This window comes from Streptomyces sp. NPDC048643 (assembly GCF_040650615.1).
GTDB lineage: Bacteria > Actinomycetota > Actinomycetes > Streptomycetales > Streptomycetaceae > Streptomyces.
On the sequence record NZ_JBEZHO010000020.1, the window covers coordinates 57,672 to 113,938 of the forward strand.

General features: G+C 71.2%; 49 protein-coding genes, 9 tRNA genes, 1 other RNA gene and 1 pseudogene (2 of these 60 cut by a window edge). 24 read left to right on the forward strand and 36 right to left on the reverse strand.

Going from position 1 to position 56,267, the window contains the following annotated elements:
* Both AB0C62_RS21095 and AB0C62_RS21100 read right to left on the reverse strand, forming a co-directional pair.
* Nucleotides 1-956, reverse strand: partial view of an MFS transporter gene (locus AB0C62_RS21095; RefSeq protein ID WP_362975242.1) — the start only. Its footprint begins 1,576 nt before the window's first position; the window shows 956 of its 2,532 coding nt (coding positions 1-956); its start codon is at nucleotides 954-956; its stop codon lies beyond the left edge, outside the window.
* Nucleotides 957-976: 20 nt separating this feature from the next.
* Nucleotides 977-1,483, reverse strand: coding sequence for a MarR family transcriptional regulator (locus tag AB0C62_RS21100; RefSeq protein ID WP_081218228.1), 507 nt, complete (start codon nucleotides 1,481-1,483; stop codon nucleotides 977-979).
* A gap of 306 nt (nucleotides 1,484-1,789) precedes the next feature.
* Here AB0C62_RS21100 and AB0C62_RS21105 point away from each other — a divergent pair, with 306 nt between their 5' ends.
* Nucleotides 1,790-1,990: a hypothetical protein gene (locus AB0C62_RS21105; protein ID WP_081218227.1), complete on the forward strand. Its 201-nt coding sequence runs from the start codon at nucleotides 1,790-1,792 to the stop codon at nucleotides 1,988-1,990.
* A 48-nt stretch (nucleotides 1,991-2,038) separates the two neighbouring features.
* Here the strand turns inward: AB0C62_RS21105 and AB0C62_RS21110 are convergent, their stop codons facing one another.
* From AB0C62_RS21110 to AB0C62_RS21150, 9 genes are all read right to left on the reverse strand, one after another.
* Nucleotides 2,039-2,881, reverse strand: a complete 843-nt coding sequence (locus AB0C62_RS21110; RefSeq protein WP_362975244.1) for a hypothetical protein — start codon at nucleotides 2,879-2,881, stop codon at nucleotides 2,039-2,041.
* A gap of 50 nt (nucleotides 2,882-2,931) precedes the next feature.
* On the reverse strand, nucleotides 2,932-3,828 hold the full coding sequence (locus AB0C62_RS21115) for an RNA polymerase sigma factor SigF (protein WP_362975246.1): 897 nt from the start codon (nucleotides 3,826-3,828) through the stop codon (nucleotides 2,932-2,934).
* 244 nt (nucleotides 3,829-4,072) lie between these two features.
* Complete coding sequence (locus AB0C62_RS21120; RefSeq protein WP_362975359.1) at nucleotides 4,073-5,035, reverse strand: RNA polymerase sigma factor SigF; 963 nt, start codon at nucleotides 5,033-5,035, stop codon at nucleotides 4,073-4,075.
* 262 nt (nucleotides 5,036-5,297) lie between these two features.
* Nucleotides 5,298-5,591 carry a Dabb family protein gene (locus AB0C62_RS21125; RefSeq protein WP_362975248.1) on the reverse strand — a complete coding sequence of 98 codons (294 nt, stop codon included), beginning with the start codon at nucleotides 5,589-5,591 and terminating at the stop codon, nucleotides 5,298-5,300.
* A 31-nt stretch (nucleotides 5,592-5,622) separates the two neighbouring features.
* Nucleotides 5,623-5,802: a hypothetical protein gene (locus AB0C62_RS21130; protein ID WP_081218223.1), complete on the reverse strand. Its 180-nt coding sequence runs from the start codon at nucleotides 5,800-5,802 to the stop codon at nucleotides 5,623-5,625.
* Nucleotides 5,803-6,232: 430 nt separating this feature from the next.
* Nucleotides 6,233-6,320 (reverse strand) — tRNA-Ser (locus AB0C62_RS21135).
* A 98-nt stretch (nucleotides 6,321-6,418) separates the two neighbouring features.
* A complete protein-coding gene (gene tadA, locus AB0C62_RS21140) occupies nucleotides 6,419-6,850 on the reverse strand; it encodes a tRNA adenosine(34) deaminase TadA (RefSeq protein WP_362975361.1) in 432 nt (143 codons plus the stop codon).
* Between the two features lie 407 nt (nucleotides 6,851-7,257).
* Nucleotides 7,258-7,803, reverse strand: a complete 546-nt coding sequence (locus AB0C62_RS21145) for a hypothetical protein (RefSeq protein ID WP_362975363.1) — start codon at nucleotides 7,801-7,803, stop codon at nucleotides 7,258-7,260.
* Between the two features lie 436 nt (nucleotides 7,804-8,239).
* Nucleotides 8,240-8,422 carry a hypothetical protein gene (locus tag AB0C62_RS21150; RefSeq protein ID WP_351426420.1) on the reverse strand — a complete coding sequence of 61 codons (183 nt, stop codon included), beginning with the start codon at nucleotides 8,420-8,422 and terminating at the stop codon, nucleotides 8,240-8,242.
* 138 nt (nucleotides 8,423-8,560) lie between these two features.
* Between AB0C62_RS21150 and upp the strand changes: the two genes are divergently transcribed.
* The gene (upp, locus tag AB0C62_RS21155; protein WP_362975250.1) at nucleotides 8,561-9,196 is read left to right on the forward strand and encodes a uracil phosphoribosyltransferase; all 636 of its coding nucleotides are present in this window, start codon (nucleotides 8,561-8,563) and stop codon (nucleotides 9,194-9,196) included.
* Nucleotides 9,197-9,275: 79 nt separating this feature from the next.
* Here the strand turns inward: upp and AB0C62_RS21160 are convergent, their stop codons facing one another.
* Together AB0C62_RS21160 and AB0C62_RS21165 are read right to left on the reverse strand one after the other, a co-directional pair.
* Complete coding sequence (locus AB0C62_RS21160) at nucleotides 9,276-9,929, reverse strand: LytR C-terminal domain-containing protein (protein ID WP_362975252.1); 654 nt, start codon at nucleotides 9,927-9,929, stop codon at nucleotides 9,276-9,278.
* Nucleotides 9,930-10,019: 90 nt separating this feature from the next.
* Complete coding sequence (locus AB0C62_RS21165) at nucleotides 10,020-10,316, reverse strand: type II toxin-antitoxin system VapB family antitoxin (RefSeq protein ID WP_003999914.1); 297 nt, start codon at nucleotides 10,314-10,316, stop codon at nucleotides 10,020-10,022.
* Nucleotides 10,317-10,421: 105 nt separating this feature from the next.
* Here AB0C62_RS21165 and AB0C62_RS21170 point away from each other — a divergent pair, with 105 nt between their 5' ends.
* On the forward strand, nucleotides 10,422-12,056 hold the full coding sequence (locus AB0C62_RS21170) for a helicase HerA-like domain-containing protein (protein WP_362975254.1): 1,635 nt from the start codon (nucleotides 10,422-10,424) through the stop codon (nucleotides 12,054-12,056).
* 70 nt (nucleotides 12,057-12,126) lie between these two features.
* Here the strand turns inward: AB0C62_RS21170 and AB0C62_RS21175 are convergent, their stop codons facing one another.
* The 4 genes from AB0C62_RS21175 to AB0C62_RS21190 form a co-directional block, all read right to left on the reverse strand.
* Nucleotides 12,127-12,288, reverse strand: a complete 162-nt coding sequence (locus AB0C62_RS21175) for a hypothetical protein (RefSeq protein WP_362975256.1) — start codon at nucleotides 12,286-12,288, stop codon at nucleotides 12,127-12,129.
* Between the two features lie 149 nt (nucleotides 12,289-12,437).
* The gene (locus tag AB0C62_RS21180; protein WP_362975258.1) at nucleotides 12,438-12,869 is read right to left on the reverse strand and encodes a hypothetical protein; all 432 of its coding nucleotides are present in this window, start codon (nucleotides 12,867-12,869) and stop codon (nucleotides 12,438-12,440) included.
* Between the two features lie 63 nt (nucleotides 12,870-12,932).
* Nucleotides 12,933-13,511: a DUF308 domain-containing protein gene (locus AB0C62_RS21185; protein WP_362975260.1), complete on the reverse strand. Its 579-nt coding sequence runs from the start codon at nucleotides 13,509-13,511 to the stop codon at nucleotides 12,933-12,935.
* A gap of 256 nt (nucleotides 13,512-13,767) precedes the next feature.
* A complete protein-coding gene (locus AB0C62_RS21190; protein WP_362975262.1) occupies nucleotides 13,768-14,361 on the reverse strand; it encodes an HhH-GPD-type base excision DNA repair protein in 594 nt (197 codons plus the stop codon).
* 135 nt (nucleotides 14,362-14,496) lie between these two features.
* On the opposite strand from AB0C62_RS21190, the gene AB0C62_RS21195 reads away from it, so the two are divergent.
* The 3 genes from AB0C62_RS21195 to AB0C62_RS21205 all read left to right on the forward strand — a co-directional run bounded on the left by AB0C62_RS21195 (nucleotide 14,497) and on the right by AB0C62_RS21205 (nucleotide 19,153).
* Nucleotides 14,497-16,560, forward strand: coding sequence for a penicillin acylase family protein (locus AB0C62_RS21195; protein ID WP_362975263.1), 2,064 nt, complete (start codon nucleotides 14,497-14,499; stop codon nucleotides 16,558-16,560).
* Nucleotides 16,547-17,209, forward strand: coding sequence for a GNAT family N-acetyltransferase (locus tag AB0C62_RS21200; protein ID WP_362975265.1), 663 nt, complete (start codon nucleotides 16,547-16,549; stop codon nucleotides 17,207-17,209). The genes AB0C62_RS21195 and AB0C62_RS21200 overlap by 14 nt, the downstream gene beginning before the upstream one ends.
* Nucleotides 17,210-17,341: 132 nt before the next feature.
* On the forward strand, nucleotides 17,342-19,153 hold the full coding sequence (locus AB0C62_RS21205; RefSeq protein WP_362975365.1) for a copper resistance protein CopC: 1,812 nt from the start codon (nucleotides 17,342-17,344) through the stop codon (nucleotides 19,151-19,153).
* 166 nt (nucleotides 19,154-19,319) lie between these two features.
* Here AB0C62_RS21205 and AB0C62_RS21210 read toward each other — a convergent pair.
* Nucleotides 19,320-19,407 (reverse strand) — tRNA-Ser (locus tag AB0C62_RS21210).
* Nucleotides 19,408-19,478: 71 nt separating this feature from the next.
* Here AB0C62_RS21210 and ffs point away from each other — a divergent pair.
* From ffs to AB0C62_RS21240, 6 genes are all read left to right on the forward strand, one after another.
* Nucleotides 19,479-19,577, forward strand: an RNA gene (gene ffs, locus AB0C62_RS21215) — signal recognition particle sRNA small type.
* 142 nt (nucleotides 19,578-19,719) lie between these two features.
* The gene (locus tag AB0C62_RS21220) at nucleotides 19,720-22,029 is read left to right on the forward strand and encodes a DNA polymerase III subunit gamma and tau (RefSeq protein ID WP_362975267.1); all 2,310 of its coding nucleotides are present in this window, start codon (nucleotides 19,720-19,722) and stop codon (nucleotides 22,027-22,029) included.
* A 124-nt stretch (nucleotides 22,030-22,153) separates the two neighbouring features.
* The gene (gene purD / locus AB0C62_RS21225) at nucleotides 22,154-23,407 is read left to right on the forward strand and encodes a phosphoribosylamine--glycine ligase (RefSeq protein ID WP_362975269.1); all 1,254 of its coding nucleotides are present in this window, start codon (nucleotides 22,154-22,156) and stop codon (nucleotides 23,405-23,407) included.
* 368 nt (nucleotides 23,408-23,775) lie between these two features.
* Nucleotides 23,776-25,629 carry a hypothetical protein gene (locus tag AB0C62_RS21230; protein ID WP_362975367.1) on the forward strand — a complete coding sequence of 618 codons (1,854 nt, stop codon included), beginning with the start codon at nucleotides 23,776-23,778 and terminating at the stop codon, nucleotides 25,627-25,629.
* A gap of 374 nt (nucleotides 25,630-26,003) precedes the next feature.
* Nucleotides 26,004-27,533 carry a N,N-dimethylformamidase beta subunit family domain-containing protein gene (locus tag AB0C62_RS21235; protein ID WP_362975271.1) on the forward strand — a complete coding sequence of 510 codons (1,530 nt, stop codon included), beginning with the start codon at nucleotides 26,004-26,006 and terminating at the stop codon, nucleotides 27,531-27,533.
* 145 nt (nucleotides 27,534-27,678) lie between these two features.
* Complete coding sequence (locus tag AB0C62_RS21240) at nucleotides 27,679-28,578, forward strand: phosphoribosylaminoimidazolesuccinocarboxamide synthase (RefSeq protein ID WP_362975273.1); 900 nt, start codon at nucleotides 27,679-27,681, stop codon at nucleotides 28,576-28,578.
* Between the two features lie 101 nt (nucleotides 28,579-28,679).
* Here AB0C62_RS21240 and AB0C62_RS21245 read toward each other — a convergent pair.
* The 8 genes and pseudogenes from AB0C62_RS21245 to AB0C62_RS21280 all read right to left on the reverse strand — a co-directional run bounded on the left by AB0C62_RS21245 (nucleotide 28,680) and on the right by AB0C62_RS21280 (nucleotide 33,752).
* Nucleotides 28,680-28,752: transfer RNA gene (locus AB0C62_RS21245), tRNA-Gly, on the reverse strand.
* A 22-nt stretch (nucleotides 28,753-28,774) separates the two neighbouring features.
* Nucleotides 28,775-29,410, reverse strand: a complete 636-nt coding sequence (locus AB0C62_RS21250) for a response regulator transcription factor (protein ID WP_362975369.1) — start codon at nucleotides 29,408-29,410, stop codon at nucleotides 28,775-28,777.
* Between the two features lie 320 nt (nucleotides 29,411-29,730).
* Nucleotides 29,731-30,957, reverse strand: a pseudogene (locus AB0C62_RS21255) (histidine kinase); the annotation flags it as partial.
* 20 nt (nucleotides 30,958-30,977) lie between these two features.
* Complete coding sequence (locus tag AB0C62_RS21260; RefSeq protein ID WP_362975275.1) at nucleotides 30,978-31,781, reverse strand: ABC transporter permease; 804 nt, start codon at nucleotides 31,779-31,781, stop codon at nucleotides 30,978-30,980.
* Nucleotides 31,778-32,794, reverse strand: a complete 1,017-nt coding sequence (locus AB0C62_RS21265; protein ID WP_362975277.1) for an ABC transporter ATP-binding protein — start codon at nucleotides 32,792-32,794, stop codon at nucleotides 31,778-31,780. Before AB0C62_RS21265 ends, AB0C62_RS21260 begins: the two co-directional genes overlap by 4 nt.
* 273 nt (nucleotides 32,795-33,067) lie before the next feature.
* Nucleotides 33,068-33,140 (reverse strand) — tRNA-Gly (locus tag AB0C62_RS21270).
* Nucleotides 33,141-33,219: 79 nt separating this feature from the next.
* Nucleotides 33,220-33,291: transfer RNA gene (locus AB0C62_RS21275), tRNA-Gly, on the reverse strand.
* Between the two features lie 143 nt (nucleotides 33,292-33,434).
* Nucleotides 33,435-33,752, reverse strand: coding sequence for an Lsr2 family protein (locus AB0C62_RS21280; protein WP_081218206.1), 318 nt, complete (start codon nucleotides 33,750-33,752; stop codon nucleotides 33,435-33,437).
* Between the two features lie 361 nt (nucleotides 33,753-34,113).
* Between AB0C62_RS21280 and purS the strand changes: the two genes are divergently transcribed.
* From purS to purM, 8 genes are all read left to right on the forward strand, one after another.
* Nucleotides 34,114-34,377, forward strand: a complete 264-nt coding sequence (gene purS / locus AB0C62_RS21285; RefSeq protein WP_060898438.1) for a phosphoribosylformylglycinamidine synthase subunit PurS — start codon at nucleotides 34,114-34,116, stop codon at nucleotides 34,375-34,377.
* On the forward strand, nucleotides 34,374-35,054 hold the full coding sequence (gene purQ / locus AB0C62_RS21290; RefSeq protein WP_362975279.1) for a phosphoribosylformylglycinamidine synthase subunit PurQ: 681 nt from the start codon (nucleotides 34,374-34,376) through the stop codon (nucleotides 35,052-35,054). The genes purS and purQ overlap by 4 nt, the downstream gene beginning before the upstream one ends.
* Nucleotides 35,051-37,309 (forward strand): phosphoribosylformylglycinamidine synthase subunit PurL, encoded by a 2,259-nt coding sequence (purL, locus tag AB0C62_RS21295; protein ID WP_362975281.1) that lies wholly within the window; start codon nucleotides 35,051-35,053, stop codon nucleotides 37,307-37,309. The genes purQ and purL overlap by 4 nt, the downstream gene beginning before the upstream one ends.
* Before the next feature lie 161 nt (nucleotides 37,310-37,470).
* A complete protein-coding gene (locus AB0C62_RS21300) occupies nucleotides 37,471-37,653 on the forward strand; it encodes a hypothetical protein (RefSeq protein WP_362975283.1) in 183 nt (60 codons plus the stop codon).
* Nucleotides 37,654-37,713: 60 nt separating this feature from the next.
* Nucleotides 37,714-38,511 carry a sterol carrier family protein gene (locus AB0C62_RS21305; RefSeq protein WP_362975285.1) on the forward strand — a complete coding sequence of 266 codons (798 nt, stop codon included), beginning with the start codon at nucleotides 37,714-37,716 and terminating at the stop codon, nucleotides 38,509-38,511.
* A gap of 330 nt (nucleotides 38,512-38,841) precedes the next feature.
* A complete protein-coding gene (locus AB0C62_RS21310) occupies nucleotides 38,842-39,630 on the forward strand; it encodes an META domain-containing protein (RefSeq protein WP_362975287.1) in 789 nt (262 codons plus the stop codon).
* Between the two features lie 61 nt (nucleotides 39,631-39,691).
* Entirely contained in the window at nucleotides 39,692-41,218 is a 1,527-nt protein-coding gene (gene purF, locus AB0C62_RS21315) for an amidophosphoribosyltransferase (RefSeq protein ID WP_362975289.1), read from the forward strand.
* Between the two features lie 43 nt (nucleotides 41,219-41,261).
* A complete protein-coding gene (gene purM / locus AB0C62_RS21320) occupies nucleotides 41,262-42,362 on the forward strand; it encodes a phosphoribosylformylglycinamidine cyclo-ligase (RefSeq protein ID WP_362975291.1) in 1,101 nt (366 codons plus the stop codon).
* A gap of 156 nt (nucleotides 42,363-42,518) precedes the next feature.
* Here the strand turns inward: purM and AB0C62_RS21325 are convergent, their stop codons facing one another.
* Together AB0C62_RS21325 and AB0C62_RS21330 are read right to left on the reverse strand one after the other, a co-directional pair.
* A complete protein-coding gene (locus tag AB0C62_RS21325; protein ID WP_037615441.1) occupies nucleotides 42,519-42,773 on the reverse strand; it encodes a DUF3073 domain-containing protein in 255 nt (84 codons plus the stop codon).
* 302 nt (nucleotides 42,774-43,075) lie between these two features.
* Nucleotides 43,076-44,170, reverse strand: coding sequence for a Glu/Leu/Phe/Val dehydrogenase dimerization domain-containing protein (locus AB0C62_RS21330; RefSeq protein ID WP_362975293.1), 1,095 nt, complete (start codon nucleotides 44,168-44,170; stop codon nucleotides 43,076-43,078).
* Between the two features lie 222 nt (nucleotides 44,171-44,392).
* Between AB0C62_RS21330 and AB0C62_RS21335 the strand changes: the two genes are divergently transcribed.
* Together AB0C62_RS21335 and bldC are read left to right on the forward strand one after the other, a co-directional pair.
* Nucleotides 44,393-45,241 carry a hypothetical protein gene (locus AB0C62_RS21335; RefSeq protein ID WP_362975295.1) on the forward strand — a complete coding sequence of 283 codons (849 nt, stop codon included), beginning with the start codon at nucleotides 44,393-44,395 and terminating at the stop codon, nucleotides 45,239-45,241.
* Between the two features lie 638 nt (nucleotides 45,242-45,879).
* Complete coding sequence (bldC, locus tag AB0C62_RS21340) at nucleotides 45,880-46,086, forward strand: developmental transcriptional regulator BldC (protein ID WP_003949541.1); 207 nt, start codon at nucleotides 45,880-45,882, stop codon at nucleotides 46,084-46,086.
* Between the two features lie 468 nt (nucleotides 46,087-46,554).
* Here the strand turns inward: bldC and AB0C62_RS21345 are convergent, their stop codons facing one another.
* The 8 genes from AB0C62_RS21345 to AB0C62_RS21380 form a co-directional block, all read right to left on the reverse strand.
* A complete protein-coding gene (locus AB0C62_RS21345) occupies nucleotides 46,555-46,746 on the reverse strand; it encodes a DUF6274 family protein (RefSeq protein WP_362975297.1) in 192 nt (63 codons plus the stop codon).
* A 191-nt stretch (nucleotides 46,747-46,937) separates the two neighbouring features.
* A tRNA-Asp gene (locus AB0C62_RS21350) sits at nucleotides 46,938-47,012 on the reverse strand.
* A 95-nt stretch (nucleotides 47,013-47,107) separates the two neighbouring features.
* Complete coding sequence (gene hrpA, locus AB0C62_RS21355) at nucleotides 47,108-51,085, reverse strand: ATP-dependent RNA helicase HrpA (RefSeq protein WP_362975299.1); 3,978 nt, start codon at nucleotides 51,083-51,085, stop codon at nucleotides 47,108-47,110.
* 108 nt (nucleotides 51,086-51,193) lie between these two features.
* Nucleotides 51,194-51,267 (reverse strand) — tRNA-Phe (locus AB0C62_RS21360).
* 24 nt (nucleotides 51,268-51,291) lie between these two features.
* Nucleotides 51,292-51,366 (reverse strand) — tRNA-Asp (locus AB0C62_RS21365).
* Between the two features lie 48 nt (nucleotides 51,367-51,414).
* A tRNA-Glu gene (locus AB0C62_RS21370) sits at nucleotides 51,415-51,487 on the reverse strand.
* 80 nt (nucleotides 51,488-51,567) lie between these two features.
* Nucleotides 51,568-53,148, reverse strand: coding sequence for a metallophosphoesterase (locus AB0C62_RS21375; RefSeq protein WP_362975301.1), 1,581 nt, complete (start codon nucleotides 53,146-53,148; stop codon nucleotides 51,568-51,570).
* 111 nt (nucleotides 53,149-53,259) lie between these two features.
* The gene (locus AB0C62_RS21380; RefSeq protein ID WP_081218193.1) at nucleotides 53,260-53,610 is read right to left on the reverse strand and encodes a metallopeptidase family protein; all 351 of its coding nucleotides are present in this window, start codon (nucleotides 53,608-53,610) and stop codon (nucleotides 53,260-53,262) included.
* A 323-nt stretch (nucleotides 53,611-53,933) separates the two neighbouring features.
* Here AB0C62_RS21380 and AB0C62_RS21385 point away from each other — a divergent pair, with 323 nt between their 5' ends.
* Entirely contained in the window at nucleotides 53,934-54,452 is a 519-nt protein-coding gene (locus AB0C62_RS21385) for a hypothetical protein (RefSeq protein WP_362975303.1), read from the forward strand.
* A gap of 236 nt (nucleotides 54,453-54,688) precedes the next feature.
* Nucleotides 54,689-56,267, forward strand: the 5' portion of a protein-coding gene (locus tag AB0C62_RS21390; protein WP_362975305.1) for a DEAD/DEAH box helicase. Its footprint extends 638 nt past the window's final position; the window shows 1,579 of its 2,217 coding nt (coding positions 1-1,579); it begins with the start codon at nucleotides 54,689-54,691; its stop codon lies off the right edge, out of view.

The following is a 56,267-nucleotide window of genomic DNA, read 5'->3' on the forward strand; positions in this document are numbered from 1 at the left end:
TCCCGCGCCAGCTGGAAGTACTGGCTGAAGAAGACGGTGCCGGTGAACATCGCGACGCCGACGAACAGCGAGGCGAGGGACGACAGCGTGATGGTCCGGTTGCGGAACAGCCGCAGCGGGATGATCGGCTCGCTGGCCTTGGACTCGACGAGGACGAACAGCAGACCGAGGATGATCGCGCCCGCGACCATCGTGTAGGTCTGCCACGAGACCCAGTCGTACTTGTCACCGGCGAAGGTGACCCACAGGAGGAGCAGGGAGACAGCGGCGGAGATGAAGAACGCGCCGCCCCAGTCGACCTTGACGTCCCGCTTCACGACCGGCAGGTGCAGGGTCTTCTGCAGCACGATGAGCGCGATGATCGCGAACGGCACACCGACGTAGAAGCACCAGCGCCAGCCGAGCCAGCTGGTGTCGGTGATGACACCGCCGAGCAGCGGACCGCCGACCGTCGCGACGGCGAACGTCGCGCCCAGGTAGCCGGAGTAGCGCCCGCGCTCACGCGGGGAGATCATCGCGGCCATCACGATCTGCGCGAGGGCGGACAGACCGCCGACGCCGACGCCCTGCACGACACGGCAGGCGATCAGCGTGCCGGCGTTCTGGGAGAGACCGGCGGCGGCCGATCCCAGCACGTAGATGACGAGCGCTATCTGGACGAGCGCCTTCTTGCTGTACAGGTCGGACAGCTTGCCCCACAGGGGCGTGGTCGCGGTCATCGAGAGCAGCGCGGCCGTGACGACCCAGGTGTAGGCGGACTGGCCGCCGCCCAGGTCACCGATGATGCGGGGGAGCGCGTTGGAGACGATCGTCGACGACAGGATCGCGACGAACATACCGAGCAGCAGCCCGGAGAGCGCCTCCATGATCTGCCGGTGCGTCATCGGAGCGCCGTCGGCGGCGCCTCCGTGCTTGGCGTGAGAGCCCCGCACACCGGCTGGTGTGGTCGTTGCCATGGGCTTCCTTTTCTTACGTACTAAGCGGGTGTACGGGTGGTCAGTTCTGATACGTCTGTCGCGTACGGGGGAGGGTGCGCCGGGGTCCGCTGCGTGGAGCGGCAGTCGCCGAAGCTCTCGCGCAGCCTGCTCATCAGCTCGATGAGCAGCCCGACCTCGTCGTCGGACCAGTGGCTGAGCCGGTCGGCCAGCAGCCGGGAGCTGCGCAGGGAGAGCTCGTCGAGCTGCTCCTGGCCGGAGCCGGTGAGGCGCAGGATGCGTGAGCGCTTGTCGGCGGGGTCCGGGAACCGTTCGATCCAGCCCCGGTCGGCGACATGCGCGACATGGCGGCTGGTCACCGACATGTCCACGGAGAGAAGCTCCGCGAGCCTGCTCATCCGCATCTCGCCGTACCGGCCGAGCAGCGTGAGCACGGCGGCGGAGCCCCCGGGACAGTCGGGCGGCAGGATCCGTCCCATGTCCCTCTTCACGGCACCGATGGCGCTGAGCTGACGAGCCAATTCCTCGTACTGCGCCTGCTCGGCCATCACACCTCCCCTATTCGTTGCTTAGGGCAACCATAAAAGCAGTTGGTTGCCGCAGGCAAACGAGTTCGGGGCTTCAGGGCTAAAAACTTGGCAAAGGCAAGCATTGGCGAATGTAAACCCGCAGGTGAGGGCGGTTGTCAGGCTATGGGTTCGCTGTGACGGGGCCTGGGGTGCCCGTCGGACGCGCGTTCGGCGGTGTGCGAGAACCCCGCGGAACGGGTGTTCCGGTCGAACCGCCCCTGGGCCGGGGGGAAAGCGGAACCCTGCACTTGGGCAGACCCCGCGGATTCGCTAGTGTCCTGGCCTATGGCAAACACCCAGGGCCCCGAGGGCAACTACGACCCCGCGGGCAGCACCCAGATGTTCCGTGCGTTCGTCGACGAGTCCCCCCAGGGCCGGCAGCAGCAGCAGGCGGCGGCTCCCGCCGGTCCCCGTGTGGGTCTGATCGTCGGCGTCATCGTCGCCGTCGTGGTCGTCGCCGCGGTGGCCTGGCTCGCGTTCAAGTAGGCGGGCCGGCCGGGTTCCCCGGCCACCACGCGCACCGCTCTCAGGTCCTCACTTCCACTGGACCGACACGTCCCGCGTCTCGATGTGCATGCCCAACGGCACCCGCCACGCGTCGACGCACACCGTCCAGGTGCCGTCCTTCCTCGCGCCGGCTGCGATCGGCGCGGGAAGGGTCTCGGTCGACGTGATCGTCGCCCAGTCGATCCCGAGCGACCCGATGATGTGCGTCCCGAACGTCACCGTGCCCGAACGCACCGCCGTACCACCGGTGTTGCGGAGTGAGACGGTGACCTTCTCGCACCAGCGGTGATCGGTGGCCGCCCGCGCGGTACCCGTCACGCCGAGCGCGGCGGGCCGGAGGCTCGCCGACGGTTCGGGGGTGGCCGGCGCGGAGGAGTGTCCGGTGCCACCGCCCGGACTTCCTCCCGGACTCCCTCCTGTGCGGCCCGAGTCGGACCCGGAGGACGAGCCGGTGCCGGTGCCGCCGGTCCCCGTGCTGCCGGAGCCGCTGCCACCGCTTGTGGCCTTGGCGCCGCCCGCTTTCGTCGCGTCTCCCCGACCCGCGGTGCCCTCACCCGCGGCCGAACCCGGGCCGCCGCCGGACGACGTCGATCCGCCACCGTCCGAACCGGCCCGCCCGTCACCGGACTTGGCGCCCCCCGATCCGGGGCCGCGTCTCCCGGAGCCGTCCAGCGGAACCAGGGACACGTCCTCCGACGGGGCCACCGCGGCTCCCGAGGCCCCCGGTGAACCGCCCCCGGGGCCGACCGCGACATAGCCGCCGCCGGCTCCGCCGCTCCCGCACGCGGCCAGGACTCCGCCCAGACACAGCACGGCCGCCGAGGCACCCCACAGGGCACCCCGGCGTCCGGGTATCGACTCGTGACGCATCGCGCCAGTGTGACTGACGGTCCGTCAATTATGAACCCCATGTGGGGTGTTCAGTCGGAGATGAGGCCCTCGCGCAGCTGGGACAGCGTGCGGGTGAGGAGGCGGGAGACGTGCATCTGCGAGATGCCGACCTCCTCGCCGATCTGCGACTGGGTCATGTTGGCGAAGAAGCGCAGCATGATGATCCGGCGCTCGCGGGGCGGCAGTTTGGCGAGCAGCGGCTTGAGCGACTCGCGGTACTCCACGCCCTCCAGCGCGGTGTCCTCGTAGCCGAGGCGGTCCGCGAGGGAGCCCTCGCCGCCGTCGTCCTCGGGCGCGGGCGAGTCGAGCGAGGAGGCGGTGTACGCGTTGCCGACGGCGAGACCGTCGACCACGTCCTCCTCGGACACCCCGAGCACGGTGGCGAGTTCGGCGACCGTCGGCGAGCGGTCGAGCTTCTGGGAGAGCTCGTCACTGGCCTTGGTGAGGGCGAGCCGCAACTCCTGCAGGCGGCGCGGGACGCGCACCGACCACGAGGTGTCGCGGAAGAAGCGCTTGATCTCGCCGACGACCGTCGGCATCGCGAACGTCGGGAACTCCACGCCGCGTTCGCAGTCGAAGCGGTCGATCGCCTTGATCAGGCCGATCGTGCCGACCTGGACGATGTCCTCCATCGGCTCGTTCCGGGAGCGGAAGCGGGCCGCCGCGTACCGGACGAGCGGGAGGTTGAGCTCGATGAGGGTGTCCCGGACGTAGGCACGCTCCGGGCTGTTCTCGCCGAGTGCGGCGAGCCGCAGGAAGAGGGAGCGGGACAGGGTCCGGGTGTCGATGGCGCCCGAGGACTCGGGGACCAGAACGGGTTCCGGGGCCTCGGTGGCAGGGACATCGGGAAGCGCGGCGTGCGCCTCGGGCACTGCGTCGCTCTTCGTGAGCGTGAGCACCTTCGAGCTGCCCTGATCTGCGGACATGCCACCCCCTTTGGGTCGCGGACGGTCGCGGCAATCGCTCCCGTCGGAGGAACGCAGCCTCCACCTGAATACCGGAGGCGGGGCCGCGGCAAACGCGCTTCCGGAAGAATGTCACATGTCGGCAACACGCTGTAGTGACATGTCGACATGGAGAGGGTGAATAGGCCCTGGAAAAAGGGGGTCTGACGGTTTTTCAGCGCTCAACCGCCGGAAAAAGTGACCTTGAGCGATTCGCTCTTGTCGGTTACGCCTCGATCCTGTTTGCGGATCGAAGACGCGCGAAGCTACGGGCGAGCAGCCTTGACACATGCATCTGGGACACTCCCAGCTCCGCGCTGATCTGAGACTGCGTGAGGTTGCTGTAGTAGCGCAGGAGCAGGATCCTCTGCTCGCGTTCGGGCAACTGTACGAGCAGATGCCGTACGAGGTCGCGGTGTTCGACCCCGTCGAGCGCGGGGTCCTCGTAGCCGAGCCGGTCGAGCAGCCCCGGCAGCCCGTCGCCCTCCTGGGCCGCCTCGAGGGAGGTCGCGTGGTACGAACGGCCGGCCTCGATGCAGGAGAGCACCTCCTCCTCGGTGATGCGCAGCCGCTCGGCGATCTCCGAGGTGGTGGGCGACCGCCCGAAGGCGGTCGTCAGGTCCTCCGTCGCGGAGTTCACCTGCACCCACAGCTCGTGCAGCCGCCGCGGTACGTGGACGGTGCGGACGTTGTCGCGGAAGTACCGCTTGATCTCGCCGACGACCGTCGGCATCGCGAAGGTCGGGAACTGCACGCCCCGGTCCGGGTCGAAGCGGTCGATCGCGTTGATCAGGCCGATGGTGCCGACCTGGACCACGTCCTCCATCGGCTCGTTGCGGGATCGGAAGCGGGCCGCCGCGTACCGGACGAGGGGGAGGTTGGCCTCGATGAGCGCCCCGCGGACCCGGTTGTGCTCGGAGGTGCCCGGCTCCAGCACCTTGAGCTGGCCGAAGAGCACCTGGGTCAGGGCTCGGGTGTCGGCGCCGCGGCGTCGCTCGGGCGCGACCTCCGGGGCCGTCTCGACGACGGGCGCCACGGGTGCGGTGCTCGTCGCGGTGCCTCCTGTGGCGTCCGGTGCGGTGCTCTGCGCCGGGGGCGAGGGCGGGACCTGGGCCGGGGCAAGCGTGGGGGCCGGTGCCTGGGCCTGGGCCGGGGCTTCCTCCTGGGGCGGCGCAGTACTGGCCGACACGGTCAACGCCACCTCGTCATTCGTCAACGTCCGTCAACGTATCCGTCAACTCATCCGTCAAAAGCGGTCATAGCATCACAAGACATGTGCACTGTGTGCAAGCACCGCATATTGCCGTGTTGGGGGTGAGTTGGGGCGTAAGACACCAAAAACCCCTGACCGGTTGCGGTCAGGGGCGGGAAATGAGGTCGCCGCGGCCGGTCGCGGCGATCGGATCGCTCCGGTCGAACGAACGGAGAAACGGGCGGAGCCGGCGTACCGATCAGAACGGATAGTCGGCGATCACCCAGGTGGCGAACTCGCGCCAGAGGGCGACGCCCGCCTGGTGGGCCGGGTGTTCCAGGTAGCGCGTGAGCGCGTCGGTGTCCTCGACGGCGGAGTTGATCGCGAAGTCGTACGCGATGGGCCGGTCGGTGATGTTCCAGTCGCACTCCCAGAACCGCAGCTCGGGGATCTGGTCACCGAGCGCGCGGAAGGCGGCGACGCCCTCGACGACACGGGGCTCGTCCCGCTCGACGCCGTCGTTGAGCTTGAAGAGGACCAGATGGCGGATCACGGGAACTCCTTGGAGGTGTCGGCGCCGGGCGTCAGTTCTGGGCTCCGTCGGCGACCCAGGTCATGAAGTCGCCCACCGCCTGGGCGGCGCTCGATATGCCCTCGAAGCCTATCTGGACGTAGTCGGCGGCCTTGGCCGGATCCGTGATGATCACGTAGAGCGCGAAGACCACGATGACGTAGATCGCGATCTTCTTCGAATTCACCGCCATGGCGGCCTCCCCTGTGCCTGCTGCGCCCGGTGGGCCCCCTGTGACGGCGGTGAGTTTAACCTTCACACGCTCTTTAGGGACCAACGGCCCACTGGTCGAGGTCTTTTGCCGGGCCCGGGGCGCGCTGCCGCAGGTCAGGATGGAGGAGAGCCCCGGCGGGACAGGCAGGAAGTCCGCGGGGCCCGGAGGGGCCTCACTGCGGGGTCCGCGCCGCAGCTTCCCCCGAGACGGCGGCGTGGACCTGAGGGTCCTTGAAACGGGGGAGGCGGCTGTCCCCCCGATGCCGCCTCCCCCGGCCCCTTGTGGGTGCGGAAGGTAAGCCCCGGCGACTGAGCGGACGCCGGGGCTTTTCCGTGCCCGGAGCCCCGCACGGACCCGCCTGTCCCGGAACGCACGAAGGGCCCCGTCTTTCGACGGGGCCCTTCTCAAGCGGTAGCGGAGGGATTTGAACCCTCGGTGACGGGTTACGCCACACTCGCTTTCGAGGCGAGCTCCTTCGGCCGCTCGGACACGCTACCGAGGAAGACCCTACCCCAAGGTGGGCCATGGTCCGAAATCCTTTGAGGGACCCCGGAACTTCCGCGCGGGACACGGCCTACGAGCCCCCCCGGCAGGGTCAGCGGTCGCGGAAGAAGTCGGTGAGCAGCGCGGCGGACTCCTCGTCGAGGACGCCCTCGACGACCTCGGGCCGGTGGTTCAGCCGCCGGTCCCGGACCACGTCCCAGACGGACCCGGTCGCGCCCGCCTTCTCGTCACGGGCGCCGTAGACCACCCGCTCGACCCGGGACTGCACGAGCGCGCCCGCGCACATCGTGCAGGGCTCCAGGGTGACCACGAGCGTGCAACCCGTCAGCCGCCACTCGCCGAGCCGTGCGGCGGCCCTGCGCAGCGCGAGGACCTCGGCGTGCGCCGTCGGGTCGCCGGTGGCCTCGCGTTCGTTGTGGCCGGCCGCCAGCACGGTCGTCCCGTCCGGCGCCAGCACGACGGCGCCGACGGGAACGTCACCGCCCCGGACGGCCAGCCGTGCCTCGTCCAGAGCGAGCCGCATCGGGTCCCGCCAGGGGTCGCGTACGGGATCGGGCCGGGGTGCCTGATGGGGGGTGCTCACCCCGGGAACCTAGCGGAACCCCGCCGGGCCCAGGGGCTGAGACCTGCCCGAGGGCACCGTGGGTGCTGCGAGGCCGGGGCGGCCCGGGGACACGCGGCGCCGGGAGAGGGGGCACACGTCAGTGACCCGGCCCGCTCCGGGGCCGGGTCGTGGATCCCGCGTGATGCCGGGCCGGTCCACCGGCGGTCCGTCGTCGTCCCGCCGCGTGCGGACACGACTGCGGAGCCGGCCGCCTCGTGCGGGCCGGCCCGGCGGCGTCTGTCATTGCTGATGTCGTGCTGCGTCGTTCGGTCCGGGGAGCGGGGGCCCGGCTCGCCGGTACAGGCGGTCTGCCCGCCGTCCCGGGCCTAGCGGACGGTCTCCAGGACCTCGGCCGCCCCCAGCGACTCGGCGATCGTGCTGAGCGCCTCGCCTTCGTCCAGGGCCAGCAGTTCCCTCTCGCTCACTCCGAGGTCCGCGAGGATGTAGCGGTCCCCGACGGGGCTGTGCGACACGGCGTCGCCGGACACACTCCCCTCTTCTTCTTCCTCCTCGTCGTCCTCGGAGTCCGCGGGCTCACCGTCCTCCGTGCCGTCCAGGTCGAGGGCGTCCAGGTCGAGGGCGTCGCCGCCCGGTTCCCGTCCCAGCACTTCGTCCGTGAGCAGGATCTCGCCGTACGAACTGCGGGCGGCCGCGGCGGCGTCCGACACGTAGATGCGAGGGTCCTCCTCGCCGTCCACGCGGACGACACCGAACCACGCGTCCTCCTGCTCGATGAGCAGAAGCACCGTGTCCTCGTCCGAGACTTCACGGGCCAGGTCGGTCAGATCCGACAGGGTTTCCACATCGTCGAGCTCTGTGTCGCTCGCTTCCCACCCGTCTTCGGTGCGCGCGAGCAGTGCGGCGAAGTACACCGTGACTCTCCCACTGGTCATAGGTGTGCCGGTTGGGGTTCCCCCCGGCGGAGGCTGTGGGCGGGGAGTGTTGCGCTGAGCCCCGCCCACTCGGAATCGTGGCAGAAACAGAGCGCTCAGGGGACGTCTTCGGCCTGCTGTGTCTGCCTCTTTTGATCGCTGACAGCGGATCGTACGCGGATGCCCCCGCCGCGCAGGCGCCTCCCGGCCCGACACGACGGCGTGCCGCCGACGGCGCGCCGGGTGCGATGCCGCCCGCGCGGCGGGCGCGTCGCGGGCGCTGACGTGCGGCGTGATTCGGGCTTCGCCCTGGGCGAGTTGGCGATGCCTCACGGTCGCGGTGCCGGCCCGGTGCGGGCGTGTCGCCCCCGGCGCCGCACGGTGTCGTGCCCCTCGGGGGGACGGGCGCGCGGGTCCGGTCCGCCGTGCGGGCTGTCTACCAGCGGAACGTGCGCATACGCATGGCGTGGCGCAGGCGGGCCGTCTTGGCCCGGCGGGGCTGGACCCGGTCGCGCAGCTCGCGCGCCTCGGCCAGGTCGCGCAGGAACTGGGCCCGTCGCCTCCTGCGCTCGGCGTCGCTCTCCTGCCGCTCGGAGGTCTCCTCTTCCGGGTTCCGCATTGGCACACCACCCCAGGTCCGTCCCTCCCACCTTCCCTCCGATGGTCGGTTTGATGCCAGCGGACAGGTGACGCGGCGGGCCGGGGCGTGCCGGACGGGGCAGTGGCGGGCGTCCGGGGCCCGGCTACTGTTGTGGACATGCGTCTCCACGTCGTCGACCACCCTCTGGTCGCCCATAAGCTCACCACCCTGCGCGACCGGCGCACCGACTCCGCGACCTTCCGGCGGCTCGCCGACGAGCTGGTCACCCTGCTCGCCTACGAGGCCACCCGTGACGTGCGGACGGAGCAGGTCGACGTCGTGACCCCGGTCTCCCCGACCACGGGCGTCAAGCTCTCCTACCCCCGCCCCCTCGTCGTGCCGATCCTGCGCGCGGGCCTCGGCATGCTCGACGGCATGGTCCGGCTGCTGCCGACAGCGGAGGTGGGCTTCCTGGGCATGGTGCGCGACGAGGAGACGCTTCAGGCCTCCACGTACGCCACCCGCATGCCGGACGACCTCTCGGGCCGCCAGGTGTACGTCCTCGACCCGATGCTGGCCACCGGCGGCACCCTCGTCGCGGCGATCCAGGAGCTGATCAAGCGTGGCGCCGACGACGTCACCGCTGTCGTCCTGCTGGCCGCGCCGGAGGGCGTCGCGGTGATGGAGCGGGACCTGGCGGGCACGCCGGTCACCGTCGTCACGGCCTCGGTCGACGAGCGCCTGAACGAGCACGGCTACATCGTGCCGGGCCTCGGCGACGCGGGGGACCGGATGTACGGCGCCGCCGAGTAACCACGGAACGGACGCCGCCTCGGAAGCGGGCTCTGCGGAACGGGTGTTCGGCAGAGCCCAGGGTTTCCGTTCCGAGGGGTCAGCAGCTCTTCTTGGTGGAGGGCGTCGGCACGGGCTGGGCCAGGACGGTCAGCGCCTTGTCGGCGTCCTCTTTTGTCGTGAGGGTCTTGAAGCCGTTGCCGATGATGAGGTCGACGGTGGTCGCCTGCGTCCGGCCGTCGGTCTTCAGCTGGGCGCCGGAGAGCTGGGTGTTGAGGACGGGGAGCGCGGCCCGGTCGGCGTTCTTGGCGCCGAGCAGCAGCCCCGCGCCGTCGACCTTCTTGTCGTAGGCGGCGGTCGCGTTGCCCACGTCGCCGATCTTGAAGCCGCGTTTCTTCAGCTCGTCCGCGGTCTGCTTGGCGAGCCCGCTGCGGGGCGTCGCGTTGAAAACGTTCACGGTGATCTGGCCCGGCTTCGGAAGGGTGCCCGCGACCGCGGCCGCCGCGGAGGCCTTCGCCGCCGGGGAGGCCTTGGACCCGCAGTCCGCCTTCGTGCCCGCGGCGCTGGCCCTGCCGCCACCGGTGAAGACGTCGATGAGCTGCAGGGTTCCCCACCCGATCAGCCCGAGTGCGGCGACGGAGGCGACGACCAGGAACGCGAGCCGGCGGCGCCCCCGAGGTCGGCGCATCCGCGGGTACTTGTCCCCCGTGATCCGGTACTGGCCACCCATGCCAGGGGGAGTGAGCATGCTCATGGGCGCAGCGTAGTGGGCCCGGACGGCGATGCCTACTAAATGATCATTGCTCGGCGCTCAGTTCAACCCATTGGGGTCAAGCCGTGGCCATTAGTCCAGTTCAAGGACGCGCGCGTGCAGCACCTGGCGCTGTTGGAGCGCGGCGCGGACGGCGCGGTGCAGGCCGTCCTCCAGGTACAGATCGCCCTGCCACTTGACGACGTGGGCGAAGAGGTCGCCGTAGAAGGTGGAGTCCTCGGCGAGGAGGGTCTCCAGGTCCAGCTGGCCCTTGGTCGTCACGAGCTGATCGAGGCGGACCGGGCGCGGCGCGACGTCCGCCCACTGCCGGGTGCTTTCCCGGCCGTGGTCGGGGTACGGCCGGCCGTTTCCGATGCGCTTGAAGATCACACGGAAAGCCTACCGGTCAAGACGTTCCGGGCGCAGCCACGGCGACGGAGTGCGACGCTGGAAAAGCCGCCGCAAAGCTGGGCAAATCGGAAACAGGGGTCTGATATGAGTGAGAGCGAGACCGTGCCGTCGGCTGCCGCTGGGGCCGGTCCCGAGGGGCCCGGCGGCGCCCCCGCGCTCCCGCAGGAGGCTCTGGAGATCGCCGCCGGCTACGCCTTCGCCGGACCCGCCCTCGACCTCGGCGCGCTGCTGTGGGACGGGGCCTGCCTGCCCGACGCGCAGATCCGCGTCCCCCTGCCGATGCTCAACCGGCACGGGCTGGTCGCGGGCGCCACCGGCACCGGCAAGACCAAGACGCTCCAGCTCATCGCCGAGCAACTGTCGGCACAGGGCGTCCCCGTGTTCCTCGCCGACGTCAAGGGCGACGTCTCCGGGATCTCGGCGCCGGGCGAGCCCGGGGACAAGGTCCGGGAACGGGCCGGGGAGGTCCACCAGGAGTGGACTCCGGGCGGCTGCCCCGCCGAGTTCTACGCGCTCGGCGGCCTCGGCCACGGCATCCCGCTGCGTGCCACGGTCACCAGCTTCGGACCGGTCCTGTTCTCCAAGGTGCTCCAGCTCAACCAGACCCAGGAGCAGTCGCTCGGCCTGATCTTCCACTACGCCGACCAGAAGGGCCTGGAGCTCGTCGACCTCAAGGACCTGCGCGCGGTCGTCGCCTTCCTGACCTCGGACGAGGGCAAGCAGGAGCTGAAGGGGATCGGCGGTCTCTCCACCGCCACGGCGGGCGTCATCCTGCGCTCCCTCACCGCCTTCGAGGCGCAGGGCATGAGCCCCTTCTTCGGAGAGCCGGAGTTCGACACGAGCGAGCTGACGCGGACGGCGCAGGACGGCCGGGGCGTGGTGTCGGTCCTCGAACTGCCCGCCGTGCAGGACAAGCCGCAGCTCTTCTCGACCTTCCTCATGTGGCTGCTGGCCGACCTCTTCCACGACCTTCCGGAGGTCGGCGACTCGGACAAGCCGAAGCTCGTCTTCTTCTTCGACGAGGCCCATCTGCTCTTCAACGACGCCTCCAAGGCGTTCCTCGACTCCATCACGCAGACCGTCCGGCTGATTCGCTCGAAAGGGGTCGGCGTCTTCTTCGTGACGCAGACGCCGAAGGACGTACCCGGTGATGTCCTCGCCCAGCTCGGCAACCGCGTCCAGCACGCGCTGCGCGCCTTCACGCCGGACGACCAGAAGGCGCTGAAGGCGACCGTGAAGACGTTCCCCAACTCCCCGTACGACCTCGAAGAGGTGCTCACCGGCCTCGGCACCGGCGAGGCCGTCGTCACCGTGCTGAGCGAGAAGGGCGCCCCGACGCCGGTCGCCGCGACCCGCCTCAGGGCGCCGCGGTCCCTGATGGGGCCGGTGGCAGGGGACGACCTCGACCGGGCGGTGCGGGCTTCGCCGCTCTACGGGCGGTACGCGCAGGCGGTGGACCGGGAGTCGGCCTACGAGAAGCTCACGGCGGCGCAGGCCGAGGGTGCCGCGGTGTCCGGGTCTGCCGGGCGTGGCGAGCAGGACGCTCCGCGGGCCGCGCGGTCCGGCGGCGGCCGGAGCCGCGCTCCGAAGGAGGACGCCTCCGTCGTGGAGCAGGTCGTCGGCAGCGGGATGTTCAAGTCGCTGGCGCGGTCGGTGGGCACCCAGATCGGACGGGAGATCACCCGGTCGCTCTTCGGGACGGCGCGCAGGCGGCGCTAGCACGCGGCGGGTGATGGGGCGCGACAGCGCCGGAGGCGGCCGTCCCGGGCGGGGCGGCCGCCTCCTGTCGTCAGGTGCGGGGGGTGTCCGGGGGCGAGCCCGGACGCTGTTCGTCCGGGTCGGAGCGCGGCACGGAGCGTGGCACGGGGCGCGGGTTCGGGTCGGGGGCGTTGTCGCGGGCGGCTTCCGCGCGCAGCAGGGCGCGCAGGACCGCGTACGGGTCCGTGGGCATGAGGGGTCCTGTCCTGTTGCTTGGTTCCTGGAATGCCGGTACGCCGGGACGGCGGTGTGCCAGAAGGCGGGATCACCGGGGTTCGCTGGTGAGAGACCTGGCCGGGGGCTCGGGCCTGGGGCCGGGGCCGGTCGGCGGGGCCGGGTCTGTCAGCAGCGCAGGACCACGCAGCGGAGCGTGTGCAGGGTGGGCGAGGGGGCGGGAGCGGGGCCGGTGGGCGCGGCTGCCCGTGCGGGGCGGGAGTGTCGTCCGGAGTGGGGCGTGGCGGCCGGGCGCGGTGGCGTGAGGGGGCGGTGTCCCTGGCGGTGCGGCGGGCGGAGCGCCGTGTCGAGGGCGTCGTGCTCCGTGGTGCCTTCCGCGCCGCCTGAGACGGCGGCGACGGACGCCATCGGGGCGGTGAACGCCTCCGGGTGCGGGCCCGTGGCGAGCAGTGCGACGACGAGCAGGACGAGGATCCGGACGACCTTGGTCCGGGCTCCTGGGTGAGCCGCTCCGCGGATCTCCCCGCGAGCCCCTCCCCGCGCTCGCCCGCGGCGGCGCAGCGGGTGCGGGTGGCGCGGGGTGGGGCTCATGAGCGTCATGTCCCCACCGGAGGCGGGGAGCTCACGGGGTCGGCGGCCAGATGCACCCGGTCGGCGTACTCCTCAGAGGGAGCGGGGGATCGCCCGGGCACCGGAGCGGATGCGGAACGCGACGACGGTCTCGGTGATGCCGACCGCGATCAGCCAGATCCCGCCGACCACCGTCAGGACGGCGACGGACTCGAACGGCGACACGATCAGCACGACGCCCGCGAGGAAGCTGATGATCCCGAGGACGATCTGCCAGCCGCGGGCCGGCACGCTCGGGTCCGACGCGGCCACCAGGGTCTGGGTGATGCCGCGGAACAGCCAGCCGATGCCGATCCACAGGGCGAGCAGCAGGATCGACTGCGTCGCGCCCCGGAAGCAGAAGAGACCGAGCACGATCGACAGGGCGCCGCTGATGAAGGCCATCACGCGCAGCGAGGTCGCCACGTGGGTGCCGAACGCGGCGACGACCAGGTAGAGGCCGAAGAGGACGCCTGCCACGAGGAGCGAGGCGCCGGGCCAGATCAGGACGATGACGCCGAGCGCCAGGGCCGCGACCCCGGCGGCGAGGACGGCCTGCCAGGCGCTGCGCGAGAGCAGGTGCAGCGGCCCTTCGAGGAGGGGGCCGTCCGGATCGGTGGATGCCTGGGTCATGGGCTCATGCTGTGAACGGGCCGGGTGGGGAGCCACTCGGGTGACCCGAACGGGTTCCGCCCGGTGGGTGGGGCGGGTGGACCGGCACGACCCCTCGCCTACGGGAAGGATCCAGCCTCTCCGGCCCTGGAGGAGCGGGGTACGGGGCGGAGCCCCAGGTACGGGAAGGGTAGGGGCGGAGGGGGCGAAGAAAGGTCTGTGTACGGGCCGGCACCCGCGCCGGGGGAGAGGGAACCCCGGTTCACAGGAACCCGGGTTACTTGCCGGAGGCCTTCGCGGCCTTCGCCGCGGCTTTCATCTCCTGCTTGTGCGCCCGCACCTTCGTCAGCGACTCCGGCCCGGTGATGTCGGCGACGGAGCGGAAGGACTTGGCCTCGCCGTAGGGACCCGCCGCCTCCCGCCACCCCGTGGGCCGCACCCCGAGCTGCTTGCCGAGCAGCGCCAGGAAGATCTGGGCCTTCTGGGGACCGAAACCGGGGAGATCCTTGAGGCGGCGGAGCAGCTCCGCGCCGGTGCCGGCGTCCTTCCAGACGGCGGAGGCGTCCCCGTCGTAGTGCTCGACGAGGTACTGGCACAGCTGGTGGATCCGCTTGCCCATGGAACCCGGATACCGGTGCACGGCCGGCTTGGCGGAGAGCAGCTCGGCGAACCTCTCCGGGTCGTACGACGCGATCTCGTGCGCGTCGAGATCGTCCGACCCCATCCGCTGGGCGATCGTGTACGGCCCCGCGAAGGCCCACTCCATCGGTACCTGCTGGTCCAGCAGCATGCCGATCAGGGCGGCGAGGGGGCTGCGGCCGAGGAGTTCGTCGGCTTCGGGCTGCTGGGCGAGGTGAAGAGTGACGTCCATGGACCGATGATCCCGCGTGCGGGGACGGGACGCTCGGTCGCCGCCGCCCGGGTCCACAGGGCCCTCACCCAGGCACGTACGATCGCGGAGCACGCAAGTTAGGGGAGCCTAACCTGAGAAGAGTGGGGACGGATCGTGACCGCCGAGATCTACCGTGACGCCTGGGGCGTACCGCACCTGCGTGCCGAGAGCGCGCAGGAACTGGCGCACGCCCAGGGTCGGGTCACGGCCGTGGACCGGGCGTGGCAGCTGGAGGTCGAACGGCACCGCTCGCAGGGCACCTCGGCCGCGTTCCTCGGCGCTGAGGCGGTGGGCTGGGACCGGTTCGCCCGGCAGGCCCGGCTCGACGACACGGCGCGGCGCTGCTTCGCGGCCCTGGAGGAGCGGGACCCCGAGACCGCCGCGTGGATCGTCGCGTACGTCGACGGGGTCAACGCCGGGCTGACGGAAGGCGCCCGGCGCGCGCCCGAGTTCGCCGCGACCGGTCTCACCCCGGGCCGCTGGGAACCGTGGAGCCCGCTCGGGGTCTGGCTCGGCACGCACATCCTCTTCGCCGGGTTCCCCGCGAAGCTGTGGCGCGAGGAGGTCGTGCGGCGGCTGGGCGCGGACGCCGTCGGCCTGTTCGCCATGGACGGCCCGGGCACGGCCGGCAGCAACGGCTGGCTGGTGAGCGGCGAGCGCACCGCCACCGGACAGCCGGTCATCGCCGGTGACCCGCACCGCTACATCGAGGATCCCGGCGTCTACCAGCAGATACGTCTGGCCTGCCCGGAGTTCGACGTCGTCGGCATCGCGGTCCCCGGCGTCCCGGGCATCGCGCACTTCGCCCACACCGGCACGGTCGCCTGGGCCATCACCAACGCCATGGCCGACTACCAGGACCTCTACCGGGAGCGTCTGCGGAGCGCGGGGGGCGGGGCCGTCGAGGCCCTCGATCCGGATGGGGTGTGGCGGGCCGCCGCCCGGCACGTGGAGCGCGTGGAGGTTGCCGGGGGCGCGTCGGTCGAGGTCGAGGTGGTCGAGACGGCCCGCGGACCCGTGGTGATCGGGGACGCCGGTGCCGGGGAGGGCGTCAGCCTCCGTTATCCGCCGCGCGTCACCCACGACCTCGGCTTCGGCACCCTCCTGCCGCTGTTGCGGGCCCGCCGGGTCGCCGACGTGGACCGGGCCTTCGACAGCTGGGTCGAGCCGGTGAACGTCGTGCAGGCCGCCGACACCGAGGGCGGGCTGCTGCACCGCGTCGCGGGCCGCGTCCCGCTCCGCGCCACGGACAACCGCGTGCGGATCGTGCCCGCCTGGGAGCCCGGGCACGAGTGGACCGGCTGGCACACGATGCCGTACGGCTCCGTCGAGGAGGGTGTCGCCGTGATGGCGAACCAGCGCGGCCCGGCGGCCCCGCTCGGCATCGAGTTCGCCCCGCCGCACCGTGCCGCCCGCATCCGGCGCCTCCTCGACACGGGGGGCAGGTGGACGGCCGCGGACATGCCGGCCCTCCACATGGACACCCATCTCGCCTCCGCGGAAGCCCTGTTGGACCGGCTCACCGCTCTCGACCTGTCCGGCCCGGCCGCCGAGCTGAGGGACCGACTCCTGCGCTGGGACCGGCACATGGACGCCGGCAGCACCGCGGCGGCGGCGTACGCGGAGCTGCGGAGCGCGGTCGTACGGCGGCTCGCCGCGCACCCGGCGCTCGCCGTCCTCGCCGACCCGCCCGCCTACCCGGACGTCTTCCTGCCCTGGCTCGCGCTCACCCCCCGCGTCGGCCTCGCCCTCGAAAACCTGCTGACCGCACGGGAGTTGTACGGCATCGACCGCGACACGGTCGTGCGCGAAGCCGTCGAGGAGGTGGCCGACCGGGCCGCCATCCGTACCTGGGGCGACACCCACCGGCTCGCCCCCTGGCGCGCGCTGACCGACACCTCGTACGACGAACCGGCGCTCTCCGGCGACAACGACTGCGTCCTGTGCACGTCGTCGGTGCCCGGGATCACCGACCTCAGCGCGCGCGGACCCGCCGCCCGCTACGTCTGGGACCTCGCCGACCGCGACGCCAGCCTCTGGGTGGTGCCCTTCGGCGCGGACGGCGTTCCCGGCGCCGGCCACCACCGTGATCAACTCGCCCTGTGGCTCGCCGGAGAACTCGCTCCGGTGACCACCGACTGGAAGACGCTGACCAAGGAGAGCGATGACGGCCGCTGACACGACGGACACCGCAGCCACGACCACGGAGCCGTACGCCGGTGGCCGCGCCGCCGTGCACGAGCAACCGGTCGAGGGCTTCGGCACGGTCCGGGTGCTGCCCGTGGACCCGCACGCCGACCTCGACGTCGTCCACGCCTGGGTGAGCGCGGAGCGCGCCGCGTACTGGGGGATGACCGGGTTCACGAAGCAGCAGGTCCTGGAGACCTTCCTGCACCTCGACTCGCTCGACACCCACCACGCCTTCCTCGCGGTCAAGGACGGCGTGCCGGCCGCGCTCTTCCAGACCTACGAGCCCGGGGCGGACCGCGTCAGCGAGTGCTACGAGGTCGAGCCCGGCGACATCGGCATCCACCTGCTGATCGGCCCCCCGGCCCCCGGGAGCGGCCGCCTGCCGGGCTGGTCGGCCGCGCTGCTGGGCGCGTTCACGGCGTACGCCCTGACCGGTCTCGACCGGCGGCGCGTCGTCGTGGAACCCGACGTCCGCAACACCAAGGCCGTCGAACGGCTGACCCGCCAGGGCTTCGTCCCCGCCGGCGACATCGTGCTGCCCGAGATCGACCTGCCCGAGGTCCACCTGCCCGAGAAGCCCGCCCGTCTCCTCTTCCTGACCCGCGAGTCCTTCGAGGAGGGTTCGCCCGCGGGGTGAGCAGGACGCCGTCCGGGTCCGTACGTAACCGAGACTCTGCCCATGCGAATACGGAGACGGCGTGTGAACGGAAGCGGGCGGCGAAACCGTCGGCGCGGAGCCCGGGTACTGACCCTGCTGGGCGGCGTCCTGATGCTGGTCCTCTTCACGGGTGTGAGCGGCGCCTCCGCGCACGCCGCGCTGACCGGCACGGACCCGCAGGACGGCGGCGTGCTGAAGTCGGCGCCCCGCCGGGTGACGCTGACGTTCAGCGAGTCCGTCGGACTGCTCGACGACTCCTTCCGCGTCCTCACCCCCGAGAACCGGCGCGTCCACACCGGTGCGCCGAGCCATGCCGACGGCCGGTCCGACACCGCGAGCGTCACCCTGCCCCGGGGCCTCGGGACCGGTACGTTCACCGTGGCCTGGCGGGTCGTCTCGGCGGACAGCCACCCCGTCTCGGGCGCCTTCACCTTCTCCATCGGCAAACCCTCCGCGACCGCCGCGCCGCTGCCCTCCGCCGCCGCGAGCAACCCCGCCTCCGCAGGCCTCTACGACATCGCCCGCTACGCCGCCTACAGCGGACTCGCGCTGCTCATCGGCGCGGCGACCTTCGTCCTCGCGTGCGGCCACCGCGGTTCCGTGCGGCGGCTGTTGCTGACCGGCTGGTGGACGCTGCTCGGCTCGACCCTCGCCCTGCTCCTGCTGCGCGGCCCCTACGAGCGTGGCACCGGGCTCGGCGACGCCCTCGACCCCGCGATCCTCAGTCACACCCTGACGAGCCGCCCCGGCATCGTGCTGGTGGCGCGCCTCGCGCTGCTCGCCGCCGCCGTCCTCCTGCCCCTGCGGGCGCCGCTGCGCGAACGGACACCGAGCCGCGCCGTCCTCGTGCTCGGCGGGCTCCTCGCCCTCGGCCTCGCGGTCACCTGGGCCGCCGCCGAGCACGCGTCCGCCGGCATCCAGGTCCCGGTGGCGATGGTCTCCTCCGTGCTGCACCTGCTCGCCATGGCGGTCTGGCTCGGCGGTCTGACCGCCCTGCTGACCGCGCTCCACCGTCCGGCCGAGCCGGTCTCCCCCGCCGTCGTCACCCGCTTCTCCCGGCTCGCCCTCGCCTCGGTCGCCGTCCTCGCCGCCACGGGCGTCTACCAGTCCTGGCGCGGCCTCGGCTCCTGGGACGCGCTGACCTCGACGTCGTACGGCCGTCTCCTGCTGGTCAAGGTCGGCGCCGTGGCGCTGCTGCTCGCCGGCGCGGCCTTCTCGCGGCGCTGGACGGCACGGCTCGCGGCACCGCGCGCCACGGTCACGGTCCCGGCCGGACGCGTACCGGTGGCGGTGCCGGCCGGCGGCCCCGGCGAGACGGAGGAGGGGGCGGGCGCCCACGGGGAGGAGCAGGGACCGGAGGCGGAAGCGACGAAGGACCGGCACGACGTCGGGACCGAGGACGGGCACGACGGCGGGGCGGCCGGGGCGATCGACGCCGGACACCGTCAGGGGCTGCGGCGTTCGGTGCTCGCCGAGGTCACCGTCGGCATCCTGGTCCTGGTGATCACGACGATGCTGACGGGGACGCAGCCCGGCCGTGCGGCCGAGGAGACCGCGGCCGCCACCGCGGCGGCCGACCACCCGGCCTCGTCGACGACGCAGGTCCCCTTCGACGTCGGCACCCCGGGCGGCCACGGCAAGGTCCAGGTCGAGCTGTCACCGGGCCGGGTGGGCGAGAACTCGGTGCAGGCCGTGATCTTCGGCCCCGACGGAGGCATCGCGACCGTCCCCGAACTGCGCATCACCTTCACCCTGGAATCCCAGAAGGTCGGCCCGATCGACGCGGAGATCACCGACAAGGGTGGGTACTGGACCTCCGACACCCTCACGCTCCCCCTCGCCGGCACCTGGACCATGAAGACCACGGTCCGCACCACCGACATCGACCAGGTCACGGTGGAGCGGAAGGTCCGGGTGAGCTGAGCCGCCGAAGGGCGCCGGACGGTCGCACGGCGGGGATCCGGGCAGGCACCCGGATCGGGCGGTTCCCGCAGCCCGTACGCCCGTTGGCGACCGCGTACGGCGCCCCTAACGTCGAAGGGCCCCACCTCGCGGTGGGGCCCTTCGACGTTAGTGCCCGGTGAGGCACTGGCGGAGGATACGAGATTCGAACTCGTGAGGGGTTGCCCCCAACACGCTTTCCAAGCGTGCGCCCTAGGCCACTAGGCGAATCCTCCGCGGCAAACAATACAAGACGTTGAGGAGTGCTCGCGAACTCGTTCCCCCTCTCAGGATCCTGTACTCTTTGCGGAGCCCCTCACGTGGCGCTATCTGACTGAACTCCCCCAGGGCCGGAAGGCAGCAAGGGTAGGTTGGCTCTGGCGGGTGCGTGGGGGGCGCTCACGTTTCCGGGACCGGTGTCCGGGCGAGTGCGAGGCGGGCTTCGATCCGCCGGGTGCACCACGCGGGCCGGTAGCGAGTCCGGGGTCACGTCCGCGAAGAGCTTCGGACGGTCCTGCTTGTCAGTGGGCGCCTATAACCTCGTAGACGTGTCGTCTCTCGCGCTGTACCGCCGCTATCGCCCGGAGTCGTTCGCCGAGGTCATTGGGCAGGAGCATGTCACCGACCCGTTGCAGCAGGCGCTGCGGAACAACCGGGTCAATCACGCGTACCTGTTCAGCGGTCCGCGCGGATGTGGCAAGACGACCAGCGCGCGCATCCTGGCCCGTTGTCTGAACTGCGAGCAGGGTCCGACCCCGACGCCGTGCGGGGAGTGCCAGTCCTGCCGCGACCTCGCACGCAACGGACCGGGCTCGATCGACGTCATCGAGATCGACGCCGCTTCGCACGGTGGTGTGGACGACGCCCGTGACCTGCGCGAGAAGGCCTTCTTCGGCCCCGCGAGCAGCCGGTACAAGATCTACATCATCGACGAGGCCCACATGGTCACGTCGGCCGGTTTCAACGCCCTCCTGAAGGTCGTCGAAGAGCCCCCGGAGCACCTCAAGTTCATCTTCGCCACGACCGAGCCCGAGAAGGTCATCGGGACGATCCGGTCGCGGACCCACCACTACCCGTTCCGGCTGGTGCCCCCGGGCACCCTCCGCGAGTACCTGGGCCAGGTCTGCGGCCAGGAGGGCATCCCCGTCGCCGACGGCGTGCTGCCCCTGGTCGTCCGGTCAGGCGCCGGTTCCGTGCGTGACTCCATGTCCGTGATGGACCAGCTGCTGGCGGGCGCCGCCGACGACGGTGTGACGTACGCCATGGCGACCTCCCTCCTCGGGTACACGGACGGCTCGCTGCTCGACTCGGTCGTCGAGGCGTTCGCGGCCGGGGACGGCGCCGCCGCCTTCGAGGTCGTGGACCGCATCATCGAGGGCGGCAACGACCCGCGGCGGTTCGTCGCCGACCTGCTGGAGCGGCTCCGGGACCTGGTGATCCTCGCGGCCGTCCCGGACGCGGCGGAGAAGGGGCTCATCGACGCCCCGGTCGACGTCGTGGAGCGCATGCAGGCCCAGGCGGGGGTCTTCGGCGCCGCCGAGCTGAGCCGCGCCGCCGACCTCGTGAACGACGGACTGACGGAGATGCGCGGAGCCACCTCGCCGCGCCTCCAGCTGGAACTGATCTGCGCGCGCGTGCTGCTGCCCGCCGCCTACGGGGACGAGCGGTCCGTGATGGCCCGCCTCGACCGCATCGAGCGCGGGGTGAACTTCTCCGGCGGCGGAGCGGCCCCGGCCATGGGATACGTCCCCGGACCCAAGACGCACACCGCGCCGCCGGTGCACCAGGCCGCTCCACCGGCTCCGCAGGCCGCGCCGGCGGTCCCGCCCGGCAGCGGCCCCGCGGCGGCCCGTGCCGCGGCGCGCGGAGCGGGACCCGGCACGGGCACCGGAGCCGTTCCCGCGGCCGTGCCCGAAGCCGCTGCGCCCGTCGCGCCGACGGCACCCCCCGCGCCCGTTCCGCAGTCGGCCCCGGCGGCGGCCCCCACGGCGCCCGCCCCGGAGCAGCCCCAGGCCAATCCCCCCGCGGGCTCCGCGCCCGGCGCCTGGCCCACCGCGACGGCCGTCGGCAGCGGCAGGCGTCCCGGCGGCTGGCCCACGGCGGCACCCGCGGGCGGCGGACAGTCGCCGGCACAGCCCGCGCAAACGCCCGCCGCGAGCCCCGCTCCGCAGCAGGCCGCGCCCGCGTCGCCCGCGCAGACTCCCGCTCCCGCACCCGCCATGGGCGGCCCCGACCCCCGCACCCTCTGGCCGAACATCCTGGAGGCGGTGAAGAACCGTCGCCGCTTCACCTGGATCCTCCTCAGCCAGAACGCGCAGGTCACGGGCTTCGACGGCACGACCCTGCAGATCGGCTTCGTGAACTCCGGGGCGCGCGACAACTTCGCGAGCAGCGGCAGCGAGGACGTGCTGCGCCAGGCGCTGTCGGAGCAGTTCAACGTGCAGTGGAAGGTCGAGGCGATCGTCGACGCCTCGGGCGGCTCGGCCCCGCCCACCGCGCCGCCCGGAGGCGGTTACGGCGGCGGAGGCGGCGGCTACGGCAGCGGTGGCGGGAGCTACGGCGGCGGCGACGGCGGAGGCGCCGGGTACGGCGGGTCCCCGTCCGGCCAGCGCCCCTCATCCCCGGCACCGGCCGCGCAGCCGCCTTCCTCGCAGAGCGGCCCGTCGGGCGGCCATGGCCAGGGAGGGGGCCCGTCCGCGTCCGCCCGCCCCCCGGCTCCCGAACCGCATCCGGTCTCCCCGGAGGACGACACCCCGGAGGACGACGACCCCGACCTGGACGAGTCGGCGCTCTCGGGCCACGACCTGATCGTCCGGGAGCTGGGCGCGACGGTCATGGAGGAGTTCTCGAACGAGTGAGCGGCCGGACCGGGTGACGACACCCCGGGATCGCCCCTCCTCGGAGGATCGCACCAACCCCGTAGGCCTCCGTCTTCGGAAGCCCCCACAAGGGCGGTCTCGGCCGGCGGCTAGGCTGACCCCCGTGAAGGTCCTTGTCATCGGTGGCGGCGCCCGCGAACACGCCCTGTGCCGCTCCCTGTCCCTCGACCCCGACGTCACCGCCCTGTACTGCGCCCCCGGTAACGCGGGGATCGCGGAAGTGGCGGAGCTGCACGCGGTCGACGCCCTCGACGGCGCCGCCGTGGCCGCGCTGGCCACGGAGCTCGGCGCCGAACTGGTGATCGTGGGCCCGGAGGCCCCGCTGGTCGCCGGTGTCGCCGACGCCGTGCGCACGGCGGGCATCCCCTGCTTCGGCCCCTCGTTGGAGGCCGCGCAGCTGGAGGGCTCCAAGGCCTTCGCGAAGGACGTGATGGCGGGTGCCGGCGTCCCCACGGCACGCTCGTACGTCTGCACGACGCCCGAGGAGGTCGAGGAGGCACTCGACGCCTTCGGCGCGCCATACGTCGTGAAGGACGACGGACTCGCCGCCGGGAAGGGTGTCGTCGTGACCGGCGACCTCGACGCCGCGCGGGCGCACGCCAACGCCTGCGACCGCGTCGTCATCGAGGAGTTCCTCGACGGCCCGGAGGTCTCGCTCTTCGCGATCACCGACGGCACCACCGTGGTCCCGCTCCAGCCCGCCCAGGACTTCAAGCGCGCGCTGGACGGCGACGAGGGCCCGAACACCGGCGGCATGGGCGCGTACTCGCCGCTGCCGTGGGCGGACCCGAAGCTCGTGGACGAGGTCATGGAGACCGTCCTCCAGCCGACCGTCGACGAGCTGCGCCGCCGCGGTACCCCGTTCTCCGGCCTGCTGTACGCGGGTCTGGCGATCACCAGCCGTGGCGTGCGGGTCATCGAGTTCAACGCCCGCTTCGGCGACCCGGAGACCCAGGTGGTCCTCGCCCGTCTGAAGACCCCGCTCTCCGGCGTTCTGCTCGCCTCCGCGACCGGCACCCTCGCCGATCTGGAGCCGCTGCGCTGGAGCGAGGACGCGGCGGTCACCGTGGTCGTGGCCTCGCACAACTATCCGGACACCCCGCGTACGGGCGACCCGATCACCGGCCTGGACGAGGTGGCCGCGCAGGACGCCCCGCACGCGTACGTCCTGCACGCGGGCACCCGGCACGACGGGGACGCGGTGGTCAGCGCGGGTGGCCGTGTGCTCTCGGTCACAGCGACCGGCTCCGGCCTCGTCGAGGCCCGTGAGCGCGCCTACGCGGCGGTCGCCCGCATCGTTCTCGACGGCTCGCAGCACCGCACGGACATCGCGGCGAAGGCGGCGGCCGAGGCATAGCCGCAGGTCCCCACGGCGTCACCGGACCCCGGACTCCAGACTGGAGTCCGGGGTTCCGTCGTGTCCGGAACCGGCCCCTCCCGCCTGGCCGTTTCTGTACGGAACCGGGGGCCTGATCATCGCCCACTGTCATCCACCTCTCCCCAGAGCCATTCCATCGAGTGACCGATGCCCCATCCGGCTGACTGGGGCCGGGGCCCCAACTAGGGTGCGGCGAAAGCATTCCGGCACTTGGCCCACCGGCATTGCGATGTCGGTGGCGGGTGCCACAGTGGGGGAGTGACCAACGCCAGGACATCCGTCGGAACCGGCCGCGTGAAGGCCGGAGCCCGGCGGGCAGTAGGGGGTGACGTCCGGTCGTGACCGGTATGGGTGTGGAGGTGGGCGCGCAGGCCGCGCGCTCCCGGGCTCTCGCCGTGCTGCGGATCCGCAGCAGGGCGCTGGCCGTCGCCCTGCTGCCCGCGGCCGTCGCCGTCGTGCTGCTGGCCGGTGGCGCCACCGGCCACATCGTCGGCGGGCACTGGGGGACCGTGCGCTGGATCGTGACGGTCCTCGCCGTTGTCGTCCTGCTCGCCGCGGCGGGCGTCGCGCTCGTGATCGCCCGCGCCCGGCCCGCGATGAGCCCCACGGTCCCGGTCTCCGAGGCGTCGGCCCCCGATCTGTACCGCATGGTCCGCGACCTCGCCGACCGTCTCGACGTCCCGGCGCCCTCCGCGATAGCCCTGACCCCGGACTGCGACAGCTGGCTGGAGGACCGCACCCACCGGGCGCACGGCCGCTCCGCAGCGGGCGGCGGCGAGGCGGACGACACGGACACCGACCGGGAGGGCCTGGCCGGAGGCCGCGGTGCGACGCGCGCGGCGAACCGCGCTCGCCGTGCGTCGGCCGCCCCCGTCCTCGTCATCGGCTCCCCTTTCCTGTGGTGGATGCGCGTCGGTGAACTGCGCGCGGTCCTCGCCCCGGTCGTCGCCGGTACGGGCCCGTCGGCCCACCCGGACATAGCCGCCGCCCGCCGTTTCGTGCGAGGACTGGACGCGGCCGTCGCCGTGACCTCGGAGCCCGGACGCGGCCCGCTGTCCCGCACGGTCCTGGCCGGAGTGGGCTGGGTGACCCGGCTTCTGCTGCGCAGCTGCCGCGTCCATGCCGCCGAGATGGAGCGGGGTGTCGCCGCGGCGGCGGCCGAACGCGCACAGGCCGTGGACTACGGCCTGCGGATCGTCGCCCAGGAACAGGTGGGCCTGGCCTACGCGGGCTGGGACCGGCTGCTGACCCGGGTCGCGCTGCCCGCCTGGCGGATGGGCCGCTGGCCGTCCCGGCTGGACGTGGGCGTCGTCGCCGCACTGACCGAGCTGTCCCGTCGCGACCGGCTGGCCGAGGGATTCACCTCCCGGCTCGGCGAGCGGCCCGCCTGCGACCTGCTCGAAGAACCCGGTTCGGTGGACGAGGCGACCTCGCTGCTGGCGGCCCGGCTCTTCCACGGCGGTCCCGCGGAGGCAGGCCCCGACTGGGCGCCGGTCGACTGGCAGGACTATCCGGACGAGGTCGTCGACCGCACCTGGCGCACCGACGCCGCCCGTCTGCACCGCGTTCTGGACGCGCTCGGCGTCCGGCACCCGGCCGACCCCGGCCGGCCCGAGGCAGGCGGCCCGACGCTGGCGCGGGTTCTGGACCACCTGGCCGTTCCGGCGGAGGACCGGCCGGCGCCTGACGCCGCCGCGGACCTCGACCCGGAGGCCGCCCTCGGCGTGCACGGGGCGGAGACGTACGAAGGGATCGGCGTCCCCGGCGAGGAGGACGACCCGGACCTCGCGGTGGGGAGCGAACGGACGGCGGCTCTCGCGGCCGGCCTCACGGCGGAGGTGGCCCGCGAGGAGGCGGCCGCTCCGGCGCCGCCCGCCGCAGGCGCGGAACAGCAGGGACCCGATCACGCCCTCTGGGACGACGGGACGCTTCCGCTGTTCCCGCTCCAGCCGCCTCGCACCGGCCGTGACCTGCTGGCGGACCACGTCACGGCGATGGTCTGCTGCGCCGCGATGGACACCGCGGGAGCCACCCCCGGACTCGACTGGCTGGACGGCCCCTCCCTGCTCGTCGCGGGGGAACGCGCCGCCGACCTCGGCCCCCGCGTCCTCACCCTCATAGAGACCGGTGACCCCGCACCCCTGCGCGAGTGGCTCCTGCATCTCGGCGTCCGCCCGGAGAAGCCGGTCCGACTGGTCTGACGGCTCCGGCCACACCGGCGGAGCCGGCGGTACCGGTCGACCCGGCAGATCCGGCAGATCCGGCAGCACTGGCTGCGCCGACGGCCCTCGCGGCTTACCGAGACCGATTCGGAAAAACCAGTCGAACCGGCGAGCCCCGTGGCTTCGCGCGACCGGTTTCGTCCGAATCCGGTTTGTCCGGCCCGGCGCTCTTCCGGCCGGTCGGCCGCACACTGTTCGCAGCCCGTCTCAGCCCCAGGCGGAGCGCCCCGTTCCACTCACGTCAATTCGCGACGAACGGTGACGGACTGCGTGCGTAATGTGATGTGCTGGGACCGATCGCGCGCAAGGGCAACGGCTTGCCGAACGACGGGGGCACGAGGGAGGGGACCGGCATGGGGTCGGAGCAGATCCGCCGCTGGGAGTCGGGCGCACTCGCACACGCCGTCACGGATCCCTTCGGCCAGGGCCCCGTCCCCTGGCTCCGGGGCAGCGAGACGTACTTCGACGACACCGGCCATGTCGTCCCCTGGTACCTGGACGCGGACACGGCCCCGGCCCCGCATCCCGAGCCCGGCGGTACCCGCATCCCGGCGCCGCGCGCCACCTCGGGCACCCGCGCGCGCTCCGGCTCCGGCGGCCCCCGTTCCGCGGACGACGTCCACCGTCAGATCAAGGGGTTCACGACCACCGGCGCCGCGGCTCCGGGCGAGTCCATCGACTTCCATGTCACCGTCGACCCGCCCCAGGAATTCAGCGTCGACATCTACCGCATCGGCCACTACGGCGGTGACGGCGCCAGCAAGATCACCACGAGCCCCCGGCTCTCCGGCATCGTGCAGCCCGCGCCGCTCACCGCCGACCGCACGGTCTCCTGCCACCACTGGTGGCTGTCCTGGCGCCTGCAGATCCCGTCGTACTGGAGCATCGGCGCCTACGTCGCCGTCCTCACCACCGTCGACGGCTACCGCTCCCATGTCCCCTTCACCGTCCGCAACGACCAGACGGCCGACCTGCTCCTGCTGCTCCCGGACGTCACGTGGCAGGCCTACAACCTGTATCCGGAGGACGGCCACACCGGCGCCAGCCTCTACCACGCGTGGGACGAGAGCGGCCGGCTGCTCGGCGAGGCTGACGCCGCGACGACCGTCTCCTTCGACCGTCCGTACGCGGGCGCGGGCCTCCCCCTCCACGTGGGCCACGCCTACGACTTCATCCGCTGGGCCGAGCGCTACGGCTACGACCTCGCCTACGCCGACGCCCGCGACCTGCACGCCGGCCGCGTCGACCCCACCCGCTACCGGGGCCTGGTCTTCCCGGGCCACGACGAGTACTGGTCGCCGCAGATGCGCCGCACCACGGAGCGCGCCCGCGAACACGGCACCTCCCTCGTCTTCCTCTCCGCCAACACCATGTACTGGCAGGCGGAGTTGGGCCCGTCGCCGTCCGGCGTCCCCGACCGCCTGCTGACCTGCCGCAAGCGCCGGGGCCCGGGCAAGCCCGCCCTGTGGCGCGAGATCGACCGTCCGGAACAGCAGCTCATCGGCATCCAGTACGCGGGCCGGGTGCCCGAACCGCACCCCCTGGTCGTCCGCAACGCCGACCACTGGCTGTGGGAGGCGACCGGCGCGCACGAGGGCGACGAGGTGGAGGGCATGGTCGCCGGTGAGGCGGACCGTTACTTCCCGCGCACCCCACTCCCCGACCACCAGGCCCGGATCCTGCTCGCGCACTCCCCGTACCCGGACAGCGAGGGCGTCCCCCGCCATCAGGAGACCTCGCTGTACCGCGCTCCGTCCGGTGCCCTGGTCTTCGCGTCCGGAACGTTCGCGTGGTCTCCCGCGCTCGACCGCCCCGGCCACGTGGACCCCCGTATCCAGCGCGCCACCGCGAATCTCCTCGACCGCATCTGCAAACACGACTGAGGAAGCCCGGCCGGGCGTCCGGTCCGCGCCCGCACCCGGCGGCGGAACCGCCCCTGTTTCCGCCGCCACCGCACGGCCCCGGTCCGCGGCCGCTCGCCCCATACGGGAGAATCGAGCCACTAGGACAGAACCACGGGGAGGAACCGTGTCCGGATTCGTCGAAAAACCCGAGCCCCTTCAGGTGCCGGGTCTGGTACATCTGCACACCGGCAAGGTGCGCGACCTGTACCAGAACGAGGCGGGCGACCTCGTGATGGTCGCCAGCGACCGCATCTCCGCGTACGACTGGGTTCTCCCCACCGAGATCCCCGACAAGGGCCGTACGCTCACCCGGCTCTCGCTGTGGTGGTTCGACCAGCTCGCCGAGCTGGCACCCAACCACGTGCTGAGCACCGAACTCCCGCCGGGCGCCCCCGCCGACTGGGCCGGCCGCACCTTGATCTGCAAGTCGCTCCGGATGGCCCCGGTCGAGTGCGTCGCCCGCGGCTATCTGACCGGCTCGGGTCTCGTCGAGTACAACGAGTCCCGCACGGTCTGCGGCCTCGCCCTCCCCGAGGGCCTCGTCGACGGCTCGGAACTCCCCTCGCCGATCTTCACCCCGGCCACCAAGGCCGCCGTCGGCGAGCACGACGAGAACGTCTCGTACGAGGAGGTCGCCCGGCAGGTCGGCGCCGACACCGCCGCCGAACTGCGTCAGGCGACCCTCGCCGTCTACAGCCGGGCCCGGGACATCGCGCGGGAGCGGGGCATCATCCTCGCGGACACGAAGTTCGAGTTCGGCTACGAGGGGGAGACGCTCGTCCTCGCCGACGAGGTGCTGACCCCGGACTCCTCGCGCTTCTGGCCCGCCGACTCGTGGGAGCCGGGCCACGCGCAGCCGTCCTTCGACAAGCAGTACGTCCGCGACTGGCTGACGTCCGCGGAGTCCGGCTGGGACCGCAAGAGCGAGCAGCCACCGCCGGCTCTCCCCGCGAACGTCGTGGAAGCCACCCGTGCCAAGTACATCGAGGCCTACGAGCGCCTCACGGGCATGAGCTGGACCTGACCCCGCCCCGGGCCCGGCTCCGAGCCGGGCCCGGAACTCCGGGGGTCCGCCTCCGGACACGAAGAAGCCCCCGACCTGAGGGTCGGGGGCTTCTTCTCCTGAGCGGACGACCAGGTTCGAACTGGCGACCTCAACCTTGGCAAGGTTGCGCTCTACCAACTGAGCTACGTCCGCGTGCGCCGTGGCGCGACAGCCACTATACCCAACCTCTCAGGCGTGCGAGACGCACTGCCGCGTGACGGTTCTCCGCCCCCAGTTTGGACGCGGCCGACGACAGGTAGTTCCGGACGGTCCCCTGGGACAGCGCGGCCCGCTCCGCGATCTCCGCCACGGGGGCACCGTCGGCGGCGAATTCGAGTACCTCGGCCTCCCGGACGGTCAGCGGCGAGTCCCCTGCGGAGATCGCGTCCGCGGCCAACTCGGGATCCACATAACGGTTTCCCGCGTGCACCGTGCGAATGATCTCCGCGAGCCGCTGCGCACTGACCGTCTTCGGCACGAACCCCCGCACACCCGCCGCAAGCGCCCGCTTCAGATGTCCCGGCCTTCCGTGACTCGTCACGATCAGCACCTGGCAGCCCGGCAGTTCGGCCCGCAGGGATGTGGCCACCCTCACACCGTCCGCCCCCGGCATCTGAAGATCCAGAACGGCGACATCGGGTTCATGGGCCCGCGCCATCGCCAGGGCCTCGGGCCCGGTCGCCGCCTCGGCCACCACGACCAGGTCGTCCTCCAGCCCCAGCAGCGCGGCCAGCGCACCCCGGATCAGATGCTCGTCGTCGGCGAGCAGCAGCCGCACGGGAGCAACCGACGCCGACGCGTCCTCCGGCATGGACGTCATGGCGTGACCTCCTCTGCCTGGTCCGGCACGGACGAGGTCGGCTGTCTCCTGCTCCCGGGGACTCCGATCTCCCCGCCTCTGCCGCTGTCCCTGTAGTCCCCGTTGTCCGGACTGTCCCGACCCACGCCCGTTCCCACACTCCCGCCCACGTCTCCGCCCACGTCACTGCCCGTCTCCCTGCTCGCGTCCGCATCCGCGTCCCGATCGGTGCCCACCGGCGGCCGGGCCGACCCTCGCCCTGCCTCCGTGGCTCTCCCGCGGTCCGCGTCCGGGTGCGCGTCCGGGTTCGGATCCCGGTCATGCGGTAGCCGCAGGGGGACCTCCGCGGTCAGCCGGAAGAGCCCACCGCTCGCGCCGGCCCGCAGTACCCCGTCCACCTCTCCCAGCCGCTCCCGCAGTCCCACGAGCCCGGAGCCCCCGATCCGTTCGGAGTCCCCCTCCGGCCGCGGGCACGAGTCTTCCGCGTCCGGGGCCCCGTCGTTCTCGACCGTCAGTGTCACCAGGCCCGCCGCCACGCGCAGCGACACCGCGCAACTCTTGGCGTCCCCGTGCCGCAGCACGTTCGTCGTCGCCTCCCGGACGACCCAGCCGAGCGCCGACTGGACCGCTACGGGCAGCTCCGTGCCCGCGCCGGTGACGGAGCAGTCGATGCCGGCCGCCGTCAACACCCCCTGCGCCCCCGCCAGTTCGACGCTCAGGTCGGCTTCGCGGTACCCCCGCACCACGGCCCGCACCTCCCGCTGGGACTCCCGGGCTATCCGCTGCACCTCGGTCATCTGGTCGACGGCCTCGGGCCTCCCGCGCCGTGCCAGCTGGACGGCCAGTTCGCTCTTGAGGGCGATCACCGCGAGGTTGCGGCCCATCACGTCGTGCAGGTCGCGGCCGAAGCGCAGCCGCTCCTCGGCGACGGCGAGCCGGGCCCGGGTCTCGCGGGCCGCGTCGAGTTCGTAGACGGCGTTCAGCAGCCAGACCGAGAAGGCCGCGGTGAAGGTGAGGAACCCGGCGGTCAGCAGGACGGCGACGGCGGTGATCAGCGCGGCGGGACCGGGGAAACCGAGGGGGAACGAGACCGCTCCGCCCCCCGCAGCCGCGCCGACCACGGCGGAGGTCATCCGCCGGCGGTCGCGGATCCCCAGGGTGAGCGTGCCGGTGCCGAACGCTATGACGCCGACGAAGATCGAGGACGCCACCCGTAGCTCGTCCTCCGTCGCCGGACGCCAGTCGGTGCCCGACAGGGCGAGCGCCACGACGGCCACCGCGGCGGTGCCCAGAGCCAGCGCGAGCATCATCCGCCCGGGTTGCTGTCGGGTACCGCGTGCCCAGTCCAGCGACTGCGAAGCCGTCACCGCACAGAGCACGGCGTGCCCGCACACCAGCAGGAACAGCGGCCAGGACAGGGCGGACGAGACGTTGCCGAAGATCGGCAGGCCGAATGTGACGACCTCGATCACGGCGAAGAAGTGGAACGACCACCGTGTGTACGTCTCGACCTTGGCCGGTGTGCTCTTGCCGCGCCACCAACCGATCGGCTCGTTCATGTCCACCCCCGCGTCCGTGGTCATCGTCGCGGTTCCCAGCGGAACCATCGCCGTACAGCAAACATCGCGATCGCGGCCCAGACCACCGCCGTGCCGAGGGCGCCCAGGGTGTCGTGGGCGGAGAGGTGCCCGCTCCAGCCGCCGCGGATCAGGGTGATCACCGGGGTGAGGGGCAGCAGCTCGCAGAACGAGGCTACGCGGTCGGGCAGCACCTCCAGCGGGATGAAGGTCCCGGATCCGACCAGGGACACCAGCGTCAGCGGCATCGCCGCGACCTGGGCTCCCTCGATGCTCTTGCTGAAGCTCGCGGTGACGGCTGCCAGCGCCGGCCAGGTGACGAAACCCAACAGAAGCCCCAGCAGGACGAGATGGGGAGCCCGGGGTACGCCGACGTCGAGCGTCACGGCATAGGCGGCGGTCAGGATCACGCACTGGAGGAGACCGATCGTCACCGAGGGCAGGGCGGCGCCCAGGAGGATCTCCACGTCACGGGGCTCCCCGGTGCGCAGTCGCTTGAGGACGAGCTCCTCCCGGCGGGCCGCGTACACACTCACCAGTGAGCTGTAGACCGCGAAGAGCAGGGAGAACCCGATCGAGGAAGGGAGCAGGATCGACCCGACGGTGAGCCCGGTCCCCTTCAGATCCATCTGGTCGACGGTCGAGCGGAGGGTGAAGGGCATGACCAGCGGCACGAACACCGCCGCCGCGAGCGTCGCCTTCGTACGGCCGAGCAGGGTCAGCTCGGCGCGGGCCAGCGCTCCCATCCGACCTGCCGTCGTGGTCCGTGCCGGGGCCGCCCCGGTCGTGACTGCTGTTCCGCTCATGCCGCCGTCCCCTTCGTCCGCCTCGTCCGCGTGGGGGTGCCCGCTGCCGCCGGCTCGGGCCGGTGCCCGTCGTGTACCGCCGCGTCCCGCGCTATGCGCAGGAACGCCTCCTCCAGGGAGGCCGAGCGCACATCGAGCCCCCGCAGCTCGACCCGCGCCCGCTCCGCCCACACCAGCAGGGCCGTCGCGGTCCGCTGCAGTTCGTTCGTGCGGAGTCTGATCACCCGGCCCGCTGTCTCGTGGCTGCTCACGCCGAGTTCGGCCAGCGGGGGCAGGTCGCCCGGGAAGTACCCCTCGGGCAGCTCGAAGGAGACCCTCGACGGCTGGGCCGCGGTGACCTCGGCCGGAGTGCCGAGGGCCGCGATACGTCCTTCGTGGAGGATCGCCAGTCGGTCGGCGAGGCCCTGCGCCTCCTCCAGATAGTGCGTGGTCAGCAGGACCGTGGTCCCTCCGTCGCGCAGCTCGCGCACCAACTCCCAGGTGCTCCGGCGGCCTTCCACGTCGAGGCCGGTCGTCGGTTCGTCGAGGAAGAGGACGTCGGGGCGGCCGAGGAGCGCGAGCGCGAGGTCCAGGCGCCGCTTCTCGCCCCCGGACAGCTGCTTGACCCGCACCGTGCCGCGGCGGGTGAGGCCGACCAGCTCCAGCGCCTCCCCGATGGGCCTCGCCCCGCTGGTGCACCCCGCCCACATGCGCAGGGTCTCCGCGACCGTCAGTTCGGAGGGGAAGCCGCCCTCCTGGAGCATCACGCCGATCCTGGGCCGCACGGCACTCCGCTCCGTGTACGGATCGTGCCCGAGGACCCGCACGTGCCCGCCGGCCGGAGGCGCGAGGCCCTCGATCAGCTCGACGGTGGACGTCTTGCCCGCGCCGTTCGTCCCGAGCAGGGCGAACAGCTCGCCGCGGCCCACCGAGAACGTGACGCCGCGCACCGCCTCGAAGTCTCCGCCCTCGCCCCCGTACACCCGCCGCAGGTCAGTGACCTCGATCACGTGATCGTGCCCGTTCGTGTTCATGCATTCAGCCTCGCCGCGGACACGGTCCGGCAGCAGTGCGCGGTGTCATCACTCCTCATGACAAATGTCAGACGACAGAGCCGGATCCGGTGGGAAGGGAGCCTCGACGGGGAGGGGGCTGTGATGCGGGCGGCGTCGGAGAGCCGCGGCCTCGACGGTCGACGGTCGGGTACGGGCGCGACGTGCACCGTCGTCGTGAACTCAGGGGCACACGGGTCCTCGGACGACACGCGACAAAGGCCCCGGTCGACTGACCGGGGCCTTTGTCTTCTGAGCGGACGACCAGGTTCGAACTGGCGACCTCAACCTTGGCAAGGTTGCGCTCTACCAACTGAGCTACGTCCGCATTGCCTCCGACCGGCTTCCACCGATCGGCGCGAGCACCACCCTACCTGATCGACAAGACCGATCGGTAAGAGATGCAGAGCGGGTGACAGGAATTGCACACTGCGCCTTCCCCCTGGAAGGGGGATGTTCTACTACTGAACTACACCCGCGCGACTCCGTGGGTTTCGGCTTTCGGCCTTGCCCCTCGGCGTGTTCCAGACTCTAGCTGATCAGCGGGGGGTCAGCGCAAGTCGGCTGTCTGCGGGGTCCGGTGGCGGTCCCGCGCGGGTGCCCCCGGTGCGGGGGCGGCGGCTCAGTGGGACTCGGCGAACGCCTCGTAGACCTTCTTGGGGATCCGGCCGCGCGGCGGGACGTCCATCTTGTTGGAGCGGGCCCAGGCGCGGACGGCGGCGGGGTCGGGCGTGAGCGCGGTGTGCGTGTACGCCTTCCCGGACTTCGACTGCTTGCGGCCGGCCTCGAGGTACGGCGCGAGGACCTTGCGCAGTTTCTTGGCATTGGCTGGATTGAGGTCGATCTCGTACGACTTGCCGTCCAGTCCGAAGGCGATCGTCTCCGCCGCTTCCGAGCCGTCGATGTCGTCAAAGAGAGTGACCACGACACGCTGCGCCACGAATATCGGTCCCTTCGCGCGACAGCTCTGCGATCAACGGTCATGACGTGCGCGGACGTCACGGAGTTGTCGGGGAGATGTCGACTGTCCGGCTGTTATTGGGCAAAGTATCGGCTAATGCCAATTCCTTTGTACAGTGCCCGGCATTGCATTGTGAAGCCCGACTAAATCCTTCCGCGTGTCCGGAGGCAATGGGCTCCCGTCGCTCTTCTGCTGTTTTTCCCAGGATTTTCCGCGGAAGACCCCTCGCCGATGCGGGATCGTGATCGGGGTCACGTAGGATTCTACGAATCTACGCGAGTAGAAATTTTGTACGGGTAGTCTGAAGGGACCTGCTCAGCACCACACACCGGGAGTGCCAGTGGCACGCGTCGTAGTCGACGTCATGCTCAAGCCGGAGATCCTCGACCCCCAGGGCCAGGCGGTGCAGCGTGCACTGCCGCGCCTCGGTTTCGACGGTGTCTCCGACGTACGTCAGGGAAAGCGATTCGAACTGGAAGTGGACGGACCGGTGGACGACGCCGCGCTCGCCCGCATCCACGAACTTGCGGAATCCTTCCTCGCCAACACCGTGATCGAGGACTTCACCGTCAAGGTCGAGGAAGTCGCGGAGGCCGGAAAGTGACCGCTCGTATTGGAGTCGTCACCTTTCCGGGCAGCCTCGACGACCGTGACACGCAGCGTGCGATCCGGCTCGCGGGTGCCGAACCCGTCGCTCTCTGGCACAAGGACAAGGACCTCAAGCAGGTCGACGCCGTGGTGCTGCCCGGCGGTTTCTCGTACGGCGACTATCTGCGGGCGGGCGCCATCTCGCGCTTCTCGCCGGTGATGGAGACCGTCATCGAGCAGGCGAAGTCCGGAATGCCGGTTCTCGGCATCTGCAACGGCTTCCAGGTCCTCACCGAGGCGCACCTTCTTCCCGGCGCGATGCTCGGCAACAACCACCTCCACTTCATCTGCCGTGACCAGAAGCTGCGGGTGGAGAACGCGGAGACCGCCTGGACCGCCGACTACGTGGCCGGCCAGGAGATCCACATCCCGCTGAAGAACATGGACGGGCGGTACGTCGCCGACGGGCGCACGCTCGACATGCTGGAGGCCGAAGGCCGGGTCGTGTTCCGCTACGTGGACGTCAACCCGAACGGCTCGCTGCGCGACATCGCCGGCATCACGAACGAGGCGGGCAACGTCGTCGGTCTGATGCCGCACCCGGAGCACGCCGTCGAGCCCCTCGTCGGCTCCGGCCGCACCGACGGCCTCCCCTTCTTCACCTCGATCCTCAAGAAGCTGGTCAACGCATGAGCCGCACGCCTCTGGACACGGTCGAGAACGCGGCCGCGACCCCCGACGTCGAGCTGCCCTGGGCCGAACTGGGCCTGAAGAAGGACGAGTACGAGCGGGTCGTCGAGATCCTCGGCCGCCGGCCCACCGGTGCCGAGCTCGCCATGTACTCGGTCATGTGGTCCGAACACTGCTCCTACAAGTCCTCGAAGGTCCACCTCCGCCAGTTCGGCGAGAAGGCCCCGCAGTCCGACGCGCTGCTCGTCGGCATCGGCGAGAACGCCGGCGTCGTCGACGTCGGCCAGGGCTACGCGGTGACCTTCAAGGTCGAGTCGCACAACCACCCGTCGTACGTCGAGCCCTACCAGGGCGCGGCCACCGGCGTGGGCGGCATCGTGCGCGACATCATCGCGATGGGCGCCCGTCCGGTCGCCGTCGTCGACCCGCTGCGGTTCGGCGCGGCCGACCACCCCGACACCAAGCGCGTCCTGCCGGGCGTCGTCGCGGGCATCGGCGGCTACGGCAACTGCCTGGGCCTGCCCAACATCGGCGGCGAGGTCGTCTTCGACGCCTGCTACCAGGGCAACCCGCTGGTCAACGCCGGTGCCATCGGCGTCATGCGGCACGAGGACATCCACCTCGCGAAGGCGTCCGGCACGGGCAACAAGGTCATCCTGTACGGGGCCCGCACGGGCGGCGACGGCATCGGCGGCGCGTCGATCCTCGCCTCGGAGACCTTCGACGACGCCAAGCCGTCCAAGCGTCCCGCCGTCCAGGTCGGCGACCCCTTCCAGGAGAAGCTCCTCATCGAGTGCACCCTGGAGGCCTTCGCCGAGAAGCTCGTCGTCGGCATCCAGGACCTCGGAGCGGCCGGACTGTCCTGCGCCACCAGCGAGTTGGCGTCCAACGGCTCCGGCGGCATGCGCGTCACCCTGGACGACGTACCGCTGCGCGACTCCACGCTCTCGCCCGAGGAGATCCTCATGAGCGAGTCGCAGGAACGCATGTGCGCGGTCGTCGAGCCGGAGAAGGTCGACCGCTTCCTCGAGATCTGCGACAAGTGGGACGTCATCGCCACCGTCATCGGTGAGGTCACCGACGGCGACCGGCTGGAGATCTACTGGCACGGCGGCAAGATCGTCGACGTCGACCCGCGCACCGTCGCGCACGACGGCCCGGTCTACGAGCGCCCCTACGCCCGCCCGTCGTGGCAGGACGCGCTCCAGGCCGACGACGCGAACAAGCTGCCCCGCCCGGCGACGAGCGCCGAGCTGAAGGACCAGGTCCTGCGGCTCGTCTCCTCCCCGAACCAGGCCTCCAAGTCCTGGATCACCTCCCAGTACGACCACTTCGTGCAGGGCAACACCGTGCTGGCCCAGCCCGAGGACTCGGGCATGATCCGCATCGACGAGGAGACCGGGCTCGGCGTCGCCATCGCGACCGACGGCAACGGCCGCTACGCCAAGCTCGACCCGTACACCGGTGCGCAGCTGGCCCTCGCCGAGGCGTACCGGAACGTCGCGACCACGGGCGCCAAGCCGCTCGCCGTCTCCGACTGCCTGAACTTCGGCTCGCCGGAGGACCCGGCGGTCATGTGGCAGTTCGCCGAGGCGATCCGCGGACTGGCCGACGGCTGCCAGCAGTTGGGCACCCCGGTGACCGGTGGCAACGTCTCGCTGTACAACCAGACCGGCGAGGCCGCCATCCACCCGACCCCCGTCGTGGCCGTGCTGGGCGTCATCGACGACGTCGCCCGCCGCACGCCGGTCGCCTTCCAGGAAGAGGGCCAGCTCCTCTACCTGCTCGGTGACACCCGTGAGGAATTCGGCGGTTCGGCCTGGTCGCAGGTCGTCCACGATCACCTGGGCGGTCTGCCCCCGCAGGTCGACCTGGAGCGCGAGCGGCTGCTCGCCGAGATCCTCATCTCGGCCTCGCGCGACGGAATGATCGACTCCGCGCACGACCTGTCCGACGGCGGTCTCATCCAGGCCGTGGTCGAGTCGGCGCTGCAGGGCGGCAAGGGCGCACGGCTGATCGTCCCGGACGGTCTCGACGCGTTCACCTTCCTCTTCTCGGAGTCGGCGGGCCGCGCGGTCGTCGCCGTCCCGCGGTCGGAGGAGCTGCGCTTCAACGACATGTGCGGTGCGCGGGGTCTGCCCGTCACCCGCATCGGTGTCGTCGACGGCGACGCGGTCGACGTCCAGGGCGAGTTCGCGCTCTCCCTGGCCGAGCTGCGCACCGCTCACGAGGAGACGATCCCGGCGCTGCTGGCGTGACCCGCTGACATGCGCGAAGGCCCCGTCCGGTCGCCGGGCGGGGCCTTCACACGTCCTGGCCCGTCGCGTTCGACTCAGGCCGCGACGGGCTGCTCCTCCCGCGCCCGCCCGGCGGCGAGGAGGAGCTGATCCGGACCCTGGCCGAGGAGAGCGACGACCCCGTGCTCGCCGCCATCGCGGCCGCCCAGCTCATCAGCGCGCGCAACGCGCTGGTCGAGGCGCACCACCGCCGTATCAACGACGGCGAGAGCCCCGAAGCCGTCGCCGAGGATGCCGCCGACCTGGCCGGCCGCGCCTTCGACCTGATCGAGAGAGGCCTCGCCGGATACGCGGTCCGCAAGTAGGCCACCGGAAAACCCTCGCCGACCCCCGTCCGAGCGTCCCCCGGTCCTAGGGTGAGGATCATGCCCCCCGCCAAGAAGCGCGCCCGTGCCTACGACTCCGCCAAGATCCGCGCGGCGGTCCTCGCCCAGTTCGGGAACGTACGGGACGGCGTGCGCACCCTCAGCGAGGAGCAGTCGGCGCGCCCCACGCACCTCGGCGGGTGGACGGTGCGGGATCTCGCCGCGCACGTCACGACGGCCCTCGAGACCGTGAGCCGCAATCTCGACCGGCCCGAGCCCCCGGCCAAGGAACTGTCCCTGCTCGACTGGCCGTTCGCCACCGCCGCCCGGGCCGCCGACATCGCCGACGACACGCGTGAGCTCGCCGTGGGGAACGCGGATCTCGACGCCCTGTTCGCCCGCACCGAGCAGCGGATCACCGAGCGTCTGGCCACCGCCCGGGACGGCCGGCTGCTCGCCACGCGCACCGGCGCGATGACCCTCGCCGACTACCTCGTCACCCGGACCGTCGAACTGGTCGTCCACACCGACGACCTGAACCGCGCGGTCCCCGGCCTCGACATCCCGTACGACCGCCAGGCCCTCGCCGCGTGCACCCGGCTCCTCGCCGACGCGCTCGCCGTGAAGGCGCCCGGCGCGTCGACGGAGGTGCGGATCCCGCCCTACGCCGTCGTGCAGTGCGTCGAGGGACCCCGGCACACCCGCGGCACCCCGCCGAACGTCGTGGAGACGGACCCGCTGACCTGGATCCGGCTCGCGACGGGACGTACGGAGTGGAAGGCGGCACTCGACGAGGCGAAGGTCAGCGCCAGCGGCGAACGCGCCGACCTCGCCGGCCTGCTGCCCCTCATGGGCTGAACCCCCCGGCCGGTCCCTGTCGGCCGGCGCTCCCGCGACGCCGCCCGAACCGCCTGACGCTCCCGCGGGCCACTGGCCGCCGCACGGCGCGTGACCCGCGTGGGGGCGCCGTCCGCCGACGCCCCGGTCCGGCCTGATGCGGCTGCCCGAACCTCCCGGCGCCCCCGTGCCGCCCCTCCCGCGCGGCCCGAACCCGCCGATGCCCACCGTTCCCTGACGTGCCGAATCGCCCGCATCCGCGCCTGTCGCCCCGTCCGCGCCCGCCCCCCCGATCGAGCGCCCTCGCCCCGGGAAGGGAACCGAATCCCCCACCCCTCCCGTCCCATCGGCATGGACAAGCAGCGAATGACCCTCAGTGTCCTGACCCTGCTTCCCCTCGCCGTGGCGTGCGGTACCCAGACGGCGGGAAGCGGTTCCGTCGGGACGGGATCGCCGGTGACCGGAGTCCACTGGACGGTCGACAGCCTCACCGTGCACGGAAGGACCGCGAAGGCACCGGCCGGCGCGTATCTGAAGATCGGCGACGACGGCCGGGTCAGCGGCAACCTCGGCTGCAACGGCTTCGGCTCGAAGGCCACCGTCAAGGGCGACCGGGTCGCGTTCGGCGCGCTCCGGACGACCGAGATGGGCTGCGCCGAGGGCCCGACCGACTTCGAGCGGAACCTGAGCCACTCGATCGCCGGGCAGGACGGGTTCACCGCGAAGACCGCCGGCGACCGGCTGACCCTCACCGCCGACAGCGGCGACCGGGTCAGCCTCACCAAGGAGAAGGACGCACCCCTGCGCGGGACGAAGTGGACGGTCACGGCACTCGGTGACAGGAACACCTCCCGGTCGCTCCCGCAGGGCACCGACGCGCACTTCGTCCTCGGCGAGGACGGCACCCTCGACAGCCGCCTCGGGTGCAACCACGCGTCCGCCCGGGCCACCGTGAGCGACGGACATATCACCCTCGGGCCGGCCAGGACGACCCGCATGATGTGCGACCGCTCACTCATGAGGACCGAGAAGACCCTGCTGGAGCTCTTCGACGGCCGCACCTCGTACACGGTGGATCATCGTGGCATCACGCTGACCAGCGAAAACGGCACAATCGTCCAAGCGGTGGCCGCTGAGTGATCGGGCGGGGGCCCGTATCCCCAATTCGGACCAGTGGTCGATCTCGCCTACACTCGGTGCCGTGCCACGTGGTGACGGTCGACTCAATCATGATCTGCTCCCCGGTGAGAAAGGCCCCCAGGACGCTTGCGGCGTCTTCGGTGTCTGGGCTCCGGGCGAAGAGGTCGCCAAGCTCACTTACTTCGGGCTCTACGCCCTCCAGCATCGGGGTCAGGAATCCGCGGGAATCGCGGTCAGCAACGGCTCCCAGATCCTCGTCTTCAAGGACATGGGCCTCGTGTCCCAGGTCTTCGACGAGACCTCGCTCGGTTCGCTCCAGGGTCATATCGCGGTCGGTCACGCCCGCTACTCGACCACCGGTGCCTCCGTGTGGGAGAACGCCCAGCCGACGTTCCGTGCCACCGCGCACGGTTCCATCGCGCTCGGACACAACGGCAACCTGGTCAACACGGCGCAGCTCGCCGAGATGGTCGCCGACCTGCCCAAGCAGGAGGGCCGCACCACACGGGTGGCGGCCACCAACGACACCGACCTGCTCACCGCGCTCCTCGCGGCCCAGGTCGACGACGACGGCAAGCCACTGACCATAGAAGAGGCCTCCACCAAGGTCCTCCCGCAGGTCATGGGCGCCTTCTCGCTCGTCTTCATGAACGAGCACACCCTCTACGCCGCCCGTGACCCGCAGGGCATCCGCCCGCTGGTCCTCGGCCGCCTGGAGCGCGGCTGGGTGGTCGCCTCCGAGTCCGCCGCCCTCGACATCTGCGGCGCAAGCTATGTCCGCGAGATCGAGCCGGGCGAGTTCGTCGCCATCGACGAGAACGGTCTTCGGAGCTCGCGATTCGCGGAAGCGAAGCCCAAGGGCTGCATCTTCGAGTACGTGTACCTGGCCCGCCCCGACACGGACATCGCCGGTCGGAACGTGTACCTCTCGCGTGTCGAGATGGGCCGCAAACTCGCCAAGGAAGCCCCGGTCGACGCCGACCTGGTCATAGCGACCCCGGAGTCCGGGACGCCCGCCGCGATCGGCTACGCGGAGGCCTCCGGCATCCCGTTCGGCGCCGGCCTGGTCAAGAACGCGTACGTCGGCCGGACCTTCATCCAGCCCTCGCAGACCATCCGCCAGCTGGGCATCCGGCTGAAGCTGAACCCGCTCAAGGAAGTCATCAAGGGCAAGCGTCTGGTCGTCGTCGACGACTCGATCGTGCGCGGCAACACCCAGCGCGCCCTCGTCCGGATGCTCCGCGAGGCGGGCGCCGCCGAGGTCCACATCCGGATCTCCTCGCCGCCCGTGAAGTGGCCCTGCTTCTTCGGCATCGACTTCGCGACCCGCGCCGAGCTGATCGCGAACGGCATGACCATCGAGGAGATCGGCACCTCGCTCGGCGCCGACTCCCTCTCGTACATCTCCATCGACGGCATGATCGAGGCCACGACCATCGACAAGCCGAACCTCTGCCGCGCGTGCTTCGACGGCGAGTACCCGATGGATCTTCCCGACCCCGAGCTGCTCGGTAAGCAGCTCCTGGAGACCGAGCTGGCCGCGGGTCCCGCAGCCACGGCCGCGGCTGACGCCATCCGTCGCCCGTAAGTGCCGCAGAGCCCCGTTTCACCAACCCGAAAGATCCCAGGCAATGTCTTCTGTGTCTGATCAGTCACCTACGGCGACGGGCAGTGCCTCCGGTGCTTCCTACGCGGCTGCCGGCGTCGACATCGAGGCCGGCGACCGCGCCGTGGAGCTCATGAAGGAGTGGGTGAAGAAGACGCAGCGCCCCGAGGTCCTCGGCGGCCTCGGCGGATTCGCCGGCCTCTTCGACGCCTCCGCCCTCAAGCGGTTCGAGCGCCCCCTGCTGGCCTCGGCCACCGACGGCGTGGGCACCAAGGTCGACGTGGCCCGTCGGCTCGGCGTGTACGACACCATCGGCCACGACCTGGTCGCCATGGTCATGGACGACATCGTCGTGTGCGGCGCTGAGCCGCTCTTCATGACCGACTACATCTGCGTGGGCAAGGTCCACCCCGAGCGGGTGGCGGCCATCGTGAAGGGCATCGCCGAGGGCTGCGTCCTCGCGGGCTGCGCCCTGGTGGGCGGCGAGACGGCCGAGCACCCCGGCCTGCTGGGTCCGGACGACTTCGACGTCGCCGGCGCCGGTACGGGCGTGGTCGAGGCCGACCAGCTGCTCGGCCCGGACCGCATCCGGACGGGTGACGCGGTGATCGCCATGGCGGCCTCCGGTCTTCACTCGAACGGGTACTCGCTCGTCCGGCATGTCCTCCTCGACCGGGCGAAGCTCGGCCTGGAGCAGCACATCGAGGAGTTCGGCCGCACGCTCGGCGAGGAGCTCCTGGAGCCCACCAAGATCTACTCGCTGGACTGCCTGGCCCTGACGCGGACCACCGAGGTGCACGCGTTCAGCCACATCACGGGCGGCGGCCTCGCGGCCAACCTGGCCCGGGTGATCCCGGACGGCCTGCACGCCGTCGTCGACCGCGAGACCTGGACCCCGGCCCCGGTCTTCGACCTGGTCGGCCGGACGGGCGATGTCGAGCGCCTGGAGCTGGAGAAGACGCTGAACATGGGCGTCGGCATGATGGCGATCGTCCCCGAGGAATCGGCCGAGGTCGCGCTCGCCACCCTCGCGGACCGCGGAGTGGACGCCTGGATCGCCGGTGAGATCACCGAGCGCGGCGACCACGCGACGGGCGCGGAGCTGATCGGCGACTACGCGAGCTGAAGCCCCCTGGGCAGCACAAAACCCGGTCCGGCGCTGAGGCCCCGGACCGGGTGAAGTGCAGTCACTACGAGAAATCCGCCAGGCGGGATCTTCCGGAAAACCACTTCAGGGAGACCCGCTGAGAAGATCGCGGAAACTGCGAGGGACGCTGGTGCGTCAAGCGCCGCGACGTTGCGACTGAGGACCGGACTGGTCGTCCTCGTCCTCGTCGTCGTCGTTATAGAGATCCGCGTACTGTGCGTACGGGTCGTCTTCCTCGTCGTCGTCCTCGAACGGCTCGCCATTCGGCGGCTGGCTCGAAGTCGAAGCGCCCAGCTCATTGGCCAGACGCGAGAGGTCAGTCCCGCCGCTGCTGTACTTCAGCTGGCGGGCGACCTTCGTCTGCTTGGCCTTTGCCCGGCCGCGCCCCATGGCTCGACCCCCTCGGATACGGGGCTCGACGGCCCCAGAGTCTTGACACGCGTTCATGATCTGGAACGGACTCTCCATGGAGAGACCGGTCCGTAGGGCTTCCACGGTACCTGAGCCCGCGCCCATACGGTACGTCGCCCGCAGCACGCGCCCTTGCCCAGAACCAACAAGGTGCCCTGTCCTCGCTGGTCAACCGCGATTTTAACCTCTTCTTGGCGTCCGACCCGCCGACAGACGTGAGAGTTGTCTCCCCGACAGCCGTCGGCGGGTCCCTGACAAGCACATATGGCCCCGGAAAGGGGTCAGTGAGAGCGCGCCTCCGCCATCCGTTGTTCGGCGATCCGGTCGGCCGCGGCGGCCGGCGGAATCCCGTCCTCCTTCGCACGTGCGAATATGGCCAGCGTCGTGTCGAAGATCTTCGCCGCCTTGGCCTTGCAGCGGTCGAAGTCGAAGCCGTGCAGCTCGTCGGCGACCTGGATGACACCGCCCGCGTTCACCACGTAGTCGGGGGCGTACAGGATCCCGCGGTCCGCGAGGTCCTTCTCCACCCCCGGGTGCGCCAGCTGGTTGTTGGCCGCGCCGCACACGACGCTCGCGGTCAGCGCCGGCACAGTCGTGTCGTCGAGCGCCCCGCCGAGCGCGCACGGCGCGTAGATGTCCAGGCCCTCGACGCGGATCAGCGCCTCGGTGTCGGCGACGGCCGTGACACCGGTGGGGTGCTGGTCCAGGATCCGCCGCACGGAGTCGGCGCGTACGTCCGTGATCACGACCTCGGCGCCGTCCGCCCGCAGGTGATCGACCAGGTGGTGGCCCACCTTGCCGACGCCCGCGACGCCGACCCTGCGGCCGCGCAGCGTCGGGTCGCCCCACAGGTGCTGGGCCGAGGCCCGCATGCCCTGGAAGACACCGAAGGCGGTCAGCACCGACGAGTCGCCCGCGCCGCCGTTCTCCGGGGAGCGGCCGGTCGTCCAGCGGCACTCGCGCGCCACGACGTCCATGTCGGCCACATAGGTGCCGACGTCGCAGGCCGTGACGTACCGGCCGCCGAGCGAGGCGACGAAGCGGCCGTAGGCGAGGAGCAGCTCCTCGGTCTTGATCTGGTCGGGGTCCCCGATGATCACGGCCTTGCCGCCGCCGTGGTCGAGACCGGCCATGGCGTTCTTGTACGACATCCCGCGGGCGAGGTTGAGCGCGTCGGCGACGGCCTCCGCCTCGCTCGCGTACGGGTAGAAGCGCGTCCCGCCGAGGGCGGGGCCCAGAGCGGTGGAGTGGAGGGCGATGACGGCCTTCAGGCCGCTGGCGCGGTCCTGGCAGAGCACGACTTGCTCATGACCGCCCTGGTCCGAGTGGAACAGGGTGTGCAGTACATCAGCAGGCGCGCCGGTTACGTCGGTCACTGTGGTGACTCCCAGGTAATGAGCGGCGGTTGGGTGCGGGGCCCGTGCGGATGGCGGGCTCCGTGGGCATGAGAGTAGAGCCTGCGCCGACCCGCCTTCGGCGCAGTGTTCAGGATCACCCACCGACGGGGTACGACCATGGTTCGATTTGCATAGATTTCTCTTCAGGTCGTGAGTGGTTCTCGCTGGTTTTCCCGGTGGCCGCCGGGGGAGGGAGCAGGCGTGCCCAAGGTGTCCGCGGTGATCGTGCCGTACACGTCGTACCTGCGCGTGTACGAGCCACTCGTTGCGTTCCCGGAGGCGGAGCGCGATCACTGGACGCGCTACGCCCGGCGCACCGAGCACCCTTCGTACCAGGACGAACTGCGCCGCTCGCTGGCCGACTTGCTGCCCACTCCGCCGGTCCCCGTGGCGGTCCACGAGAGCGCCGACGCGTTCGTCGCCGAGGTGGACGGCGTGGTCTGCGTCTGCCCCTGGCGCACCCGGCTGCGCGGCTGGCAGGCGCTGGACGAGATCGGCGAGGAGTTGCCCGCCCCGGTCCTCGACGCGGTGCTGCCGCCGCTGGTGCGCCGTCAGGCCGCCCTCGACTACGAGCGCTGGCTGGCCCGCAACCCCGACGCCCGCCCGTGGATCCGCACCTCGACCTGGCAGGTGCCGCTGAACTGGTTCGTGCTCGTCTCCGAGGAGGAGCGTGAGTACGAGAAGGGGGCGGGCGCGGGAGGTGCCGCGCCGCGGCTGCGCTACCGGACGCCGATGGTGCAGGCCCGGCGGCGCACGGCGCGGGCCCTGCGCACGCTCCGGGACGCCCTGGACGAGGGACCCCTGATCGACGGTCTGGTGGACGTGGGGCGCTGGCTGGAGGAGTTCCATCCGCGCTCCCTGGTCGAGCTGGACTACGGAGGGCTCGTGCACGCGCTGCCGGCCGGGCACCTGGAGGAGGACCACTCGGCCGCGGACGTCGCCGAGGGCATCGAGGCGCTGCGCACCGGGGACGGGGCGACGGCGGGCGCGGCGTACGGGCGGCTGGTGGAGCGCTGGCGGACGGTCAGGGACCGGCGCTCGGCGAACTGACGCCGGGAGCATTCCCGAACGGGTCATGCAGGACACTTCCGGATGATTCAGCCCAAAGGGCTGTTCCGGTGGGTTCGTGTGGGACGGGAGGGGCTCCTGGGTCCACCGAACGGTGTGATCTGCTTCTCACAGGAACGGTGTCGAACTCGCGTATGGTCCTCACACGCTGAAGAACCCTCACTCCAGGACGTAGGTCCCGATCCGGGCTTATGCGTCAACGGGTGTCAAGCGTGATGGATGGCACTTACCTGGCTCTTGCATCGCTTGCCCCTCCTCGTGCCAAAATAGGACAAGGAGTCCGGGGGAGGGCTCCGTCCGCCCACGTATGGGCGGAATCTCAGCATTGCACGCTATGGGGGGTCTGATGACTCCTGACGCCACTGTGACTGATCGTCACAGTGGCGTGACTGTCCGCTATGGCATGGTCCATCGGCTTCCGTCGCTGATGAACACCTGGGAGGGCAATTCCATCGGTTTGGCCGACGCGGCTGGACGGATGGTGTAGTTGTAGTGCCGAGGACAAGCCGTTCGTCCTATAACCGACTCGACTCGCGTCCGCCATTTCGGGCAACGCGGGTCAAGGTGCAGAATTTAGAGGAAAGAACCGAGAAGGTTCGGTTCTCCCGAGGAGGCCGCTCATGACCGCTCGCACCCCTGATGCCGAGCCGCTGCTGACCCCGGCTGAGGTCGCCACGATGTTCCGCGTCGACCCCAAGACGGTCACACGGTGGGCGAAGGCCGGCAAGCTTACGTCCATCCGCACGCTCGGCGGACACCGCCGCTACCGCGAGGCTGAGGTCCGCGCACTGCTCGCGGGTATCCCGCAGCAGCGCAGCGAGGCCTGAAACCCCGCATAACCGGACAAGCCGTCGGACCCCCCAATCCGCCGAGGCGTCCGAACCACAGCTCCAAGCGACGCGGGTTCTGCCCCAACAGAGCCCACGCCCCAGCTTTTCCGCCATATGAACAGGGTGCGTCGTAGATCGCGCTGGACTCCGCCGGGTCCAGCGCGATCTTTTTTGTGCGGTCCACGTGCCTCGGCGACCGGCCTGTGAGCGGCCTTGTCGGAGTCTGGGGGCAGGTGTCGGATCGGCTGTGAACAGCCTCGACGACGAGTGCAATTGCACATATTAAATTGACTCGTTGTAGGAGGGGGGTAAGTTCCGCACTTCTGAAAACCTATGCGGTGACTCCCGTCACATGCCAGAGTCCTTGTCGCCTGCGAGCCTTCTGCGCTAGGGGAGTTGGGCCCGAACGCGCGCACTCCACTCCCAAGGGTCGCACCGCGCGGACCTCCTGGCCGGAGTCCTCGGTCACGCGGTGGAGGGGCTTTCGTCCTCGGAGGCGCTGTCGGGGTCCTGCTCGTCGTACGGAGCGGGTTCCATGGCCAGCCGCAGGAGCCGATGACAGACCGGGCAGTGCCGCGTCAGATGGCGATAGCCGGAGGCGGCCGCCAGATGGGCTCGGAGCAGAGCCCGGGTCTCGTGCCGGGCGGACACCGCCATACGCACCTCCAGGGGGCCGGCAGGGCGCGAGCCCTGACTTCCGGGGTACCCGCTGGAATGTGACGCCGTCAAGAAGCGGGAACGCTCTGTGGGGGCGGCCGTTGGGGCGTCGGCGGGCGCACGCGAAGCGGTGCGCGGCACGCGGTGCAAAGCAGAAGGCCCGGAGCCGAAGCTCCGGGCCTTCTCTACTGCGGTCCTGACGGGATTTGAACCCGCGGCCTCCACCTTGACAGGGTGGCGAGCACTCCAAGCTGCTCCACAGGACCTTGATTCGCAGCGACTTGTTCGTGCGCTGTGCTGCGAAAAGAGACTGTACAGGAGGGTGAGCCCAGGGTCGAACTCACCCCGCGTACAGGCTCCGTCACGGTGCCGCCGCGTCGATCGCCTTCACGATCCGCTTGTCGGAGACGGGATATGCCGTGCCGAGAGCGTGGGCGAAGTAGCTGACCCGCAGCTCCTCGATCATCCAGCGGATGTCCCGGACGGACGCGGGCACCGGCCGGCCCTGTGGCAACTGCTCCAGGAGCCAGGCGTACTCGTCCTGCATCTCGTGGACCTTCTCCATACGGCTGGTGTCCCGCTGGACGCCGGTCGGCATCTGCTGCAGCCGACGGTCCGCCGCCACCAGATAGCGCATCAGGTCCGGCAGCCGCCGCAGCCCGGTCGCCGTCACGAAGCCGGGCTTCACGAGGGCGTCCAGCTGCTTGCGCACGTCGGTGAGGTTCGCGAGCAGCGTCGGGCTCCTGACGCCCTTCAGACGGCGCTCACAGGCCTGCCAGGCGGCCAGCACCTGCTCCACCTGCCCGACGGTGCGCACGGTCGTGTCGACGATCTCGGCGCGCACCTTGTCGTACAGCTTGCGGTACGACTCCTCGTCCCACGCCGGGCCGCCGAAGTCGCCGATCAGCTTGTCCGCGGCGGCCATGGCGCAGTCGTCGAAGAGCGCCTGGACCGAGCCGTGCGGGTTGGCGGACAGGGCGAGCTTCTGGGCGTTGGTGAGCTTGTCCGCGGCGAACTTGCCGGGGTTCACCGGGATGTTCCGCAGGATCAGCCGACGGGTGCCCTTCCACATGGCCTCGGCCTGCTCGGCCTCCGTGTCGAAGAGCCGCACCGAGACGGTGTTCGCCGCGGGTCCGTCGTCGACCAGTGCGGGGTACGCCTTCACCGGCTGGCCCGCCCGGCGCGTCTCGAAGAGACGGCTGAGCGAGCCGATCGTCCAGTCCGTCAGCCCCGTGCGCTCCAGGGACTCGCCGCCCGAACGCTCCGCGGTCGCCGCGGCGGCCTGCGAGATGGCCTGGCGCGCCTTGGGCCTCAACCGGAGCTTCAGGGCCTCCAGGTCCTTGTCCTCGGCGAGCTTGCGGCGCCGCTCGTCGACGATCCTGAAGGTGATCCGCAGATGGTCGGGGAGCCGGGACCAGTCGAAGTCGTCCGCCGTCAGCGGCACTCCGACCATCCGCTTGAGCTCGCGCGCCATGGTCTGCGTCAGCGGCTCCTGGAGGGGAACCGCCCGCTCCAGGAACTTCTGCGCGAAGTTCGGGGCCGGGACGTAGTTCCGTCGGATCGGCTTCGGGAGGGAGCGGATCAGCTCCGTGACCACTTCCTCGCGCAGCCCGGGGATCTGCCAGTCGAAGCCCTCGTCCGTGACCTGGTTGAGGACCTGGAGCGGGACGTGGACGGTCACGCCGTCCGCGTCCGCCCCGGGCTCGAACTGGTAGGTCACCCGGAACTTCAGCGGCCCCTGCCGCCAGGAGTCCGGGTAGTCGTCCTTCGTGACCTGCCCGGCGCGGTCGTTGATGAGCATCGAGCGCTCGAAGTCGAGGAGTTCGGGCTCCTCATGGCGCTTGTGCTTCCACCAGGAGTCGAAGTGCGCCCCGGACACGACGTGTTCGGGCACCCGCTGCTCGTAGAAGTCGTAGAGGGTCTCGTCGTCGACCAGGATGTCCCGGCGGCGGGCCCGGTGCTCCAGCTCCTCGACCTCGGTGAGGAGCTTGCGGTTGTCGGCGAAGAACTTGTGGTGCGTGCGCCAGTCGCCCTCGACCAGCGCGTTGCGGATGAACAGCTCGCGGCTGACCTCCGGGTCGATCCGTCCGTAGTTCACCTTGCGCTGCGCGACGATCGGTACGCCGTACAGCGTGACCTTCTCGTACGCCATCACGGCGGCCTGGTCCTTCTCCCAGTGCGGCTCGCTGTACGTCCGCTTGAGGAGATGGCCGGCCAGCGGTTCGATCCACTCCGGCTCGATGCGGGCGTTGACGCGGGCCCAGAGCCGGGACGTCTCGACGAGTTCCGCGGACATCACGAAGCGCGGGGGCTTCTTGAAGAGCGCCGAGCCCGGGAAGATCGCGAACTTGGCGTTGCGCGCGCCGAGGTACTCGTTCTTGCCCGAACCGCGTCCGCTCTCCCCGCCGGTCTCCTTCACGTCCTTCATGCCGACGTGCGAGAGCAGACCGGCGAGCAGCGACACGTGGACGCTCTGCTCGGGAGCGTCCTCCTCGTTCAGGTGGATGCCCATCTGCTTGGCGACGGTCCGCAGCTGGCTGTAGATGTCCTGCCACTCGCGGATGCGCAGGAAGTTCAGGTACTCCTGCTTGCACATCCGGCGGAAGGCGGACGAGCCGCGCTCCTTCTGCTGTTCGCGCAGGTAGCGCCAGAGGTTCAGGAAGGCGAGGAAGTCGGACGTCTCGTCCTTGAAGCGGGCGTGCTGCTGGTCGGCCTGGGCCTGCTTCTCGGAGGGCCGCTCGCGCGGGTCCTGGATGGAGAGCGCGGCGGCGATCACCATGACCTCGCGGGCGCAGCCGTTCTTGTCGGCCTCCAGGACCATCCGGGCGAGGCGGGGGTCGACGGGCAGCTGGGCGAGCTTGCGGCCGGTCGGGGTGAGCCGCTTGCGGGCGTCCTTCTCGGCCGGGTCCAGCGCGTTCAGCTCCTGGAGGAGCTGGACGCCGTCGCGGATGTTGCGGTGGTCCGGCGGGTCGATGAAGGGGAACTTCTCGATGTCGCCGAGACCGGCCGCGGTCATCTGGAGGATGACCGAGGCGAGGTTGGTGCGGAGGATCTCGGCGTCGGTGAACTCGGGCCGGGACAGGAAGTCGTCCTCGGAGTACAGCCGGACGCAGATGCCGTCGGACGTACGGCCGCAGCGGCCCTTGCGCTGGTTGGCGCTGGCCTGTGACACCGGCTCGATCGGCAGCCGCTGCACCTTCGTGCGGTGGCTGTAGCGGGAGATGCGCGCGGTGCCCGGGTCGATGACGTACTTGATGCCCGGGACGGTCAGCGAGGTCTCGGCGACGTTGGTCGCCAGAACGATCCTGCGGCCGGTGTGCTGCTGGAAGACGCGGTGCTGCTCGGCGTGCGAGAGCCGCGCGTACAAGGGGAGCACCTCGGTGAAGCGGTAGTTCCTCTTGTCCAGCGCGTCCGCCGTGTCGCGGATCTCGCGCTCGCCGGAGAGGAAGACGAGGATGTCGCCCTTGCCCTCGGCCTGGAGCTCCTCGACGGCGTCGCAGATCGCGGTGATCTGGTCGCGGTCGGTGTCCTCGGAGTCCTCCTCCAGGAGCGGGCGGTAGCGCACCTCGACGGGGTACGTCCGGCCGCTCACCTCGACGATCGGGGCTTCCCCGAAGTGCCGGGAGAACCGCTCCGGGTCGATGGTCGCGGAGGTGATGACGACCTTGAGGTCGGGGCGCTTGGGCAGCAGCTGGGCGAGGTAGCCGAGCAGGAAGTCGATGTTGAGGGACCGCTCGTGGGCCTCGTCGATGATGATCGTGTCGTAGGCGCGCAGCTCGCGGTCCGTCTGGATCTCGGCGAGCAGGATGCCGTCCGTCATCAGCTTGACGAAGGTGGCGTCCGGGTTCACCTGGTCGGTGAAGCGGACCTTCCAGCCGACGGCCTCGCCGAGCGGTGTGTCCAGCTCGTCGGCGACGCGCTCGGCCACGGTGCGGGCGGCGATACGACGGGGCTGGGTGTGCCCGATCATGCCGCGCACGCCCCGGCCCAGCTCCATGCAGATCTTCGGGATCTGCGTGGTCTTTCCGGAGCCGGTCTCGCCGGCCACGATCACGACCTGGTGGTCACGGATGGCGTCCGCGATCACGTCCTTCTTCTGGCTGACCGGGAGCTGCTCGGGATAGGTGATGGCGGGTACGCGGGCGCGGCGCTCGGCCATGCGGACCTCGCCCTTGGTGACCTCCGCCTCGATCTCGGCGAACACGGTGGAGCGGGCCTCGGGCTTGCGGATCTTGCGCGCGCCTTCGAGCCTGCGTCCGAGCCGGTGCGCGTCGCGCAGGGACAGTTCGGCCAGGCGGGGGGCGAGATCGCCGAGGGCGGGGGCAGGGTGCGTAGACATACGCGGTCCAGGATCTCACCTCGGCGAAATGACTGGCGAACGCTTTTGCGCGCGGGCCCGCGCCGGGGCACGAAAAAGGCCCCGATCCGAAGATCGGGGCCTCTGCTGTGGCTGGGGCCGGGGTCGAACCGGCGACCTATCGCTTTTCAGGCGATCGCTCGTACCAACTGAGCTACCCAGCCACGAGGTTTCCGGGGAAACCTCAGCGGTCCTGACGGGATTTGAACCCGCGGCCTCCACCTTGACAGGGTGGCGAGCACTCCAAGCTGCTCCACAGGACCAAGCTTTGTGTGCGAACGAGCGAAGCAAGTGTCGCACACGGTGTTGCGTACCCCCAACGGGATTCGAACCCGTGCTACCGCCTTGAAAGGGCGGCGTCCTAGGCCGCTAGACGATGAGGGCTATCGGCCCGCCTGCGCGCTTCTCAGCGCGTCGGGGACGTGAGAAGCATATGGGATGGCGGGAGGTATCGCCAAAACGGTTTACCGAGCCGTCCCGGTGGGGCTCGGTGAGGGGGTCGGCGACGGGGTCGCGCCGGGCTGGTTCTCCTTCGGGAGATGGCGGCTGACCTCGGCGCTGGTGAGGCCGAGGCCGCCCAGCTTGATCTCGTCCCAGGCCTGGAGGTGCCGGGTGTCCCGGTCGAAGTACAGGACCGAGGCCTCGATCGGGTCGGGGTACTTGCCCTCGACCGCGCGCAGGCCGCTGCCGCCCGTCGAGCCCTCGACGCGCAGCCGGGTGCCGTACTTCATGACCTCCATCTCCTCGTGGTGCAGATGGCCGGAGAGCACCAGGGGCACCTCGCCGTCCGTCCCGCGCGCGGCGGCCGGTTCGTGGACGATCGCGACGTCCGCCGGGGTGCCCGCGGCGCGCTGGTCGCGCAGGGCCGAGGCGAGGCGGGCGCCGGCGAGGTCCTCCGCGGCGTCACCGCCGGGCGCGACCGCGCGGTCCGGGGTGAACTGCGGGTCGCCGATGCCCGCGAAGCGCAGCCCGGCGACGGAGACGGCCCGCCCGTCGTCGAGGACGTGGACGTTCTTCATCCGTTCCAGGTAGCTCTGGGTGAGGCGCGAGTCGTGGTTGCCGCGCACCCAGACGTACGGGGCGCCCAGGTCCGGGACCGGGTCCAGGAAGCCGTTCTCGGCGGCCGTGCCGTGGTCCATGGTGTCGCCGGAGTCGACGATCACGTTGATGGAGTACTGCTTCACGAGCGAGGCGATGATCTTCCAGCTCGCCGGGTTGAGGTGGATGTCGGAGACGTGCAGGACCCGGATGGTGGTCGGGTCGGGCTCGTAGGCGGGGAGGGTGGACGTGACGTCGTACAGCTTCGTCACGTTCGTCACCAGGCGCGCCAACTCCTTCTGGTAGACGTCGAACTCGCTGACGATGTTGCGGGCGTTGCCGACCAGGGAGGGCGCGGAGGACAGCAGCCCGGAGTACTTCGGTTCCAGGACCGAGTTGGGGTTCCAGGTGGCGAAGGCGGTCGCCCCCGAGGCGGCCAGCAGGGCGAGGGCGAGGCCGCCGGCGGCGAGGGCCCGGCGCGGCCGGCGGTAGACGCCGAGGCCGAGGGCGGTGGCGCCGACGACCACGGCTATGCAGGAGCGCACGGCCAGCTCGATCGTGCCGTCCTCGACGTCCCGGGCCACCTCGTCCTGGAGGCCGGAGAGCCGTTCGGGGTGGTCGACGATGGCCTGGGCGCGGTCCGGGTCGAGCTGGTCCACGTCCACGTCGAGGCGCAGCGGGGCGTGGTGGCTCGCGAGTTCCAGGGCGCCGAGCGGCGAGACGTTGATCTTCGTGCCGCCGGTGAGGGAGGGGCGCAGGGTCATGGTGGTGTTCATGGGGCCGACGGGGACCCGCACGTTGCCCACGACCAGCAGTCCGAGCCAGGCGCCGAGCAGCACCACACAGAGGAGTCCGAGAGCGCGGACGTACGGATTGGGCCGGGCGGCGAGCTCCGGCACCGTGCGCCTGCGGCGGGCGCGACGGCGACCGAGGGTGTGGAGCGCCCGGCGGGCGCGGTCGGCGGTGCGGCGGACGAGGGCGGTTGCGACGGCGGGGGCGCGGACCATTGGTCCCGTATGCCCAAGTGCCGGGGCGGGTATGCGGGCGGCGCCGGCCCCGGCGGGTGGTCGGCGCGAGCGGTGGCGGCTCGGACAGTTGTCCTCCCGGCCGCCGTCCGGTCAGCCCCAGCCCAGCTCGTGCAGCCGTTCGTCGTCGATCCCGAAGTGGTGGGCGATCTCGTGGATGACGGTCACGGCTACCTCGTGGACCACCTCGTCCGGGGTCTCGCACATCCGCAGGATGGGGCCCATGTAGATCGAGATGCGGTCGGGGAGCACCCCGGCGTACCACTCGCCGCGGTCGGTGAGCGGGGTTCCTTCGTAGAGGCCGAGGAGTTCCGGGTCGTCGGCCGGGGGCTCGTCCTCGACGAACACGGCGACGTTGTCCATGACCCGGGTCAGCTCGGGCGGGATCTTGTCGAGGGCCTGGCTCACGAGCTCTTCGAAGGTTTCGCGCGTCATCTCCAGCACAGGGCCATTGTCGGGGACGAGGCGCCCGCGGTGGGTACCGGCGGAGGGTCCGAGGGGGCCGGATGCCATGCGCGGCCGGCGTGGCCGACCGGACCGCCTGCCCCACACGGGGTGTCTCGTCATCGAACCGGGCTGAGGAACCTCCCGTATGACGCTTCGTCAGCGGCCGGAAGGGCGCTCCGCGCGCGGGCCCGGGCCCGGTCGGGTCCGGGCGCGCGTGTCCTCTTGCGGGCGGCGGGAGTTGGACAGGGGGAACTCCCGTTCCTTCCCCGCGCTCCCGGCTCCGCCCGAGCGGGGGACGCCCCCTACGGAGGTGGCCGCCCGTGCGCGCCTTGTACGTACCCGTCCGTCTGGCCGCCACGGTCATGGCCGTCGCAGCCGCCGCAGGCTGCATGAGCGTGGGGAACGACGGGGACGACCGGCCGGGGCCCTCGCACTCGGCGGGGCAGCGGGCCGGCGAGGAGCGGGCCGGCGGGACCTCGGTGGGCGGCGGCGGGATCGGGTCGCACGGCGGGAAGGGCGGCAAGCGCGGCAAGGGGTCGCCGAAGCCGGGTGAGTCGGAGTCGGGTGACGCGTCCCCCTCGGCGTCCGCGTCGAAGGGCGGGAAGCCGTCCGCGAAGGCGACGGACAAGGGTGGCGGCGACCCGTCCACGGACCCGGTGCCGCCGGGTGAGCCGACCCCCACGCGCACGACGGCGGAGCCGACCCCCGAGCCGCCGCCCGTGTCGACACCGCCGTCGTCCGACCCGGGGTCCGCCGAGCCGTCGTCGTCGGCGCACGAGCAGCCCGCGACGCAGCTCGTCCAGCGGGAGCCGGCACCCGAGGCCGGCTCGCCGGTCTAGGCCCCTGGCGGCAGTCGAAGGTGTCCTGACCTGGGCGTATGGGGTCGGGTTTGCCTTCAGGGGTGGAGGGTGCGTATGGTAGTAGATCGTTTGATCCCATTTGCCCGGCGCCGCCAAAGAGAGCGCCGCGTGGCGCGTACTCTCCCTTGCCGTGGCCGGACCGCATAGAGGCGGTCGATTGCGACTTCACGGAGTTTGGGCGCGTGCCGAAGAACTCCGGAAGGTTCGCATTTCGCATGTCTGTTTCCAGTACTGATCACGTCGTCGTGCCCGAGAACGACCAGAACGACACCGTGAACGAGATCATCGAGGTCGTCGAGGCCGTCGAGGCCGTCGAGTCCGCCCCCGAGATGACCTTCTCCGACCTCGGTCTGCCCGAGGGTGTCGTCCGCAAGCTCGCGCAGAACGGCGTGACCAGCCCCTTCCCGATCCAGGCCGCGACCATCCCGGACGCCCTGGCCGGCAAGGACATCCTCGGCCGTGGCCGCACCGGCTCCGGCAAGACCCTCTCCTTCGGTCTGCCGCTGCTCACGCAGCTCTCCGGTGGCCACACCGAGAAGAAGAAGCCCCGCGGCATCATCCTCACGCCGACGCGTGAGCTCGCGATGCAGGTCGCGGACGCCCTCCAGCCGTACGGCGACGTCCTCGGCCTGAAGATGAAGGTCGTCTGCGGCGGTACGTCGATGGGCAACCAGATCTACGCCCTGGAGCGCGGCGTCGACGTCCTCGTCGCCACCCCGGGCCGCCTGCGCGACATCATCAACCGCGGCGCCTGCTCCCTCGCGAACGTCCAGGTCGCCGTGCTTGACGAGGCCGACCAGATGTCCGACCTGGGCTTCCTGCCCGAGGTCACCGAGCTGCTCGACCAGATCCCCGGCGGCGGCCAGCGCATGCTGTTCTCCGCCACGATGGAGAACGAGATCTCCACGCTGGTCAAGCGCTACCTGACCAACCCGGTCACGCACGAGGTCGACAGCGCCCAGGGCAACGTCACGACCATGTCGCACCACATCCTCATCGTGAAGCCCAAGGACAAGGCGCCGGTCACCGCCGCGATCGCCTCCCGCAAGGGCCGCACGATCATCTTCGTCCGCACCCAGCTGGGCGCCGACCGTATCGCCGAGCAGCTGCGTGACGCCGGTGTGAAGGCCGACGCGCTGCACGGCGGCATGACGCAGGGCGCCCGTACGCGGACGCTGGCCGACTTCAAGGACGGTTACGTCAACGCGCTCGTCGCGACCGACGTCGCCGCCCGCGGTATCCACGTCGACGGCATCGACCTGGTCCTGAACGTGGACCCGGCCGGTGACCACAAGGACTACCTGCACCGCTCGGGCCGCACCGCCCGCGCCGGCCGCTCCGGCACCGTCGTGTCGCTGTCGCTGCCGCACCAGCGCCGCCAGATCTTCCGGCTGATGGAGGACGCGGGCGTCGACGCCGCGCGTCACATCATCAACTCCGGTACGGCCTTCGAGCCCGAGGTCGCCGAGATCACCGGCGCCCGCTCGATGACCGAGGTCCAGGCCCAGTCCGCGGGCGACGCCGCCCAGCAGGCCGAGCGCGAGGTGACCCAGCTCACCAAGGAGCTGGAGCGCGCGCAGCGTCGCGCCGCCGAGCTGCGCGGCGAGGCCGACCGTCTGGTCGCCCGTGCCGCCCGTGAGCGGGGCGACGACCCGGAGGTGGCCGTCGCGGCCGCCGCCGAGGCCGCCGAGCAGGCTGTCGTCGCCGAGGCGCCGGCCGCCGAGTCCGCGGTCGCCGAGACCCCGGCCGAGCGTCCCGCGTACGAGCCGCGTCAGCGCCGTGACGATCGCGGCA

Bases quoted from the DNA above. Each gene is read 5' to 3' on its own strand.
- AB0C62_RS21150 (WP_351426420.1), bottom strand. From the start codon at position 8,422: ATGCGGAACCCGGAAGAGGAGACCTCCGAGCGGCAGGAGAGCGACGCC.
- AB0C62_RS21235 (WP_362975271.1), top strand. From the start codon at position 26,004: ATGGGGTCGGAGCAGATCCGCCGCTGGGAGTCGGGCGCACTCGCACAC.
- AB0C62_RS21115 (WP_362975246.1), bottom strand. From the start codon at position 3,828: ATGTCCGCAGATCAGGGCAGCTCGAAGGTGCTCACGCTCACGAAGAGC.
- AB0C62_RS21110 (WP_362975244.1), bottom strand. From the start codon at position 2,881: ATGCGTCACGAGTCGATACCCGGACGCCGGGGTGCCCTGTGGGGTGCC.
- AB0C62_RS21305 (WP_362975285.1), top strand. From the start codon at position 37,714: ATGCCCCCCGCCAAGAAGCGCGCCCGTGCCTACGACTCCGCCAAGATC.
- AB0C62_RS21230 (WP_362975367.1), top strand. From the start codon at position 23,776: ATGGGTGTGGAGGTGGGCGCGCAGGCCGCGCGCTCCCGGGCTCTCGCC.
- AB0C62_RS21100 (WP_081218228.1), bottom strand. From the start codon at position 1,483: ATGGCCGAGCAGGCGCAGTACGAGGAATTGGCTCGTCAGCTCAGCGCC.
- purM (WP_362975291.1), top strand. From the start codon at position 41,262: ATGTCTTCTGTGTCTGATCAGTCACCTACGGCGACGGGCAGTGCCTCC.
- AB0C62_RS21170 (WP_362975254.1), top strand. From the start codon at position 10,422: ATGAGTGAGAGCGAGACCGTGCCGTCGGCTGCCGCTGGGGCCGGTCCC.
- AB0C62_RS21250 (WP_362975369.1), bottom strand. From the start codon at position 29,410: ATGCCGGAGGACGCGTCGGCGTCGGTTGCTCCCGTGCGGCTGCTGCTC.
- AB0C62_RS21265 (WP_362975277.1), bottom strand. From the start codon at position 32,794: ATGAACACGAACGGGCACGATCACGTGATCGAGGTCACTGACCTGCGG.
- AB0C62_RS21130 (WP_081218223.1), bottom strand. From the start codon at position 5,802: ATGGCGGTGAATTCGAAGAAGATCGCGATCTACGTCATCGTGGTCTTC.
- bldC (WP_003949541.1), top strand. From the start codon at position 45,880: ATGACCGCTCGCACCCCTGATGCCGAGCCGCTGCTGACCCCGGCTGAG.
- AB0C62_RS21375 (WP_362975301.1), bottom strand. From the start codon at position 53,148: ATGGTCCGCGCCCCCGCCGTCGCAACCGCCCTCGTCCGCCGCACCGCC.
- AB0C62_RS21160 (WP_362975252.1), bottom strand. From the start codon at position 9,929: ATGAGCATGCTCACTCCCCCTGGCATGGGTGGCCAGTACCGGATCACG.
- AB0C62_RS21105 (WP_081218227.1), top strand. From the start codon at position 1,790: ATGGCAAACACCCAGGGCCCCGAGGGCAACTACGACCCCGCGGGCAGC.
- AB0C62_RS21205 (WP_362975365.1), top strand. From the start codon at position 17,342: ATGCTGGTCCTCTTCACGGGTGTGAGCGGCGCCTCCGCGCACGCCGCG.
- AB0C62_RS21310 (WP_362975287.1), top strand. From the start codon at position 38,842: ATGGACAAGCAGCGAATGACCCTCAGTGTCCTGACCCTGCTTCCCCTC.
- AB0C62_RS21260 (WP_362975275.1), bottom strand. From the start codon at position 31,781: ATGAGCGGAACAGCAGTCACGACCGGGGCGGCCCCGGCACGGACCACG.
- tadA (WP_362975361.1), bottom strand. From the start codon at position 6,850: ATGCGGCTCGCTCTGGACGAGGCACGGCTGGCCGTCCGGGGCGGTGAC.
- AB0C62_RS21200 (WP_362975265.1), top strand. From the start codon at position 16,547: ATGACGGCCGCTGACACGACGGACACCGCAGCCACGACCACGGAGCCG.
- AB0C62_RS21175 (WP_362975256.1), bottom strand. From the start codon at position 12,288: ATGCCCACGGACCCGTACGCGGTCCTGCGCGCCCTGCTGCGCGCGGAA.
- AB0C62_RS21345 (WP_362975297.1), bottom strand. From the start codon at position 46,746: ATGGCGGTGTCCGCCCGGCACGAGACCCGGGCTCTGCTCCGAGCCCAT.
- AB0C62_RS21325 (WP_037615441.1), bottom strand. From the start codon at position 42,773: ATGGGGCGCGGCCGGGCAAAGGCCAAGCAGACGAAGGTCGCCCGCCAG.
- AB0C62_RS21190 (WP_362975262.1), bottom strand. From the start codon at position 14,361: ATGGACGTCACTCTTCACCTCGCCCAGCAGCCCGAAGCCGACGAACTC.
- purL (WP_362975281.1), top strand. From the start codon at position 35,051: ATGAGCCGCACGCCTCTGGACACGGTCGAGAACGCGGCCGCGACCCCC.
- upp (WP_362975250.1), top strand. From the start codon at position 8,561: ATGCGTCTCCACGTCGTCGACCACCCTCTGGTCGCCCATAAGCTCACC.
- AB0C62_RS21180 (WP_362975258.1), bottom strand. From the start codon at position 12,869: ATGACGCTCATGAGCCCCACCCCGCGCCACCCGCACCCGCTGCGCCGC.
- AB0C62_RS21185 (WP_362975260.1), bottom strand. From the start codon at position 13,511: ATGACCCAGGCATCCACCGATCCGGACGGCCCCCTCCTCGAAGGGCCG.
- hrpA (WP_362975299.1), bottom strand. From the start codon at position 51,085: ATGTCTACGCACCCTGCCCCCGCCCTCGGCGATCTCGCCCCCCGCCTG.